The 57671-nt window shown below is 46.2% G+C and carries 54 protein-coding genes (2 of these 54 only partly in view); 25 read left to right on the top strand and 29 right to left on the bottom strand.

Annotation, left to right across the window (positions count from 1 at the left end; genetic code table 11):
* From prpF to NOG12_RS01350, 3 genes are all read left to right on the top strand, one after another.
* Positions 1-1177: the 3' portion of a 2-methylaconitate cis-trans isomerase PrpF gene (gene prpF / locus NOG12_RS01340; protein WP_313932204.1), read on the top strand. The gene continues 8 nt to the left of window position 1, outside the view; the window shows 1177 of its 1185 coding nt (coding positions 9-1185); the start codon falls outside the window, past its left edge; its stop codon occupies positions 1175-1177.
* Positions 1178-1326: 149 nt separating this feature from the next.
* Entirely contained in the window at positions 1327-2196 is an 870-nt protein-coding gene (gene rluF / locus NOG12_RS01345) for a 23S rRNA pseudouridine(2604) synthase RluF (protein ID WP_313932205.1), read from the top strand.
* Complete coding sequence (locus tag NOG12_RS01350) at positions 2189-2587, top strand: YchJ family protein (RefSeq protein ID WP_228759458.1); 399 nt, start codon at positions 2189-2191, stop codon at positions 2585-2587. The genes rluF and NOG12_RS01350 overlap by 8 nt, the downstream gene beginning before the upstream one ends.
* A 103-nt stretch (positions 2588-2690) precedes the next feature.
* On the opposite strand, the gene NOG12_RS01355 is transcribed toward NOG12_RS01350, so the two are convergent.
* From NOG12_RS01355 to NOG12_RS01375, 5 genes are all read right to left on the bottom strand, one after another.
* Complete coding sequence (locus NOG12_RS01355) at positions 2691-3098, bottom strand: DUF4870 family protein (protein ID WP_313932206.1); 408 nt, start codon at positions 3096-3098, stop codon at positions 2691-2693.
* A 78-nt stretch (positions 3099-3176) separates the two neighbouring features.
* Positions 3177-4670: a protein adenylyltransferase SelO gene (locus tag NOG12_RS01360; protein ID WP_313932207.1), complete on the bottom strand. Its 1494-nt coding sequence runs from the start codon at positions 4668-4670 to the stop codon at positions 3177-3179.
* A gap of 72 nt (positions 4671-4742) precedes the next feature.
* Positions 4743-6929 (bottom strand): catalase/peroxidase HPI, encoded by a 2187-nt coding sequence (katG, locus tag NOG12_RS01365; RefSeq protein WP_313932208.1) that lies wholly within the window; start codon positions 6927-6929, stop codon positions 4743-4745.
* A gap of 187 nt (positions 6930-7116) precedes the next feature.
* A complete protein-coding gene (locus NOG12_RS01370; protein WP_313932209.1) occupies positions 7117-8172 on the bottom strand; it encodes a cytochrome P450 in 1056 nt (351 codons plus the stop codon).
* Between the two features lie 101 nt (positions 8173-8273).
* A complete protein-coding gene (locus NOG12_RS01375) occupies positions 8274-9173 on the bottom strand; it encodes a LysR substrate-binding domain-containing protein (protein ID WP_110075276.1) in 900 nt (299 codons plus the stop codon).
* 108 nt (positions 9174-9281) lie between these two features.
* Here NOG12_RS01375 and NOG12_RS01380 point away from each other — a divergent pair, with 108 nt between their 5' ends.
* On the top strand, positions 9282-10127 hold the full coding sequence (locus tag NOG12_RS01380) for a DMT family transporter (RefSeq protein ID WP_110075275.1): 846 nt from the start codon (positions 9282-9284) through the stop codon (positions 10125-10127).
* A gap of 119 nt (positions 10128-10246) precedes the next feature.
* On the opposite strand, the gene NOG12_RS01385 is transcribed toward NOG12_RS01380, so the two are convergent.
* The 13 genes from NOG12_RS01385 to NOG12_RS01445 form a co-directional block, all read right to left on the bottom strand.
* On the bottom strand, positions 10247-12073 hold the full coding sequence (locus tag NOG12_RS01385; RefSeq protein ID WP_313932210.1) for a long-chain-acyl-CoA synthetase: 1827 nt from the start codon (positions 12071-12073) through the stop codon (positions 10247-10249).
* Between the two features lie 192 nt (positions 12074-12265).
* Entirely contained in the window at positions 12266-13969 is a 1704-nt protein-coding gene (locus NOG12_RS01390; protein WP_313932211.1) for a proline--tRNA ligase, read from the bottom strand.
* 87 nt (positions 13970-14056) lie between these two features.
* Positions 14057-14767, bottom strand: a complete 711-nt coding sequence (gene tsaA / locus NOG12_RS01395; protein ID WP_110075271.1) for a tRNA (N6-threonylcarbamoyladenosine(37)-N6)-methyltransferase TrmO — start codon at positions 14765-14767, stop codon at positions 14057-14059.
* A 100-nt stretch (positions 14768-14867) separates the two neighbouring features.
* Positions 14868-15278 carry an H-NS family histone-like protein gene (locus tag NOG12_RS01400; protein ID WP_313932212.1) on the bottom strand — a complete coding sequence of 137 codons (411 nt, stop codon included), beginning with the start codon at positions 15276-15278 and terminating at the stop codon, positions 14868-14870.
* 107 nt (positions 15279-15385) lie between these two features.
* Positions 15386-17029 (bottom strand): electron transfer flavoprotein-ubiquinone oxidoreductase, encoded by a 1644-nt coding sequence (locus NOG12_RS01405; RefSeq protein WP_313932213.1) that lies wholly within the window; start codon positions 17027-17029, stop codon positions 15386-15388.
* Between the two features lie 28 nt (positions 17030-17057).
* Entirely contained in the window at positions 17058-19262 is a 2205-nt protein-coding gene (locus NOG12_RS01410) for a putative bifunctional diguanylate cyclase/phosphodiesterase (protein WP_313932214.1), read from the bottom strand.
* Positions 19263-21206, bottom strand: coding sequence for an acetoacetate--CoA ligase (locus NOG12_RS01415; protein ID WP_313932215.1), 1944 nt, complete (start codon positions 21204-21206; stop codon positions 19263-19265).
* Positions 21206-22114 carry a hydroxymethylglutaryl-CoA lyase gene (locus tag NOG12_RS01420; protein ID WP_110075266.1) on the bottom strand — a complete coding sequence of 303 codons (909 nt, stop codon included), beginning with the start codon at positions 22112-22114 and terminating at the stop codon, positions 21206-21208. The genes NOG12_RS01415 and NOG12_RS01420 overlap by 1 nt, the downstream gene beginning before the upstream one ends.
* Before the next feature lie 33 nt (positions 22115-22147).
* On the bottom strand, positions 22148-24112 hold the full coding sequence (locus NOG12_RS01425; protein WP_313932216.1) for an acetyl/propionyl/methylcrotonyl-CoA carboxylase subunit alpha: 1965 nt from the start codon (positions 24110-24112) through the stop codon (positions 22148-22150).
* Positions 24113-24121: 9 nt separating this feature from the next.
* Positions 24122-24910, bottom strand: coding sequence for an enoyl-CoA hydratase-related protein (locus NOG12_RS01430; protein ID WP_313932217.1), 789 nt, complete (start codon positions 24908-24910; stop codon positions 24122-24124).
* Positions 24911-24919: 9 nt separating this feature from the next.
* Positions 24920-26527, bottom strand: a complete 1608-nt coding sequence (locus tag NOG12_RS01435; protein ID WP_110075263.1) for a carboxyl transferase domain-containing protein — start codon at positions 26525-26527, stop codon at positions 24920-24922.
* 20 nt (positions 26528-26547) lie between these two features.
* Positions 26548-27717: an isovaleryl-CoA dehydrogenase gene (locus tag NOG12_RS01440; RefSeq protein WP_110075262.1), complete on the bottom strand. Its 1170-nt coding sequence runs from the start codon at positions 27715-27717 to the stop codon at positions 26548-26550.
* The gene (locus tag NOG12_RS01445; RefSeq protein WP_153826102.1) at positions 27714-28145 is read right to left on the bottom strand and encodes a MerR family transcriptional regulator; all 432 of its coding nucleotides are present in this window, start codon (positions 28143-28145) and stop codon (positions 27714-27716) included. Before NOG12_RS01445 ends, NOG12_RS01440 begins: the two co-directional genes overlap by 4 nt.
* Before the next feature lie 131 nt (positions 28146-28276).
* On the opposite strand from NOG12_RS01445, the gene NOG12_RS01450 reads away from it, so the two are divergent.
* Positions 28277-29455, top strand: a complete 1179-nt coding sequence (locus tag NOG12_RS01450; RefSeq protein WP_313932218.1) for a thiolase family protein — start codon at positions 28277-28279, stop codon at positions 29453-29455.
* Positions 29456-29468: 13 nt separating this feature from the next.
* Here NOG12_RS01450 and NOG12_RS01455 read toward each other — a convergent pair whose 3' ends face one another.
* Together NOG12_RS01455 and NOG12_RS01460 are read right to left on the bottom strand one after the other, a co-directional pair.
* Entirely contained in the window at positions 29469-30329 is an 861-nt protein-coding gene (locus NOG12_RS01455; protein ID WP_153826104.1) for an EamA family transporter, read from the bottom strand.
* Positions 30330-30331: 2 nt separating this feature from the next.
* Positions 30332-31249, bottom strand: a complete 918-nt coding sequence (locus tag NOG12_RS01460; RefSeq protein WP_313932219.1) for an AraC family transcriptional regulator — start codon at positions 31247-31249, stop codon at positions 30332-30334.
* Positions 31250-31377: 128 nt separating this feature from the next.
* On the opposite strand from NOG12_RS01460, the gene NOG12_RS01465 reads away from it, so the two are divergent.
* Genes NOG12_RS01465 through rlmM form a run of 8 tightly spaced genes read left to right on the top strand, consistent with a single transcriptional unit; the run spans position 31378 to position 39523 of the window.
* Complete coding sequence (locus NOG12_RS01465) at positions 31378-32877, top strand: CoA-acylating methylmalonate-semialdehyde dehydrogenase (protein ID WP_153826106.1); 1500 nt, start codon at positions 31378-31380, stop codon at positions 32875-32877.
* A 12-nt stretch (positions 32878-32889) separates the two neighbouring features.
* Complete coding sequence (locus tag NOG12_RS01470) at positions 32890-34047, top strand: acyl-CoA dehydrogenase family protein (RefSeq protein WP_110075256.1); 1158 nt, start codon at positions 32890-32892, stop codon at positions 34045-34047.
* Between the two features lie 31 nt (positions 34048-34078).
* The gene (locus NOG12_RS01475) at positions 34079-35200 is read left to right on the top strand and encodes an enoyl-CoA hydratase/isomerase family protein (RefSeq protein ID WP_313932220.1); all 1122 of its coding nucleotides are present in this window, start codon (positions 34079-34081) and stop codon (positions 35198-35200) included.
* Between the two features lie 31 nt (positions 35201-35231).
* Entirely contained in the window at positions 35232-36125 is an 894-nt protein-coding gene (mmsB, locus tag NOG12_RS01480; RefSeq protein WP_153826109.1) for a 3-hydroxyisobutyrate dehydrogenase, read from the top strand.
* Between the two features lie 10 nt (positions 36126-36135).
* Positions 36136-36900, top strand: coding sequence for an SDR family oxidoreductase (locus tag NOG12_RS01485; RefSeq protein ID WP_110075253.1), 765 nt, complete (start codon positions 36136-36138; stop codon positions 36898-36900).
* A gap of 10 nt (positions 36901-36910) precedes the next feature.
* Entirely contained in the window at positions 36911-37810 is a 900-nt protein-coding gene (locus NOG12_RS01490) for a transcriptional regulator GcvA (RefSeq protein WP_110075252.1), read from the top strand.
* A complete protein-coding gene (locus NOG12_RS01495) occupies positions 37803-38423 on the top strand; it encodes an alpha/beta family hydrolase (RefSeq protein ID WP_313932221.1) in 621 nt (206 codons plus the stop codon). Before NOG12_RS01490 ends, NOG12_RS01495 begins: the two co-directional genes overlap by 8 nt.
* An 8-nt stretch (positions 38424-38431) precedes the next feature.
* Positions 38432-39523 carry a 23S rRNA (cytidine(2498)-2'-O)-methyltransferase RlmM gene (gene rlmM, locus NOG12_RS01500; protein ID WP_110075250.1) on the top strand — a complete coding sequence of 364 codons (1092 nt, stop codon included), beginning with the start codon at positions 38432-38434 and terminating at the stop codon, positions 39521-39523.
* A gap of 74 nt (positions 39524-39597) precedes the next feature.
* Here rlmM and NOG12_RS01505 read toward each other — a convergent pair whose 3' ends face one another.
* The 4 genes from NOG12_RS01505 to queF all read right to left on the bottom strand — a co-directional run bounded on the left by NOG12_RS01505 (position 39598) and on the right by queF (position 43344).
* The gene (locus NOG12_RS01505; protein WP_313932222.1) at positions 39598-40602 is read right to left on the bottom strand and encodes an isocitrate dehydrogenase; all 1005 of its coding nucleotides are present in this window, start codon (positions 40600-40602) and stop codon (positions 39598-39600) included.
* Positions 40603-40710: 108 nt separating this feature from the next.
* Complete coding sequence (locus NOG12_RS01510; protein ID WP_110075248.1) at positions 40711-41073, bottom strand: DUF3192 domain-containing protein; 363 nt, start codon at positions 41071-41073, stop codon at positions 40711-40713.
* 50 nt (positions 41074-41123) lie between these two features.
* Positions 41124-42479 carry a nucleotide 5'-monophosphate nucleosidase PpnN gene (ppnN, locus tag NOG12_RS01515; RefSeq protein WP_313932223.1) on the bottom strand — a complete coding sequence of 452 codons (1356 nt, stop codon included), beginning with the start codon at positions 42477-42479 and terminating at the stop codon, positions 41124-41126.
* 31 nt (positions 42480-42510) lie between these two features.
* Positions 42511-43344: an NADPH-dependent 7-cyano-7-deazaguanine reductase QueF gene (gene queF / locus NOG12_RS01520; RefSeq protein WP_110075246.1), complete on the bottom strand. Its 834-nt coding sequence runs from the start codon at positions 43342-43344 to the stop codon at positions 42511-42513.
* Between the two features lie 117 nt (positions 43345-43461).
* Between queF and syd the strand changes: the two genes are divergently transcribed.
* The 3 genes from syd to NOG12_RS01535 are packed head-to-tail and all read left to right on the top strand — an operon-like array spanning position 43462 to position 45068.
* Positions 43462-44019 carry a SecY-interacting protein gene (gene syd / locus NOG12_RS01525; RefSeq protein ID WP_110075245.1) on the top strand — a complete coding sequence of 186 codons (558 nt, stop codon included), beginning with the start codon at positions 43462-43464 and terminating at the stop codon, positions 44017-44019.
* Positions 44020-44071: 52 nt separating this feature from the next.
* The gene (locus NOG12_RS01530; RefSeq protein WP_313932224.1) at positions 44072-44764 is read left to right on the top strand and encodes a GNAT family N-acetyltransferase; all 693 of its coding nucleotides are present in this window, start codon (positions 44072-44074) and stop codon (positions 44762-44764) included.
* A complete protein-coding gene (locus tag NOG12_RS01535) occupies positions 44688-45068 on the top strand; it encodes an Mpo1-like protein (protein WP_153826114.1) in 381 nt (126 codons plus the stop codon). Before NOG12_RS01530 ends, NOG12_RS01535 begins: the two co-directional genes overlap by 77 nt.
* On the opposite strand, the gene NOG12_RS01540 is transcribed toward NOG12_RS01535, so the two are convergent.
* Both NOG12_RS01540 and NOG12_RS01545 read right to left on the bottom strand, forming a co-directional pair.
* Positions 45065-45373 (bottom strand): DUF3301 domain-containing protein, encoded by a 309-nt coding sequence (locus NOG12_RS01540; protein ID WP_110075242.1) that lies wholly within the window; start codon positions 45371-45373, stop codon positions 45065-45067. The genes NOG12_RS01535 and NOG12_RS01540 overlap by 4 nt on opposite strands.
* Before the next feature lie 25 nt (positions 45374-45398).
* On the bottom strand, positions 45399-46448 hold the full coding sequence (locus NOG12_RS01545; RefSeq protein ID WP_313932225.1) for a DUF3549 family protein: 1050 nt from the start codon (positions 46446-46448) through the stop codon (positions 45399-45401).
* 73 nt (positions 46449-46521) lie between these two features.
* On the opposite strand from NOG12_RS01545, the gene NOG12_RS01550 reads away from it, so the two are divergent.
* Both NOG12_RS01550 and truC read left to right on the top strand, forming a co-directional pair.
* A complete protein-coding gene (locus tag NOG12_RS01550) occupies positions 46522-46866 on the top strand; it encodes a YqcC family protein (protein WP_110075240.1) in 345 nt (114 codons plus the stop codon).
* Positions 46866-47603, top strand: a complete 738-nt coding sequence (gene truC, locus NOG12_RS01555) for a tRNA pseudouridine(65) synthase TruC (RefSeq protein WP_313932226.1) — start codon at positions 46866-46868, stop codon at positions 47601-47603. The genes NOG12_RS01550 and truC overlap by 1 nt, the downstream gene beginning before the upstream one ends.
* Here truC and dapD read toward each other — a convergent pair.
* The 3 genes from dapD to map are packed head-to-tail and all read right to left on the bottom strand — an operon-like array spanning position 47575 to position 51905.
* Positions 47575-48399, bottom strand: coding sequence for a 2,3,4,5-tetrahydropyridine-2,6-dicarboxylate N-succinyltransferase (gene dapD, locus NOG12_RS01560; RefSeq protein ID WP_313932227.1), 825 nt, complete (start codon positions 48397-48399; stop codon positions 47575-47577). The two genes, truC and dapD, sit on opposite strands and share 29 nt — an antisense overlap.
* Before the next feature lie 18 nt (positions 48400-48417).
* On the bottom strand, positions 48418-51081 hold the full coding sequence (glnD, locus tag NOG12_RS01565; protein WP_313932228.1) for a [protein-PII] uridylyltransferase: 2664 nt from the start codon (positions 51079-51081) through the stop codon (positions 48418-48420).
* A gap of 35 nt (positions 51082-51116) precedes the next feature.
* Positions 51117-51905, bottom strand: a complete 789-nt coding sequence (map, locus tag NOG12_RS01570) for a type I methionyl aminopeptidase (protein WP_153826119.1) — start codon at positions 51903-51905, stop codon at positions 51117-51119.
* Positions 51906-52171: 266 nt separating this feature from the next.
* Here map and rpsB point away from each other — a divergent pair, with 266 nt between their 5' ends.
* From rpsB to ispC, 7 genes are all read left to right on the top strand, one after another.
* On the top strand, positions 52172-52900 hold the full coding sequence (gene rpsB, locus NOG12_RS01575; protein ID WP_110075235.1) for a 30S ribosomal protein S2: 729 nt from the start codon (positions 52172-52174) through the stop codon (positions 52898-52900).
* Positions 52901-52930: 30 nt separating this feature from the next.
* Complete coding sequence (tsf, locus tag NOG12_RS01580) at positions 52931-53812, top strand: translation elongation factor Ts (RefSeq protein ID WP_110075234.1); 882 nt, start codon at positions 52931-52933, stop codon at positions 53810-53812.
* 263 nt (positions 53813-54075) lie between these two features.
* Positions 54076-54822, top strand: a complete 747-nt coding sequence (pyrH, locus tag NOG12_RS01585; RefSeq protein WP_153826120.1) for a UMP kinase — start codon at positions 54076-54078, stop codon at positions 54820-54822.
* A 71-nt stretch (positions 54823-54893) separates the two neighbouring features.
* A complete protein-coding gene (frr, locus tag NOG12_RS01590; RefSeq protein ID WP_153826139.1) occupies positions 54894-55415 on the top strand; it encodes a ribosome recycling factor in 522 nt (173 codons plus the stop codon).
* An 81-nt stretch (positions 55416-55496) separates the two neighbouring features.
* On the top strand, positions 55497-56279 hold the full coding sequence (gene uppS, locus NOG12_RS01595) for a polyprenyl diphosphate synthase (RefSeq protein WP_202912495.1): 783 nt from the start codon (positions 55497-55499) through the stop codon (positions 56277-56279).
* A complete protein-coding gene (locus NOG12_RS01600; RefSeq protein WP_153826121.1) occupies positions 56272-57135 on the top strand; it encodes a phosphatidate cytidylyltransferase in 864 nt (287 codons plus the stop codon). Before uppS ends, NOG12_RS01600 begins: the two co-directional genes overlap by 8 nt.
* A gap of 1 nt (position 57136) precedes the next feature.
* Positions 57137-57671, top strand: partial view of a 1-deoxy-D-xylulose-5-phosphate reductoisomerase gene (gene ispC / locus NOG12_RS01605; RefSeq protein WP_313932229.1) — the 5' end (the start) only. 665 nt of this gene lie beyond the right edge of the window; only the first 535 of its 1200 coding nucleotides appear in the window; it begins with the start codon at positions 57137-57139; the stop codon falls past the right edge of the window.

The raw sequence follows: 57671 nt of genomic DNA on the forward strand, positions 1-57671 counted from the left end.
TGCTCCGCAATTAAAAATTGCCGCTACGTATATGCGTGGCGGCACTTCGAAAGGGGTCTTTTTTAAACTGGATGATTTGCCCCTAGCTGCGCAAACGCCGGGGCCAGCACGTGATAAATTATTGCTGCGTGTTATTGGTAGTCCGGATCCTTACGGCAAACACACCGACGGCATGGGCGGAGCTACTTCCAGTACCAGTAAAACGGTTATTTTATCCCGCAGTACCCGCAGTGACCATGACGTCGATTATCTATTCGGACAGGTAGCTATCGACAAGCCATTTATTGATTGGAGTGGCAACTGTGGCAACCTAACGGCAGCCGTAGGTTCGTTTGCAATTAGCAATGGTCTGGTTGATGCTGAACGGATTCCGTCGAACGGCATCTGTGTCGTTCGTATTTGGCAGGCAAATATTCAAAAAACCATCATTGCGCATGTGCCTATTACTGACGGTGAAGTGCAAGAAACTGGTGATTTTGAACTAGATGGAGTTACGTTCCCAGCGGCAGAGGTACAAGTTGAATTTATTGATCCTGCAGCGGACGAAGACGGTGCTGGTGGAGCAATGTTCCCCACGGGCAATTTGGTTGATGAGTTTGAGGTGCCAGGGCTTGGCAAATTGCAAGCAACTTTTATTAATGCGGGCATCCCGACGATTTTTGTCAATGCCGCAGATATTGGTTACACCGGTACTGAGTTACAAGGAGCCATCAACGAGAACGCTGAAGCCTTATTGATGTTTGAAAAGCTGCGCGCTTACGGTGCGATTAAAATGGGGTTAATCGACTCTATTGAGGCTGCTGCGGCACGTCAGCACACTCCTAAGATTGCCTTTGTGGCGGCTCCGGCAGATTATGTTTCAGCCAGTGGTAAAGCAATTCATGCTGGTGATATTGATCTGTTGGTACGGGCTATGTCAATGGGTAAATTGCACCATGCCATGATGGGAACAGCAGCAGTTGCGATAGCAACAGCAGCAGCTGTGCCAGGTACCTTGGTTAATTTAGCTGCTGGCGGCGGCGACCGTAGCCAAGTTGTCTTTGGCCATCCATCAGGCACTTTACGAGTGGGAGCTGAAGCTACTCAAGTGGATGGTGAATGGACGGTGACCAAGGCCATTATGAGCCGTAGCGCTCGGGTGCTGATGGAAGGCTGGGTGCGCGTACCACAAGACTAAAACTACAACACCGGGGCTTAGCGGTGTTACTAGGCTAGCCAACAAGCGCGAATGGATTGTTGTTGGCTAGTCGCTTTTAGTTCATCTAAAGGCACGGATTCTGATACACTTTAGCGGATATCTTCGTCTATTAAGGTGCTTTTTAACCTATGCAAGTCAACCAATCATCTCCACGTGATGCCGTGCGTCTCAATAAATTCATCAGCGAAAGTGGTATGTGCTCACGCCGCGAGGCAGATCGCTTTATTGAGCAAGGCCAAGTGACACTTAATGGTCGTCCTGCGGTGGTGGGTGACAAGGTGGGGCCTAGCGACGAAGTGCGAGTGAATGGCCGCCTAGTAGCAGCTCAAAATAAAGATAAGTTCGTTTTCATTGCGTTAAATAAGCCCGTTGGTATTGTAAGCACAACCGATTCAGCTGAGCCTAAGAATATCCAAAAATTTGTCGGCCACAAAGAGCGGATCTTTCCCATTGGCCGGTTAGATAAAGACTCGCAGGGGCTGATATTTCTTACCAGCAATGGCGATCTCGTTAACAAAATATTGCGTGCGGGTAACCGCCACGAAAAAGAGTACCTGGTAACGGTTCATAAGCCTATTACCGCCGATTTTATCAAGGGAATGGCTAACGGTGTACCTATTTTAGGAACCATGACCAAGCGTTGTAAGGTACAGCAACTGTCGTCGTTTGTGTTTCGGTTAACGCTAGTTGAGGGTATGAATCGACAGATTCGTCGGATGTGTGAATACTTCGGCTACGAGGTGCGCAAATTAGAGCGAACTCGCATTATGAACGTGCGTCTAGGTGCTCTTCAAGTGGGTCAATGGCGCAATCTAAATGCTGCCGAGTTGGCTGATATTATGGCGGCCATTGAAGGCTCTACTGGATTAGCACCAGAGGGACATAAAAGTCGGCGCCCGAAGCCGCAGAAAGTCGCTTCAGCATCAGCGGGTTCGCGCTCAGAGCGTCAAGCTTCTGCGGCCTCACGCAAGAACCGACGAGGTGGTCGCTATGATTAATCTTCCAGCCAAGAATATGGGTAAGAAGTGCCCCTGCGGTGGCGGAAAATATGCCAATTGCTGTGGGCCTTTTCATACTGGCACCAAGTTGCCACGCACAGCAGAGCAACTGATGCGGTCTCGCTACAGTGCATTTGCTCGCAACCTAGTGGAATATATTGCTGCTACTTGGCATCCCTCCACTCGACCAGAGCAGTTAGAACTCAGTGATAATCCGGTTTGGCTTCAGTTACAAATCATTGCTAGTGGTAGCCAAGGAAATCGTGGCTACGTGCACTTTATTGCTTACTTTGCAGCTGAAGATGGTATTGCAGAAATGGAAGAAGAGTCTGAATTTATTAGAGAACAGGGCCGCTGGTGGTACTTAAACGCTATTTCCGTTGAACACTAAAATAGCTTTGCCGCGGCGGTGATAAAACCAGCAGTGCAAAACAACCACATGCATTGCAACTGCTGGGAGATTTGGTCAAAAGTTAGAAACGTAAGTAAGTAACTTATACCGGCATAGGTTTGTTATCGTTCAAGTTTAGTAAGCCACGTACGGCGCGATAGATAAACCAGACGGCTGCGACCAATAGCACGATAAAGCCGATGCCAAAGAAGGTAGTGACTAAACCAATGAGCGACCACACTAACATCCACCAAAAGGTGCGAATTTGCCAAGTAAAGTGTGACTCTAAGTAAGTGCCACGAACTTCAGCTCGTTTGATGTAGTTAATAATAATCCCCACAATACTGGTGAAGCCAACAAAGCAAGATACTAATTGCAGAATATAAACGACCAGTGTCAGGGTTTTATTCTGGTCTTGGTCTACAGTATTAGTGGCATGAACTGTTGTTGAATTCATTGTGGCTGCTGGTTCTGGGGCCGGTTGTCCTGTCGTGTTTGATTGCTCAGTCATAAGCTAAAACTCCTTGTTATAATGTTGTTACTGCGTTTGCAAGGATAACCAAACTGTTTAGAACAATCCAGCTTTTTTTCAAGTACCACAAAAGGTTGTGGTAACCTGCTGGCTGGCAGTAGCCGGTGGCATTAAATCTGCGTACTCTGCTCGTTCTTGGTATGGCTGTGCGAAGGCTTGCTGTAATCGAACAAATTGAGCGAGTGAACCTGTCTTTACGACCTCATTAATACAGTCTTCAATTAAATGGTTGCGCGGAATCAGAGCTGGATTAACCTCATTAAGTTGGCGCTGTAATTGATGTGTTGGAGTACTCGCAGTCGCGTGCAACCATTGCTGATGCCAGGTTAACCATGACGCACTATCACTAAACAGATGATTGCGTCGATTTGGCTCTGCATCCCCTAGGTAACGAAATGCGAGGGTGAAATCAATGTGCTGCTGTTGCATTATCGCAAGTAGCTGTTGAACTAATTTGCTGGCCTCTGGATGGTCTGCGCTAAGCCCGATTTTAGCGCTAAAGTAAGCTTGATAATACTGTTGGTACTTGTCACTAAAGCCCATGACCAGCTCGGTAGCTCTTTCTATGGTAGCAGCGATGGCTGCTTCTGGTTCAGGTGCATCGTTAGCGGTCATGATAGGTAACAAGGTTTCGGCAAACCGAGCTAGGTTCCATTGTGCCATTGCAGGTTGATTGGCGTAGGCGTAGCGCCCTTGTTTATCAATAAAGCTAAACACTTGGTGTTCGTTGTAGGCTTCCATAAAGGCACAGGGGCCGTAGTCAATAGTGTCACCAACTAAGCTCATGTTATCTGTGTTCATAACGCCATGGATAAAACCCAAACTCATCCATTGTGCAATTAATTGTGCTTGCCTTTCGATAACTGCGCTAAGGAGCGCATCATAGCGAGCAAAACCAGGCGCATGTTGGAGTATAATCTCTGGGTAATGCCGTTCAATAAGGTAATCGGCAAAGCTTTTAAGCTTAGCCGCACTATTTAAATTTAAGACATATTGGGCGGTACCTACACGTAAATGGCTGCGCGCTACGCGTGCCAAAATTGCGCCGGGTTGGGCTTGTTCACGCTGTACCCAATCGCCTGTCGCGACTGCAGCCAACGCCCGCGTCGTAGGTACGCCTAAATGATGCATGGCTTCGCTAACTAAGTACTCTCGTATCACTGGGCCGATGGCAGAGCGGCCATCGCCGCGGCGAGAGTAGGGGGTGCGGCCACTGCCTTTTAGCTGCAGATCAAAACGTTGTCCCTCAGGGGTCACGATTTCCGTCAGTAAAATGGCGCGACCATCACCTAAATGCGGGTTAAAATGACCAAATTGATGACCACTGTAGGCTAGCGCATGGGGCTGGGCCCAGTCCGGCAGTTGGTTACCAGCAAAGAGTTGCAAGCCGGCTTCAGTCCCCCAAAAAGCTTCGGGTAAGCCAAGCTCGGCCGCTAATGGCTGATTAAAAGCTAGCCATTGTGGCGCCGATACTGGGCTGGGTGAGCAACTCGTCGAAAATTCATTGGCTAGCTGACAATAACTGAGTTCGGTAGTAAATGACGCTGACATGATAGGCCTCTATCTATTAAAAAACCCGCGATGGTTTTGCCAACGCGGGTTCTAGCTTAGCGCATTGTCGATTTAGATTAAATCGAAGCGATCTGCATTCATTACTTTGGTCCAAGCTTTCACAAAGTCATGCACAAATTTTTCTTGTGCGTCATCTTGCGCATAAACCTCCGCATAACTCCGTAAGATTGAGTTAGAACCAAAGACTAAATCAACTCGTGTTGCGGAATACTTGGTAACTCCGGTAGCACGCTCCTTAATGTGGTAAAGATTCTTACCAGCGGGCTCCCATGTATAGGACATATCAGTTAAGGTAACAAAAAAGTCATTGCTTAAGACACCTTCACGGTCAGTAAATACGCCATGTTTGGTACCACCAAAATTGGTGCCTAGTACTCTCATGCCACCAACTAAAACCGTCATCTCCGGTGCTGTTAGGCCCATGAGTTGGGTGCGGTCTAACATGAGTTCTTCGGGTGCTACTGCGTAATCTTTTTTCACATAGTTACGATAGGCATCATGTACTGGCTCAAGCGGTTCGAAGCTTTCTGCATCAGTCATGTCATCGGTTGCATCGCCGCGACCTGGGGCAAAAGGTACCTTAATATCGACCCCCGCTGCATGTGCGGCTTGCTCAACCGCTGCAGTACCACCTAAGACAATAAGATCCGCTAAACTAATTGGTTTATGGAAGCCGGCTTGAATACTCTCGAGTACTTTTAGTACCTTCTGGAGACGTTCAGGCTCATTACCCTCCCAATCTTTTTGCGGTGCTAAACGAATTCGCGCACCATTAGCTCCGCCACGATAATCCGAGCCGCGGAAGGTACGAGCACTATCCCAAGCCGTCGCAACCAGTTCACTTGTACTTAAGCCGCTATTAAGAAGTTGCTGTTTAAGATCGGCAATTTCGGTATCGTCGAGGCTGTAATCAACCGCAGGAATAGGATCTTGCCAGATCAAGTCTTCAGCCGGTACATCAGGGCCTAGGTAGCGAGATTTTGGTCCTAGATCTCGGTGCGTTAATTTAAACCAAGCACGGGCAAACACTTCAGAGAAGTATTCAGGATCGTTATAGAACCGCTCTGAAATCTTACGATAGTCAGGGTCCATTTTCATGGCCATGTCGGCATCGGTCATAATTGGGTTATAACGCTTGCTAGGGTCATGGGCATCAACTGGTTTATCTTCTTCTTTAATATTGATGGGTTCCCATTGCCAAGCACCAGCTGGGCTTTTCTTTAATTCCCAGTCATAGTTCAGCAAGAGATAGAAGTAGCCGTTATCCCACTGCGTTGGATGAGTGGTCCAAGCCCCTTCAATGCCGCTGGTAATGGTATTTCCACTGTGACCTTTACCAGCTGGATTTTTCCAGCCCAAGCCTTGCTCAGTTACATCAGCCGCTTCAGGCTCTGCACCTAACTTAGTAGCATCGCCATTGCCGTGACATTTACCCACGGTATGCCCACCAGCGGTAAGAGCACAGGTTTCTTCATCGTTCATCGCCATCCGCGCAAATGTGCGGCGGACATCATGAGCCGTGCGTAATGGATCGGGCTTACCGTCAACCCCTTCAGGATTCACGTAAATTAATCCCATTTGTACTGCGGCTAGAGGGTTTTCTAAGCTATCACGGTCTTGATCGTCACTGTAACGTTGCGCCGTTTCAGCTAACCATTCTCTTTCAGAACCCCAATAAATATCTTTCTCAGGATGCCAAATATCAGCGCGACCACCGGCAAAGCCATAGGATTTGAGACCCATTGACTCGTAAGCCATGGTTCCTGCCAGAATCATAAGATCCGCCCACGACAATTTGTTGCCGTATTTTTTCTTGATGGGCCACAATAAGCGACGTGCTTTATCAAGATTGACGTTATCAGGCCAATTGTTTAAGGGGGCAAACCGCTGATTGCCGGTGCCACCGCCACCACGACCATCCGCGGTACGATAAGTACCAGCCGAGTGCCATGCCATGCGGATCATAAGACCACCATAATGACCCCAGTCAGCTGGCCACCAATCCTGGCTGTCGGTCATGAGTGCTTTCAGATCATTTTTAACAGCTGCTAAGTCTAATTTTTTAAATTCTTCGGCATAATTAAAGTCTGCTCCCATCGGGTTAGTCTTGCTATCATGCTGATGCAAGATGTCGAGATTAAGAGCATTAGGCCACCACTCCATCACTGTTTTACTAGAGCTGGTATTGCCACCATGCATCACGGGGCATTTGCCACTGGAGGCTGATTTATTATCCATAGCTGTTCCTCTTCATTTTGAGCTGCAAAGAACTCTGACGAAATTAGGTCGTGGTGCATCTAAGTATCCGATAATACAAAGGATCAGCACCATTCACTGCACTTTATGACTATAGACTATAGCGCCCCACACACAAGTTAGATAGCTAGAATTATCGATGACTGAGATAGACTTTTTTGATGACAACTTAAGCACTTAATTTCAGCGGTAACGAGCTAAAGCCGGTAGCAGGGTAGTTAGACCAGGTTGGCTGGCCGGCTAATTCTAGACAGGATACCTGCTCTAGCAAGATACGCGTAAATGTTTCTAGCTCCAGTTGGGCTAGTGGCTTACCGGGGCAGACATGAACTCCAGCACCATAAAGTAAGTTATGTGCGGCATTTTGCTGCGGATTGAACGTCAATGGCTGTGGAAATACGGCAGCATCCCGCTGTATTTCTGGCCACACTAGGGTTATCGGAGTACCTGAAGGAAGCTCTTGCTGAGCAAGTTGCACAGGACAACGAGTGCGTCGTCGATTACTTGGCAAGGGCGCATGAATACGTAGTATTTCATCAATACTTTCGCGCAGCGGTAAGTCGTTGTTGCGTAGCTGCTGTTGGAGCTGCGGATGTTGCGCCAAATAGCCGGTTATAATACCGACGCTGGCGGTAATGGTTGCTAATTCTCCTACCGTCCAGTTTCGAATTAAGCTGGTTAATTCGGCTAAACTAAGTGCTCGGCCGTGAATCCTTAATTCGGTGAGTTGACGCATCACCGGTGGTTGTGACTGCTGTTGAGCTAGCTTGGCCAATGTGGCTATATGTTGCTCAAATTCGGCCGCAAGCATCACCATAGCCGATTTATCTTGTTGGCGTTGCGCCTGCTGTTGGGCTTGTAACCAAGCCTGAATAAGCGGTTTGTAATCGTCTGGCCAACCCATAAAAAGCCATTGAATATCCAACGCAAAGGGACGAGCAAAAGCTGTGATAAAATCAATAGTCATACCATCTGCGTGGTCAATTAATGCTGTTACTTGGCGCTCTACCAAAGCAACACAAGCGGGCTGAAACTGAGCGATGGCAGTCGTTGAAAAAAAGGGCTCAATCAGTTGCCGATAGGTTTGATGCTGCTCATCATCCATGCCGTTCGGTACTGATATATGTTGCGATACCTGATTGCTAAAAAGCTGAGGCTTAGACAAGACTTGCATAGCATCAGCGTGACAGGTGACAGTTACTTGCGACGTTGCGGAGTAAGACATATTAAGCCTCCTTAATGATCGAGACTTCATTATCCGCATTACAGACTTGTTTACAAGTTAGCTTTTCGCATTTTGGTCAAACCAATTGACCTAGATCATGATCACAAACTTCTTTCTTTGCAAAGAGCAACCAACCACTTACCTAAAGCTTCAAGACCAATCCGCTTAGCTGCTCGATTTGGATAAACAAAGTAAAAGCTATCGTCGGTGCGGATACTATGTAAAGGCAATTCGTACAAGCTATCGGCACGCTCAGCAGTACTGGTCATAAATTCATTGAGTAGGGCAATTCCTTGGCCATATTTAGCCGCTTCAACCGCTAATAAAACATGACTAAAGTGATGAATTTTAGTATGAGGTGGTAAGGGTTGCTGAACCGCAGCAAACCACCGTCGCCAATCCTCGCCGGGCTGGTTGGAACTGAATACAGATGCGGCCGACAATAATGGGAATTGTGTTAATAAATGAGGCTCTCGCAATTGCTGTGCTTCGCTCCAAAGGGGTTTGGCACAATAGGGTTTGAGTCTCTCATCGTATAAATGATATTGAGTAAAGCCGGTGCGTGGTGGTTGAGTCGTAATGAAACAATCGGCAAACTGGGTATCAAAACGTCCGTCTTGAGTAAGCATTTGCAGCGATAGATCAATATTGGGATAGCGCAGGCGAAAGTCATCTAATGCTGGAATCAGCCACTTGACCGCTAACGAGCCATGCAACGCTAGTTTTAGCTGCCGAGATTTTTGTTGCTTCATATCGATACTGGCGTGACTGATAGTATCAATGGCTGGTGCCACTTGTTGTAGATATTGCTCACCTAAAGCCGTAAGCAAGATATCTCGCCCTCTGCGGACAAATAATGGATGTCCGAGGAAATCCTCAAGCCCTTTTATTTGGTGGCTTACAGCACTCTGAGAGACATGCAAGCGCTGGGACGCCACAGAAAAGCTTTGCGCACGAGCAGCTTCAACAAAATAGTGAATAGCGCGTAAAGGGATACTCATTATCCAAAAATCTCATAGTTGTTTTAATTAATATCATTATAAGTAATATCACCGCGATAGTACAATCTAACAACAAGCCAAAGTCTGTTAGTTAAAGAGGAGTTAGTCGTGGATCGTTCGCTTATTCTAGCCGTGTTGTTATTAATTTTTGGCAACAATATTGCGATTCTATCCGACTCTTTAATTAAGTTACTCGATGGCTTTGAAGCACCCTTTCAATTTGTGCTGCTGCGCCAATTAAGTGCAGCTTTGTTACTACTACCTGTGATGCTTTATTTACGCCGACCGTTACTACCTCAAAAATTACGCTGGCATGCCACTCGTGCTCATATCTTCTTATTTGGCGCGGTATTTATGGTTATTTCACTAACGACCTTACCCTTGGCTACTGCGAATGCTATTTTTTATGCAGCACCACTGATTACGGTGGTATTTGCACGTGTTTTTTTCAAAGAAAGGGTTACTCTCTGGTCATTAGGTACAGCGGCTTTAGGTATGCTTGGCGTACTAGTTATTGTTAACCCTAGTGAAGGAAATATCTTTGTTTTAGCTGCGTTGGTGGTGGCTGCAAGTTTAGCTATAAATAATCTACTGATTAAGAAACTGCCGGTCGAACATAGCATCATTGATACTCTTTATCTGACTAACATACTTGGTATTCCTACCACCTTGGTGTTGACCCTTATTGAGGGGGCTACTTTTGATTGGTACTTATTTTGGTTAGCTATAGGGTCGAGCTGCTTTGCGATGATTTATGCGGCAACATGCGTGTATGCATACCGAGCTGCCGATAGCAATAAGATAACCAGTGCTGAATACACAGGATTGATTGGTGCCGTTCTTTTAGGATTCGTGTTTTTTGCCGAGCAACCCGATTTACGTTTTTACCTGGGGAGTCTATTAATTGTTATTCCTCTAACACTACTCACTTGGCGTCAGGGAAAGTCGAGCTAGTAGGCAGTAAGTGATACTTGATAACTAATCTAAAAATAAAGCTTGAGCGCTTACGAGACCCCGCTGTAAGTAGAGCTTACTGTCCGACTCAATATAAGCGTTAATGAGTGCTTTTAGACCTATTTTAGTTGGATTAAACCTTGATGGATAGCCTCATAAAGCTGGGTACTAAGGGGCTGATAACCATGTTTTAAATCAACTAACACATACAATGGGTCGGTCACCTTGGCTAAACTAAAGCTATCTTTTTTCAATTGAGTTTTCATTACTTTGAAAGTAGTTGTCAGCTCGTGATGCTGACGAAGCCGAATAAAGCGAGGTAACGCATATTCGGGTAAGTGCTTGCGGATGGTTTGAAAGAACTCTTGAGGATTGAACTCTCGACCTTGTGCTAGAACAAGACTAACCATCCCTGCTTTACCTTCGGCATGAGGTACTTTTACACCGTAGGCTACAGCTTCAATGATATCGGTAACACGAGCTATTTGTGCCTCAACTTCTGTGGTGGCAACGTTTTCTGACTTCCATCTGAAGGTTTCACCCGTTCTGTCGACAAAGGCAATATGGCGAAACCCTTGATGTCGAACGAGATCACCCGTATTGAACCAACAATCGCCAGGTTTAAAAACATCTACCAGTAATTTTTCAGCATTAGCTTGGGGGTTATTCGTGTAACCATCAAAGGGAGCTTTCGATGAGACCTTTGTTAGTAAAAGGCCAACGTCACCTTTAGCTACGGGTTGTAAATAGCCGAGATCATCTTGTATCGGTATTTCGCGTTCAAAATCAAATGCGACAACCGCATATGTCATGGGTGAAAAGCCAACAGTACGTTTTAAGTTGAAGGCATTAACAAAGCCAACATTGCCTTCGCTAGCACCGTATAGTTCGCAAATATGACGAATACCAAAACGTTGCTGTAACTCATCCCAGATTTCAGCTCTTATCCCGTTACCAATAATGGCACGAATATCATGCTGGTTATCACTGGCGTGGGGCGGCTGATTTAGTAAGTACCGGCACATTTCTCCCACATAAACAAAAACGGAGGCTTGAAAATCTTTGATATCCTGCCAAAACCCTGAGGCACTGAATCGTTCAGATAATGCCATCGAACTACCACTCATGACCACGGCACTTAATGCTATGGATAAAGCCGTATTATGATAAAGCGGCAGGGTGTTGTAGAGGGTATCTTGTTGTTTCAATCTCAGCGCCATATGGCCGAAGCCAATACCGGCTTTATACCAGCGAAAATGGGTCATGGCTGCAGCTTTAGGTAAACCAGTAGTGCCAGAAGTAAGTACATAAAAACAATGCTGAGCTAAAGTAATGGTCTCGGTTTGGTGTGGATTGTGTTGATGTTCAGCCTTAATTAAGGGCGTTAAATCAGTGGAAAAACAAGCTTGCGCGGCAGTGCTTAATTGGTTCCATTCCATTCTAGAATCAAGTGCACATTGAAGATCTAGGTTAAGAGTTGCGATTTCCTCGGCGTACGCACTTTGGCTGATTAATAACTTGGGCTGCAATACTTTAATACTATGTGCGAGAGTTTCTTGCCGCTGTTTTGAGTTAAGCATGCCAGCTATGGCCCCAAGCTTATTGATTGCAAATGCCCAAGCTAGCTGTGCAGCCGAATTATTAAAAAGTAACGCGACACAATCACCTTCCTTGATACCATAGGCAGCAAGAGCGTGGGCTAATTGATTAACCCAGCTGTTGAATTCTTCGTAAGTAAAGTTGCCCTCATGAGTCTTCAAAAAAATACGTTTGGGATATCGGCGAGCTGCTTGCTGTAGAAACCATCCCGTAGAGCCACGGTGATGTTTTTTAGCCCATGCTAATTTAACAAGAGTGCAGAAAAAAATCGGTAAACGAGGGATGAATTTAATCAAAGCCCCTAACATCATTTTCCATGAAATCGTGTTGTTATTATTTTTATCCATGGTTAAAGGTTTAATTAGTAGGATTAACTTTATATTAGCGCTAATACTGATGTTATTTCCATAGCTGGCCCGCGTAATTTTTGCTTAATAGTTGCCTTAGTGATCTGACTTAAATTGAAAGCCCTGCAGCTGATTCAGCTGCAGGGCTTTGCTTTTATCTGGTTCTTGTGGCTTGCGGGCCGGTTTTAAAACTTATTGCGACATAAGAAAACTAACAACATCATCAATCGCGATAGTTTGTTTTGCACCAGTTGTTCGGTTTTTGTATTCAATTAAACCTTCATCAAGGTTGCGCTCGCCAATCACTAATTGGTGAGGAATTCCAATCAACTCCATATCCGCAAACATAACGCCGGGTCTTTCCTTTCGGTCATCAAAAAGTACATCTACATGATGGGCTTGAAGGTCTTTATACAATTTTTCTGCAGTATCTTGTACTCGTGACGATTTGTGCATATTCATGGGTACGATTACTACTTGGAAAGGAGCTAGTGCCGTTGGCCATTTGATACCGAATTGATCATGGTTCTGCTCAATCGCTGCGGCAACAATTCGAGAAACTCCAATACCGTAGCATCCCATCATTAACGTTTCATGTTTACCGTTATCAGTAAGGACACCAACTTTCATTGCATCTGAGTATTTCTTCCCTAATTGGAAGATATGACCCACCTCAATACCTCGTTTAATCAGAAGGTTACCTTTACCACAGGGGCTAGGATCGCCTGTAACCACGTTGCGGATATCTGCTACCTCTGGTAGCGGAACATCACGATTCCAATTGATATTGAAGTAATGATAGCCATCATCGTTAGCGCCTGCAGCAAAATCTGCCATAACGGCAACACTGCGATCAATAATCAAGGGAATTGGAAGCCCAACAGGTCCAAGAGAGCCCGGGCCTGCGCCAATTGCAGCCACAATTTCTTCTTCATTTGCGAACACGAGCGGTGATGCGATCTGTGGCAGTTTTGCTGCTTTTATTTCATTTAACTGATGATCGCCACGTATCATAAGTGCAACTAGCGACCCCTCATTACAGCCATGAACAATAAGAGTTTTTACGGTCTGTTCTATGGCGATACCAAACTCATCAACTAGGCTAGCAATAGTTTTAACGTTTGGGGTGGCGACTTTCTCCATAGCTGCGGTTGCTGCCGGTGGCTCGGCTAGAAGTGTTATAGCTTCGGCCATTTCAACGTTCGCGGCGTAATCAGAACTATCAGAGAATGCAATATCATCTTCACCAGAATCAGCCAATACGTGAAACTCGTGAGAGGAGTGACCGCCAATGGAGCCTGTATCAGCGATAACAGGGCGATAATCTAGGTTTAAACGCTCGAAGATACGACAGTAAGCAGCATGCATAGCATCGTAAGTTTCTTGAAGACTAGCTTGGTCCAAGTGGAAGGAATAAGCATCTTTCATGATAAATTCACGCGCCCGCATGACGCCAAAACGAGGTCTAATTTCATCTCGAAATTTAGTCTGGATCTGGAATAAGTTCATAGGCAATTGCTTATAACTATTGATTTCTTTTCGAACGAGTTCAGCAATGACTTCTTCGTGTGTGGGGCCCAGCACAAAATCACGATGACTACGATCTTTCAATCTAAGTAGTTCAGGACCATAATCTTCCCAGCGACCAGATTCTTGCCATAGATCAGCGGGTTGAACCATAGGCATTAACACTTCTAGCGCACCAACGCGTTCCATTTCTTCTCTGACTACACGCTCTACTTTACGTAAAACTCGTAAACCTGTTGGTGTCCAAGTATAAAGACCAGCAGCTACTTTACGAATCATACCGGCGCGAAGCATTAATTGATGGCTAATAACTTCGGCATCAGCAGGTGTTTCTTTTAGTGTTCCAAGTAAGTATTGGCTAGTACGCATGTGTCCCTCAAAGTTCCAACTAGGAGCTAATTAAAGCGCTTATAGTAGTTAAGTAATGGATAGAATTCTACCAGCAGCGGGGCTAAGTCAAAAGGCTTTAGTGACGCTTAAGACTATATTTTGCTGTTGTTTGACCCGCCACTTAATATTTAAATCATAAAGCGCCATACCATAGATTTTCTCTTGATGAGCTGCTTTGTTATAAGCAGGACGTGGATCCTGTTCTAACACTTGCCCGATCAGTTCTTTTAGGTTTGGATAATCGTCAGCAAGTAAGGCTAGGTCTTGTATGGCTTGTTCACTGAAATGAGTCACTAATTCGGTAGTAGGGCGATTATCGGCAAAGCCACCTTGAGCATCGATAACACTATCAGCGTAGGGTAAATAAGGCTTAATATCGACCACCGGAGTTTCATCTACCCAATCCGCACCTTCAACGGTAATCCACGTGCTACCGCTGTGGTAATCAATGCTCAACAGTTTTACCACCGACATCCCCAGGCCATTGGGGCGATAGGTCGCTCTGGTGGCGAAAACGCCCTTACGTTGATTACCGCCTAATCGCGGTGGCCTCACCAACGGTTTCCAACCGCTTGCAACGGTCTGATGAAAGACAAAGATGACCCAAATATGAGAAAAATCGAGCAACCCTCGGCAGCAATCAGGCTGGCTATAAGGCCCTGTCAGTTCAATGGTAGTGGTAGCAGCGCGAACCAGTCCCGGTTGTCGAGGAACAGCAAATTTTTGTTGGTAGGGCGAATGTACCTTACCTATGATTTCTATTTGATGGTGTTTCATGAAGCTATGCTAGCCCCTTAAGATAGGACTACTGAGGCTTGTGTTACTGGCACTCTAATTGCATCACTAGGTATGCTTATAAGTGCCAGTTCGGGCTTATCTATTTTAATAAAAACTGTTCTAAGCTGGCACCTTCGGCTAGCGCTTTTACGATAGCTTTTGGCATACGGCCTTGGCCCGTCCAGGTTTTACGTACACCATGCTCATCTGTGTAGGCATATTTCGCTGGCTTGGGTGAGCGCGAACGTTTTGTCTGGACAGAGGTACCAGCAGAGGAGGTATCCATCAGATCTTCCGGAGATAAACCAGCATCGGCGATAGCAGCTTTTAATGCCGCTATTTTCTCAAGTCGTTCGGCTTCTTGTTGACGAAGTTCTGCTTCTTCTTGAATCCGATCGTCGATTATTTTCCCAAGCTTTAACTGAACTTCTTTTAACTCTTCAACCGATAACTCTTTTATTGCAGCTTTTAACCGTCGTCCGTGGGTTAATATAGAAATAAATTCACTCATTAAACGAAACTCTCTTTATTAAGTTATGAGGCGATATTACATACGAGTTTTATTACGACGACAATCTTATTTTCATGTCCGATTTCTCGGACATGAAAATTAAGCTGTTACATATTAGGGTAATTAGGTCCACCTGTACCTTCAGGTGTCACCCAAGTAATATTTTGCGACGGATCTTTAATATCACATGTTTTGCAGTGAATACAATTCTGGGCATTTATCTTAAATACATCTTTACCATTTTCTTCTACCACTTCATAAACGCCAGCAGGGCAGTAGCGCTGAGCTGGCTCTGCGAATTTGGGCATATTCACATTCAATGGAATGCTCGAATCCTTAAGCTTTAAATGACAAGGCTGATCTTCTTCATGATTAGTATTCGATAAAAAAACGGATGATAATCTATCAAAGGTCAATTTGTTATCAGGCTTTTCGTACTCAATGACTTGGCATTCGCGCGCCAGTTTTAACTGCGCGTGATCTTCATGCTGGTCTTTAATGTTGAATGGGAGCTTACCGCCAAACCAGTTCTGATCGATGGTGTTATATGCGCCACCAAGGTAAGTACCAAACTTATGAACTGCTGGACCAAAATTGCGTGAGCGGTAAAGCTCATCATATAACCAAGATTCTTTAAAACGAGCGTCAAAATCTTTCAATTCGTGGTCTGCGGTATTGTTATGTAACGCATTAAAAATACTTTCGGCAGCTAACATCCCAGATTTCATTGCGGTGTGATTGCCTTTGATTTTTGCAAAATTAAGCGTGCCAGCATTGCATCCTATTAAAATGCCACCGGGAACCGTCATGCGCGGCAAGCTATGAAAGCCACCTTTAGTAATTGCTCTCGCACCGTACGAAACACGTTTACCTTGCTTCAGTGTGGCAGCAATCTTAGGATGCGTTTTAAATCGCTGAAACTCGTTAAAGGGGCTTAAGTAAGGGTTCTTGTAGTTTAGATCGACAATCAAGCCTACATAAACCTGGCCATCTTCTGCATGGTAAAGGTAGCCACCACCGGTTGCTTCGTCGGTGAGTGGCCAGCCGGTGCTATGCACAACTAACCCTGGTTGATGTTGCTCTGCTGGGATATCCCATATTTCTTTAAAACCAATCGCATAATGTTGTGGTGAACAATCTTCGGCTAATTTAAATTCTTGCTGTAACTGCTTACCTAGATGGCCACGGCTCCCCTCGGCAAAAACAGTATATTTAGCACGAAGCTCCATGCCGGGTTCAAATCCTGGTTTTTGTTCGCCGTTACTGTTAATGCCCATATCACCAGTAATTACACCAGCTACACGTTGCTCTTCAATGATGATGCTGGCCGCTGGAAATCCAGGGAATATTTCAACGCCCAATGCTTCGGCTTGTTCGGCTAACCAGCGACAAAGATTACCTATACTAGTAATGTAGTTACCATGGTTGTGGAATGTCTTAGGGACCATGAAAGACGGCAGTTCAGTTGCCTTTTCTGAGTTTTTGAAGAGCATGATTTGGTCGTGCGTGACTGGAGTATTCAGCGGCGCTCCCAATTCTTGCCAATTTGGCAATAACTCATTTAATGCGCGTGGTTCAAAAACGGCGCCTGATAAAATGTGAGCACCTACCTCAGAACCTTTTTCAACAACGCATATCATTAATTCTTGTTGTTTTTCTTTGGCTTGTTGAGCCAAGCGAATAGCACAACTCAATCCTGCTGGACCTGCTCCAACAATAACAACATCAAACTCCATACTTTCGCGTTGCATTTGCTACTCCTTTTATTTACTAGTGTGCTCAACCACGCTGTTGTATCTGAGCATCTAAAATACTTTGAACTTGTTCGGCTGGAACAGGACGAGAAAGGAAATATCCTTGCGCCGATACACAATCACGCTGTAATAAAAAATCTACCTGCTGCTGATTCTCTACACCTACGGCGCTAATTTCAATGGCTTTGTGCCGGCTAAATTTAATCATAGTGTCAGTAATCAAACTTTGTATTACATCATAGGGCAGCTTCTCAATGAGGGGTTGCCCGATTTTTAATTGATGGGGAACGCATTTTTCCATCGCAGCAATCGAAGCATAATTTAATCCAAGGCCATCAACGGTTAATCTAAATCCAAGTTTTTTAAGCGTTACTAATATCCCATCATCGAATTGTGCGTGAGAACAGTAAAGCTCTTCTCTAATCTCAATATAAACCAACTGAGCTGGTATATTAGTTCGTCTTAAGTTTTCCTTTAATAGCTCTGGTAATTCAGGTAGTGCTAACTGTTTACCTGAGAGATTTATTCCAATTCTTAAGTCATGATACTCGCCATCACGCCATGTTTTAAATTGATTAAATATTTTTCTGAGAATAGTTTCCGTTAATCGTACAATCAAACCTGTATCTTCGACGAGTGGCAGAAAATATTCAGGAAATGCCAGGTCACCATCATGTTGGCGCCAACGCAAGAGTCCCTCTAGCGACACAATTTGATTACTACGAAGGTCAAAGATGGGTTGATAATGAACTTCCAATTTTTGTGACTCAATAGCTTCATGTAATTGTTCAAGTACGTATAACCGCTGACTTAATTCTGACTGCTGATCTTGGGTATAAATACATACGCCGCGATAACCAATTTGCTTAGCCTTATTTAGGGCAATATCAGCATGGCGTAATAGAGTTTCAGCATCGTAATTCGCATCATTGGCAAAGGCCATACCTATTGAAAATGAACTATAAATCTCATGGTTATTGATAAAAAACTGAGGTTCTATTTGTTGATTGACTAAGGTCGCAATTTCATGTGCCTTGTCATTACTATTCACATCGGCTTTAACTAACAAAAACTCATCACCACCTAACCGCGCCAAGTAACTTCCTGGCAGTGATAACCGTTCTAATCGATGAGCTACGCGTCGAAGTAATTCATCACCAATTTTGTGACCTAGGGCATTATTGATGTCTTTAAAATGATCGAGATTTAATTGCAATACTAGCGTATTGCCTAATTCTGCTTGTTGCTCGGCTAAGTGCTGTATTAAATAACGAATGAGTGCATTGCGATTCGGTAATTCAGTTAAAGCATCGTGTTCAGACAAGAACTCTAGCCTCGCCTGAAGCTCATTTTTGGTTTGCAGATGAAGCTGCAATTCAGCAAGCTGGTTATTTAGCCGCTTGATATTTAATTCGCGCTTATTAATGGCATAAGCAGCTAAAAAACCAAGCCCCAGCAGGAATAAAGCAGCTAACGGCAAGTAAATAGGTCGAACAATATGAAGTTGCTCAAAACGCTCATGGCTTGGCCATAGGGTAAATAAGAAACGCGAGTCAGCGATTCTTATCGTAAATTCTTTTCCCCATAGATTGCGTAGCTCATCGTTAGCAGCGAAAGAAAAAATCGGTTGATTATCACGTACGACGCTAATTTGGTTACCTTCTTGAATATGGTGCCTGATGGTCGCACCAAATAGCTCTTGTAAATCAACCAATAGAACCATGAAATAGGACGTGGAACCATCTTTAAAAGGGACAATTAGCGCAAAATGGTGAGCATCGTTAGCGAGGTTTTTTCCATCCACGAATAGGGGCTGTAATTGACTTTGCTGAATATGAAGTCGATCTTCAGGGCTAACCAATAACTCGGTCTGCTGAGCTAAATGAGCATTCACCGAGCCGTATGTTTGGATAATTTTCAGCTCATCATCTACTAAGATAACGGCTTCAACCGATTTATAAAAGTCGGCTAAAATATCATTAATGGCTTGGCCAGGATCATCAACCACTGAAATAGACGGTTGCTGAAGCAATTCACCGGTGATTTCTGCGGTGTACATGAGCCTGATGAGACTAGCTCTGAGGTTGCTTTCAACACTTTGTGCATCGTCTTGGATACGTTGGTGAATGCGCGAATGATCATAACTCTCTAAGGTTAGCCATGCCAGCATGGTAACCCCGAGAGTGATAATTGCTACAATAAAGTAGGACCGCCAACCGCGCACTAACACTTACTCCTGTAGTTCAGGTCGGTTTACAAAGTACTGCAACGCGTCTGGGTTTGCGAGAGCGTCGGTATTTTTTACCGGTTCATTATGAATCACTTGACGTACCGCAAGTTCAACAATTTTACCACTGATAGTTCTTGGTATATCAGCTACTTGAGCAATAATCGCAGGAACATGACGTGGCGTAGCATGCGTCCGAATAGTCTGTCGTATTTGCTGTTGTAAGGCATCGTTGAGCTGTAACCCGTCACGTAGACGCACAAACAGCACCACGCGCTCATCATCTTGCCAGCGTTGTCCCACAGCAATACTCTCTAAGACGGCTTCGACTTTTTCAACTTGTCGATAAATTTCAGCAGTACCTATGCGAACGCCACCAGGATTAAGAACAGCATCGGAGCGACCATAAATAATTACACCTTGGTGTTGGGTTATTTCGGCATAATCGCCATGTGCCCAGACTTGATTAAATCGTGCAAAATACGCGTTAAAATAGCGTTCTCCTTGGTTATCGTTCCAAAAACCAATGGGCATGCAGGGAAAGCTGTTAAGACAAACTAATTCACCTTTTTCGCCTGTTACTGGGTTACCTTGCTCGTTAAATACCTGCACATCAAGAGCTAAGCCACGACATTGCAGTTCACCACGATATACGGGAAGAATAGGGTTGCCGAGTGCAAAACATGAAACGATATCAGTACCACCTGAAATGGACGACAAACAAAGATCAGCTTTGATATCTCGATAAACATAATCAAAGTTCTCCGGCGCCAACACCGAGCCGGTCGTTAAAATGGTTCGCAATTGAGTTAACGAATGCTGTTGTTTGGGCTGATAACCGGCTTTTTCTAGGGCTGATAGATATTTCGCACTAGTCCCAAATACGGTGATGCCTTCCTCGTCGGCCACTTGCCACAAATATGCAGGGCTAGGGGCAAAAGGAGAACCATCAAAAAGCACCAAGGTAGCGCCTTGAGCAAGACCAGAAACCAACCAGTTCCACATCATCCAGCCGCACGTGGTGAAGTAGAAGAAAACGTCATCGCGACGGATATCAGTGTGGAGAGCATGTTCTTTAAGATGCTGTAAAAGTGTTCCACCAATACCATGCACGATACATTTAGGGACCCCCGTTGTGCCTGAGCTGAACATAATATAAAGCGGTGCATTGAACGGCATAGGTTCAAAGTGAAGGGTGTTGGCATCTTCTATCAGGTAATCATCCCAAGCGTCACAACCAGGAGCTAACGTCTGGTTTAGTTCGGCAAAGGGGATAACAAGGGTGCGTTGTAAGCTGGGCAATTGTTCTCTTATCGCGGCAACTTTTTCATGAATATCGATGGTTTTGCCGTTATAAAAGTAGCCATCAATGGTAATCAGCAGTTTAGGCGTGATCTGACCAAATCTATCCACGACACCTTGTACACCAAAATCAGGAGAGCATGATGACCACACAGCTCCGATACTGGTGGTTGCTAGCATCGCTACAACTGTTTCAATACAGTTAGGCATCATACCAGCAACGCGGTCGCCGGCAACGATACCGTCTTTACGCATAGCTGCTGCTAGCGCAGCGACCCTGTGATACAACTGTGCGTAGCTAAGTTGCTGCCGACTACCATTTTCGCCGCGAAAAGTGAGTGCAGTGCGGTCGTCTCGATAGCGTAAGAGGTTTTCTGCAAAATTAAGCGTGGCTTGAGGAAACCAAGAAGCGCCGGGGAGTTTATCGGCGTCTTTAACTATTATTTCGCCTGGCTCACCAATAACGTCACAATAATCCCATAGGCTGCGCCAAAAGGTGGGGCTATGAGCTACTGACCAAGCATGTAAATCATGATAGCTAGCCAGTTGGAGTTGTTGTTGGCGATTGATGGTGCGCATAAAATCAGTCATACGCGCCTGCTCAATTTGCTCGGCAGTAGGCTGCCACATAACTGAGTTTGACATTACTTGGTTTCCTGTTTTGCTAATTCAGCGAGTGCGACTTGTGAGCGTGGACCATGATTTAAATGCTGACAAATAGCGGCGCCGGCTTCGACTAATTGATTAAGATTGATACCGGTGGTAATACCCATACCTTCAAGCATATAAACTAAGTCTTCAGTAGCTAAGTTACCGCTAGCGCCTTTGGCATAAGGACAGCCACCTAAACCAGCCACGGCACTGTCAAAGGTGCTTATTCCCATAGGTAGACAACTAGCGATGTTGGCCAGTGCTTGCCCGTAAGTATTATGAAAATGCAACGCTAAGTGCTGCATCGGCACTCGTTCAGCAACGGCTGCTAGCATCTGTTGGGCGTGCAATGGTGTCCCTACGCCAATAGTATCGCCAAGGGATATTTCGTAACAGCCAAGCTGCCAGAGTTGTTCGGCTACGGCGGCTACTTGCGAGATCTCAACGTGGCCTTGATAAGGACATCCGAGAACACAACTGACATAGCCACGAACACGGATGTTAGCTTGCCGAGCAGCTGCAATAACAGGTGCAAAACGCGCAAGGCTCTCTGCAATACTGCAATTAATATTTTTTTGACTAAAAGCTTCAGATGCCGCAGCGAAAACTGCTACTTCATCTACGCCTGCTGCAATTGCTGCTTCAAAACCCTGTAAATTAGGTGTTAATGCTGCATAAGTGGTTGTTGGTAAACGCTCAATGTTGGCAAAAACAGCCGCGCTGTCTGCCATCTGAGGAACCCATTTGGGGCTAACAAAGGCGCCTGTTTCAATGTAAGTTAAACCACTTTTTGCTAATGCATTCACCAGTGCGACCTTTGCCTCAAGAGGCACAGCAACTTCGTTCTGCAAACCATCTCTGGGGCCTACTTCAACTATTTTAACTTGCGTAGGTATTGTCATTTCTGTCTCCGCACCGTGAATCATAAATAGCTATTACTCTGAATCTGCTAAGCTCAACAGTTCAGCTCCATCGCTTACCAAATCACCTGCTTGATAGAAAACTTGTTCAACTACCCCAGCCTGAGGTGCGCGAATGGTATACTCCATTTTCATCGCTTCCATGATAATGAGCGCTTGGTCTGCTTCAACAGAGTCACCCGGCGCTACCATCACTTGCACCACAGTGCCGTTCATGGGAGCGGTTAAGTTACCAGTAGCAACCTCTTGTTGCAGGGTGTCGGCAATCAAATGCCGCGTAAATGGTAAGCAGGCACGTTCTGTCATCACCAGGATATCTTGGTTTGAGCGCATGATATGAGCGCTGAAACGGCGTCCATTCTGAGTGAAGTAATACTTATCCGCAATTTTTTCCACCAACCAATGATCGCTATCGTCAGTCGCTTGCCAGCCGGTGGCTGTTGCGGTCAGCTCAATATGGAGCAGGTCGTCAGCATAGCGCAATGCTAATGCGAACTGGCTAGGTTGATTCAGCCTAAATGACTGTTGCGATGTCCATGGGTTGGCTGGCGCTGAGGCTGTTTTTAAATCTACCATTTCCGCTAAAGTAGCCATGATTGCATATGGCTTAATAAGAGCATCATTATTTGGAAATAATTCAGTATGGTACTTCTCAATGAAGCGAGTTGTTAAATCAGCTTGAGCAAATTTCTGATGGCCAGCAATTTTACGTAAAAAATCGATATTAGTGCGAACCCCAGCAATTTGATAATCGTTTAGGGCTTGAATTAAGCGTCCTAATGCGATGGCTCGATCTTCACCCCAAACCACAAGTTTAGCAATCATGGGGTCATAATAAGAACTTACCTCATCACCTTCGACCACACCGCTATCGATACGTACGTATGCATTAGTGCTTGGTGGCTTTAAAACATGTAAGGTACCGGTGCTTGGCAAAAATTCATGGTCGGGGTCTTCGGCATAAATCCGGGCCTCAAAAGAGTGGCCAGTGATCTGGATTTGGTCTTGCGAGAGTGGGAGCGGAGCTCCGCCTGCTACCAGTAGCTGCCAAGCGACAAGGTCTTGGCCGGTCACCATTTCTGTTACCGGGTGCTCTACTTGTAACCGAGTATTCATCTCCATGAAATAGAACTTATTATCGGTATCTAGTAAAAACTCTACCGTACCAGCACCAACATAATCGATGGCCTGTGCAGCGCGAACTGCAGCTTCGCCCATTGCAATTCTGGTACTACTGCTGATAGATGGAGCAGGGGCTTCTTCGATGACTTTTTGATGGCGACGTTGTACTGAGCAATCACGCTCAGCTAGGTACACGGCATTACCATGCTCATCGCAGAACACCTGAATTTCCACATGTCGAGGATTACCGATAAATTTTTCAATCAACATCTTGTCGTTGCCAAACGCAGCTTGTGCTTCGCGTTTCGCAGAGCTTAATGCTTCGGCAAACTGATTGGCGCTTTCAACCACGCGCATCCCTTTACCACCGCCACCATACGCGGCTTTTAATAGTACCGGGAAGCCGATTTTTTGTGCTTCTTCTTGTAATAACTCAAGGCCTTGTTCACTACCATGATAGCCTGGCACCAAAGGAACACCAGCTTCACTCATGATAGCTTTAGCGGCACTTTTTGAGCCCATAGCTGCAATAGCACTAGTAGGGGGGCCGACAAAAATGAGTTGGTTGCTGGCGCACGCATCAGCAAAATCTTCATTTTCTGAGAGAAAACCATAGCCTGGGTGAATAGCATCAGCGCCGCTTAGCTTAGCCGCCGCAATGATTTTATCGATGACTAAGTAGCTTTCGGCACTGGGCGCAGGACCGAGATAAATGCTTTCATCAGCCATGTGTACGTGTTGGGCATGACGATCTGCATCAGAATAAACGGCAACGGTTCGGATACCCATACTGCGCGCTGTGCGGATAATACGGCAAGCGATTTCACCGCGGTTAGCAATTAGCAATTTGCGTAACATTGCAGATCCTTATTTATTTGTGGTTTTCCAATCAGGAGAACGCTTTTCTAAGAAAGCAGAAAGCCCTTCTTGACCTTCAGCAGAAACACGAATAGCAGCGATGGCCTCAATAGTTGTGGTGCGCGTATTCTCGTTCAGTGGCTGTTGATCTAATGTCAGTATTAGTTTTTTAGCTGCAGCTACGGCATGCGGACCATTACCGAGTAGTTGTTCAATGACAGGAGTAACTGCTTCCTCAAGATCATCAACCAGGCTATGTACAAGGCCCATTTGTTGCGCAACGTCAGCACTAAAACGTTCTGCGGTGAGCATAAAACGGCGTGCCTGACGAGTCCCGATAGCACGCATTACGTAGGGGCTTATTACCGCTGGAATAAGCCCGATTTTTACTTCGCTTAAACAAAAACTTGCGGTGGGAGTAGCCAGGCAGATGTCGCAGCAAGCGGCTAAACCTACAGCGCCACCAAAAGCAGCACCTTGAACTAGCGCAACCGTTGGCTGCGGAAGTTCATCTAACTCTTGCATAAGACGGCCTAACTCACTCGCATCTTTGATGTTTTCTGCGTAGTTCTTACTTGCCATGGAGCGCATCCAGGTAAGATCTGCTCCAGCAGAAAAGTTTTTTCCTTGCGCTTGCAATATCAACATTCTTACGTTGTTATTGCTACGTACCTGAGCTAATGCATGTAGTAGCTCGGCTATCATGTTGTCATCAAAGGCATTGTGAACTGCGCCTCGGTTCAACGTGAGCCATGCTACTTGGTTTTTTTCTTCTAAAATGATGGATTGATAATTCATAGCAAGCTCCTACATGCGGAACACGCCGAACTTAGTGTCGGCAATAGGGGCGTTGTTCGCTGCGGCCAAACTTAGCGCCAAAACGGTACGAGTTTGGGCAGGATCAATGATCCCATCATCCCACAATCGAGCGGAAGCGTAATAAGGATGCCCTTGCTTTTCATAGGTTTCGATAATTGGCTGTTTTAATTCTTGTTCTTGTGCAGCCGTCATCGTTTGCCCAGAGCGAGCTAGGTTATCTTTGGTGACCTGAGCCATCACACCAGCGGCTTGTTCACCACCCATGACCGAAATTCGTGCATTTGGCCACATAAACATCAAGGTGGGGTCGTATGCTCGTCCACACATACCATAATTACCAGCACCGTAGCTCCCGCCAATTAAAATGGTGAATTTAGGAACTTGAGCGCAACTAACCGCTGTCACCATTTTCGCACCATGCTTAGCTATGCCTTCGGCTTCATATTTTTTACCGACCATAAACCCAGTGATGTTTTGTAAGAAAACTAAGGGAATTTTACGCTGGGCACAGAGCTCGATAAAATGCGCACCTTTTTGCGCAGATTCGGAAAACAAGATCCCGTTGTTAGCAACGATCCCAACGGGGTAGCCGTGAATAGTCGCAAATCCAGTAACCAAGGTAGCGCCGTAGTTTTGTTTGAACTCATCAAAATCAGAGCCATCGACAATACGCGCAATAACTTCTCGAACATCGTAAGGCTTACGTAAATCGGTGCCGACAATACCGTAAATTTCATCAGCTGAGTAACGAGGCTCAACAAAATCATGCTGCGGCAGAGGCGCCGCCGGCTGGTAATTGAGCCGTGCAATGGAACGTCGAGCGAGTGCTAACGCATGTTCATCGTTTTGTGCAAAATGGTCGGCAACCCCAGAAATACGGGTGTGTACATCAGCTCCGCCAAGCTCTTCGGCGCTTACTTCTTCGCCTGTCGCCGCTTTAACCAACGGCGGACCAGCTAAGAAAATGGTACCTTGTTCTTTCACGATAATACTTTCGTCAGCCATTGCTGGCACATAAGCACCACCGGCGGTGCATAGCCCCATCACAACCGCTACTTGAGGAATTCCTTTGGCTGACATATTGGCTTGATTAAAGAAAATACGGCCAAAGTGGTCACGATCAGGAAATACTTCATCTTGCCGTGGTAAATTAGCACCACCTGAATCGACGAGATAAATACAGGGGAGGCGACAACGCTCTGCAATTTCTTGCGCGCGTAAGTGTTTTTTCACGGTCAAAGGATAATAAGTACCACCTTTAACCGTGGCGTCATTGGCTACAATCATACATTGCACGCCAGCTACGCGTCCTATTCCAGCGACCACGCCAGCAGCAGGAACATAATCCTCATAACAATCCCAAGCAGCAAATTGGCCAATTTCTAGGAAAGGTGAGCCGCTATCCAAGAGTTTATCAATACGCTGGCGCGGAAGGAGCTTTCCGCGTGCAAGATGGCGCTCTTGATATTTTGCACCGCCACCTTGTTTGATCTGTTCAGCTTTCTCGTACAAGTCGTTAACCACGTCTTGCATCGCCCGCTGATTAGCGATAAACGTGGCATCTTTGGTATTTACACTGCTGCTTAATACAGTCACAACGGCAACTCCTGAGTAGGTTAAGCTGATTCGCTGAACAGTTCACGACCGATCAGCATGCGGCGAATTTCTGAGGTACCAGCGCCAATTTCGTAAAGCTTAGCATCTCTCAACAAACGTCCAGTTGGATACTCATTAATGTAGCCATTGCCACCTAATAGCTGAATCGCATCCAGTGCTAATTGGGTGGCTAACTCAGCTGAATATAAAATGGCGCCCGCAGCATCTTTACGAGTGGTTTCACCGCGATCACAAGCTTGGGCGACGGCATATACGTAAGCTCGCGCAGCGTTGGTACGTGTGTACATATCGGCTACTTTGCCTTGTACTAGCTGAAATTCACCAATGGCTTTGCCAAATTGTTTACGATCGTGGGTATAAGGTACCACAACATCTAAGCAGGCCTGCATAATACCCAAGGGACCAGCGGCAAGAACAGCGCGCTCGTAATCGAGACCACTCATTAAAACTTCGACACCACCATCTAGTTCGCCCAAAATATTACTAGCTGGTACTTTGCAATCAGTAAATACAAGTTCACAGGTGTTTGAGCCACGCATTCCTAATTTATCTAGCTTTTGCGCTGTGCTAAATCCGGGGAAATCTTTTTCAATGATAAATGCGGTGATGCCTCGTGAGTTTTTCTCAGGCGAGGTTTTTGCATAAACGACTAGAACATCAGCATCGGGACCGTTGGTGATCCACATTTTGTTGCCGTTAAGGATATAGTCATCGCCCTGACGCTCTGCTTTTAATTTCATACTAACAACATCTGAACCAGCATTAGGTTCACTCATAGCAAGAGCACCGACGTGTTCGCCACTACAAAGCTTGGGCAAATATTTTTGTTTTTGCTCGGTGGTGCCATTACGGTAAATCTGATTGACGCATAAGTTAGAGTGAGCACCGTAACTCAAGCCAACCGAGGCGGACGCCCGGCTGATTTCTTCCATGGCAATCACGTGCTCTAGATAACCCAAACCCGAACCACCGTATTCTTCTGCAACAGTCATACCAAGCAGGCCTAAATCACCGAACTTACGCCACAAGTCAGCAGGGAACTCATTACTTTCGTCGATGGCAGCAGCGCGTGGAGCGATTTCATCGCGGGCAAAGGCATTAACGCTCTCACGAATCATATCGGCGGTTTCGCCAAGGCCAAAATTAAATACAGTATACTGACTAATCATAAGGTCTCCTGATTACTACTTGGGTTCTGGTTAGCGGCTGCCTGTGCGTTAATTTCAGCTAATTCATCACGACAGCGTTCTTCTAAATTACTTAATTCAACAAGCAATACTTTGATGTCCTCGAGTTGCTGTTTGAGCGACATTTTCTTATCGTCAATCAGCTCTAACACCGTATGCAACTGACGAGAACTACTATTTTCCATGTCATAGAGATCAAACAAGCGCTTAGTTTCCGCTAAGGAAAAACCGAGTCGCTTACCGCGCAAAATCAGTTTTAGGCGTACGCGATCTTTATTGCCGTAGAGGCGTGTTTGGCCTTGTCGCTCCGGTGCTATAAGACCTTGATCTTCATAAAAGCGAATGCTGCGCGTGGTAATATCAAATTCGCGCGCTAATTCACCAATGGTATAGGTTTGTGATGGCTTCATTTGTGCTTGCTTGTGTCCAGTGAGAGCGGTAAGCTTAAAACAAGTTAACGTTAACGTAAAGGTAAGAAGCTACGAAAACTTCCGGTAGCAATAAAGTTACTGACGAGTTGGAGGGTTGATAAGGAGAAAATATGTCTGATGCAGTTGTGATTGTTGCCGCCAAACGTACTCCAATGGGTGGTTTTCAAGGTAGTTTAGCTGACGTAAGTGCCCCACAACTTGGCGCTACAGCCATTCGAGCAGCCGTAGCTGCAAGTGGGTTAACCGCGGCCTCCATCGATGAAGTTATTATGGGGAATGTACTCCCGGCCGGTTTGGGACAGGCTCCAGCGCGACAAGCGACGCTCTTTGCAGAACTCCCTCGCAGTGCTGGCGCAACCACCATCAATAAGGTGTGTGGTTCAGGTTTGAAAGCAGTCATGTTAGGGCATGATATTATCCGCGCAGGCTCAGCGAAAACTGTTGTAGCCGGTGGCATGGAAAGTATGAGTAATGCGCCATACCTATTGAAAAAGGCTCGCACAGGCATGCGTATGGGACACGATGCTGTCTATGATCATATGATGTTAGATGGCTTAGAAGATGCATACGAAGGTAAAGCGATGGGGTGCTATGCGCAGGCCACTGCAGATGACTATGGTCTGGGCCGTGAGGCGATGGATGCGTTCGCTATTTCGTCATTAACCCGAGCCCAAGAAGCCATCAAAAGCGGTCGTTTTGATGATGAAATTACTCCCGTAACTTATTCAACCCGTAAAGGCGATGTAACCGTTAGTATTGACGAGCAGCCTGGTAAAGCGATGCCAGAAAAAATTCCGGGGTTGCGTCCAGCTTTTGCAGCTCAAGGAACTATTACTGCAGCTAACTCGAGCTCTATCTCTGACGGTGCTGCAGCATTGGTATTAATGTCAGAGAGTGATGCTAAGCAGCAGGGCTTAACCCCACTAGCCAGAATTGTTGGGCATGCCACTCATTCGCAAGCGCCTGCAGAATTTACTGTTGCGCCAATTGGAGCCATGAATAGCCTGTTAGCTAAGCTTAACTGGCAGGTTGAAGACGTTGACTTGTGGGAGATTAACGAAGCTTTTGCCATGGTGACCATGTTAGCCATCCAGCAAATGCAGTTAGATCCCGCCAAGGTTAACGTGCATGGCGGCGCCTGTGCGCTTGGGCATCCGATTGGTGCCAGTGGCGCGCGCTTACTGGTTACCTTGATCCATGCCTTGAAGCAGCGCCAGTTGTCAAAAGGGATAACGTCACTCTGTATTGGTGGCGGAGAAGCTGTCGCAGTGGCGGTTGAAGTATTCTAACCGCCACCATGGATTAGTTGGATGGGGTTGGCCTTGGCGACGAGGCCAACCAGACAGCGAGTGCTAATACCGCAGCTCCGATGATGAGTCGTGGCCAAACCACAGCTTGCTGCCAGAATAGATAATTAATCAGCAGCCCAGCGGGTATCAGCATATTGTTCATGGTCGCAAGTTGCGCCACATTCACTCGTTTGGCAGCGATGTTCCAGGCCCAATAACCGAGGCCTGAAGCAACTAAACCAAGCCAGGCTAGGATAAACCATTGTAGCGGTTGTTGTGGTATTAGCTGAAAGTTAGCAAAACTAAGCATCGCAAGGCCGGTAACTAAGGTTGCACCGAAGAAAAATAGAGCAAACAGGTGCAACTGATTACGCTCATCGCCAAGTTCTAAACGCTTGTAGAAAACTTGGCCAGCGGCAAAGCAAAGGTTAGCGGCTTGGATGAGTAAAAAGCCATACCAAAAAGAATCACTTAAGTCGTCGAAGCGAATAATGGCAGCGCCAACTACTGCTATTGCGGTAGCAAGCCACCAACGCAGCGGTAACCGACGTCGTTGGTAGAGAAGCTCATCCAGTAAGGTAATATAGAGCGGCGTAAATATAGTAAACAGCAGTACTTCAGGCACGCTTAAGTACAGAAAGGCATGATACAGAAAGAGGTACATCACGCCTATTTGCAAGGCCCCGATAGCAGCTAGTTGACATTGCTTAACTAGATTAATACGGCGGGGGCGCCATAGTGGAATAAATAATAAAAAGGCTAAGACCATGCGGATAAATACCGCAATATAACCATCAACTTGGCCAGCAAGGAATTCACCAATGAGTGAGAAACTTGCAGCCCATAATAGGGTGACAGCCCAAAGAATCCACATAGTTAACGACCTTGTTGTGGGTTGAGTAAGTTGGTTTGAGAATGAGTCATGTGACTACTCTCGCGATAGTATTGGGGTGAAATCCCCATGGTTTTTTTGAATAATCGTGAAAAATAATAGGGATCATCAAATCCTAACTGTTGACCAATTTGGCGAATAGAATAGGTGGTAGTATCCAGTAATTGGCAGGCTAATTTTACTTTTATTTGGTTGAAAAATCGCATCGGGCTGCTGCCAGTAATTTGTTTGAACTTTTTACTAAAATGATAGCGAGATAAGCCCGCAAACTCGGCAAATTCATCCAAACTGATATCCCGATGCGAGTTGTCGTACATGAATCGCTCAAGGGCGCGTAGATCAAAGCCCGCGGGTATCTGCATGGCAGACGTGAGTCGCGGTAACTCGGCGATAATACGTTGTAATAAGCTTGCGGCAACGATCGCCGCAGAGAATTGATAGCGTTGTGTTTGTAAATTGAGCAAATCAGTAACGACAGGAATAAGCTGGCGCCAGCGACTCAAAGTTAGTACCGGTGATTGGGCTGAAAGCGATAGAAAATCAGAGCATTGGACGGCCGCAGAACCGCGAAAATGAGCCCAGTAAATGCTCCATGGTTGCTCATGGTCTGCAGCATAAGCATGCGCTTGCCCCGCCGGTAATAGCAGTAATTGACCGGCCTCTAAGCTACCACTAGCGTTATGAGTACGGAACCAACCGCGACCGCGATGACAAAATATCAGCAGGTGATCGGTATGCTGCTGGCGTTCAACTTGATGCCCCAAGGCGTCAACGTAATGGCCATAAGCAACAGGATACAAATGTTTCGTCAGTGGATGTTGATCAAGTTGACGAGTCAGTTGCAAGGGTAACACTACCCGCGAACTTCCCGCTGGGAGTGGCCAGGTTGAAGGTTGGCTCATGATAAACTCCATAAATGACAATTTTGTCCATTATTGTGGCAAGATAGTCGATGTTAAAGCAACAAAAAAACCGCCAGAATGGAGTCATTAACCCCATTCCGCAGATTGCGAACAACGAGGTATGAACCATGTCGAAGAAAGTTCCTTTATATATTGATGGTGAATTTGTGCAATCACAAAGTAGCCAGTGGATTGATGTCACTAACCCAGCCACGCAGGAAGTGATTGCTCAAGCACCTTGCGCAACCCAAACCGAGATGGCTCAAGCTGTGGCTAGTGCCCAACAAGCTTTTCTAACGTGGAAAGAAGTTGCCGTGTCTGAGCGGGCCCGGGTGATGATGCGCTATCAGGCGTTACTGAAAGAACATCATGATGAAATTGCAGAGATTTTAGCAAGTGAAACAGGTAAAACCTTTGAAGATGCTAAAGGCGATGTGTGGCGAGGCATCGAAGTGGTTGAGCATGCAGCTAATATTCCATCGTTGCTGATGGGAGAGACCGTAGAGAATGTCGCACGCGGTATTGATACTTATAGCTTTACCCAACCTTTAGGGGTGTGTGCAGGTATCACGCCGTTTAACTTCCCAGCAATGATTCCGTTATGGATGTTTCCGTTAGCTATCGCTTGTGGAAACACGTTTATTTTGAAGCCATCTGAGCAAGATCCGCTAACCCCAACCCGACTCGTTGAATTGTTTGAGCAAGCTGGCGCTCCAAAAGGCGTATTGCAAGTTATCCATGGTGGTAAGGAGCAAGTAGATTTCTTACTTGATGAGCCGGCGGTGAAAGCTATTTCATTTGTAGGGTCGGTTGCTGTAGGGCAGTATATCTATCGCCGTGGTACTGAAAACATGAAGCGCGTGCAGGCCTTTGCCGGTGCCAAGAATCACTGCGTTATCATGCCTGATGCTAATAAATCACAAGTGATTAGTAACCTTGTAGGAGCCTCAGTGGGCGCAGCCGGACAACGCTGCATGGCTATCTCGGTGGCTGTATTTGTAGGTTCTGCACGTGAGTGGATACCTGAAATTGCGGCTGAGTTAGCTAAAGTGAAACCCGGCGGTTGGGATGATCCAGATGCCGCTTATGGTCCGTTAATTAGCCCACAAGCGAAGCAGCGAGTAGAAAACTTCATTACCCAAGGGGTGAATGAAGGCGCCGAATTATTGGTTGATGGACGTAACTGTGACGTTGCTGGCTATCCACATGGTAACTGGGTAGGGCCAACGATGTTTGGCAAAGTCACCACGGATATGGAAATCTATAAGAACGAAATTTTTGGTCCGGTCTTATGTGCAACGGAAGTAGACAGCTTGGATGAAGCTTTAGCTATGGTCAATGCCAACCCATACGGTAATGGAACGTCAATCTTTACCGCCAGTGGTGCCGCAGCGCGTAAATATCAACACAATGTTGAAGTAGGGCAAGTAGGTATTAATATTCCAATTCCAGTGCCATTACCCTTCTTCTCGTTTACGGGTTGGAAAGGTTCGTTCTTCGGTGATTTGCACGCTTATGGTAAACAGGGTGTGCGCTTCTATAGCGAAACTAAAACCATTACGGCGCGCTGGTTTGAGAGCGATATCGCCGACGTGAATGGCCCCAATATGACGATCAACTTGAAGTAACAGGACAACGCCATGAATTTTAATTTAACCGACGATCAACAAGCTTTCGTTGATACGGCTAAAGCTTTTGCAGAAAAAGAGTTAGCACCTTATGCAGCTCAGTGGGATGAAGAATCCCACTTTCCTGTTGAGGTTTTTCGTAAGGCCGGCGAGATGGGTTTCATGGGCATGTATACCCCAGAAGCAGCCGGTGGTTTTGGCATGAGTCGGTTAGACTCTGCGTTAATTTTTGAACAGCTAAGCATGGGCTGTACTGCAACTACGGCCATGATGACCATTCACAATATGGTGACATGGATGATCGGCTCTTTTGCACAACCTGAAGTGATTGAGCAATGGGTACCGGAGCTAGTAATGGGCCATAAGCTGGGTTCTTATTGTTTGACAGAACCAGGTGCTGGCTCTGATGCCGCAAGTTTACGCACAACTGCCAAGAAGGACGGTGATGAATACGTTCTCAACGGTTCAAAAATGTTCATTTCTGGTGCTGGTAGTACGGATGTGTTGGTGGTGATGGCGCGTACTGGCGAAGCTGGGCCCAAAGGTATCTCGGCTTTTGTAGTACCAGCCGATGCAGCAGGTATAAGCTACGGTAAAAAAGAAGCCAAAATGGGATGGAATGCCCAGCCTACGCGTCTTGTTAGTTTTGAAGATGTACGGATCCCGGCGGCGAATTTGCTCGGCGCTGAGGGTGAAGGCTTCAAGTTTGCCATGATGGGGCTAGATGGTGGTCGTATTAATATCGCGGTATGTTCAGTGGGTACTGCCCAAGCGGCGTTAAATACGGCGACAGCCTATATGCATGAACGCACTCAGTTTGGTAAAGAGCTTGGACATTTTCAGGCGCTCCAGTTTAAGTTAGCGGATATGGCTACTGAATTAGTAGCAGCTCGACAAATGGTGCGTTTGGCAGCCTTTAAAGTTGATGCTAATGATGCTGATAAAACGACCTATTGTGCGATGGCTAAGCGCTTTGCCACGGATGTTGGCTTCCAGGTTTGTAACGAAGCCCTGCAAATTCATGGTGGCTATGGCTACATTAAAGAATACCCTTTAGAGCGGCATGTCAGGGATGTACGGGTGCATCAGATTCTTGAAGGTACCAATGAAATTATGCGAGTGATCATTGCTCGACGATTATTAGCCGATCTAGACCGAGCCATCCTTTAAGGGTGGCTTTGTTGTCTTAGAGGAGAGTGACATGAATTCAGTTGTCTTATTCGAGACGTTACCAGGACAAAACGGCAAGTCTATTGGCGTTGCGACATTAAATTCAGAAAAATCATTAAATGCGCTTAGCTTAGCGATGATTCAGTTGTTAATGCCACAACTCCAGCAGTGGGCTGACGATGATAGCATCGCTTGTGTGGTCTTACAGGGGGCCGGTGATAAAGCCTTTTGTGCCGGTGGCGACATCGTTGCAATGTATCATGCGATGCAGGCGAGTCCTGGAGTTTTGGTTGATGAAATTGCTGATTTCTTTAGTCAAGAATACCGTTTAGATTATGCTTTGCATACCTTCCCTAAGCCGCTTGTAGTATGGGGACACGGTATTGTCATGGGCGGTGGTATGGGGCTGATGAATGGTGCTAGCCATCGTATTGTAACCGAGCGGTCGTTGTTGGCGATGCCAGAGGTCACCATCGGTCTTTATCCAGATGTGGGTGCCACACACTTTTTAAATCAGATGCCGGCTGGCTGTGGTTTGTTTTTGGGGCTGACAGGCGCACACATGAATGCGACCGATGCTCTTTATTTAAATTTAGCGGATCATTTTATTGCTAGTGAGCATTATCCGCAGGTATTGACGCAATTACAGAGCATAAAGTGGGGTGACACCGCTGCTTTAAATCAGCAAAAAGTCACCGATGTGCTCTCTCAATTAGCCAAAGCTGCTGTGGCGTTGCGCCCAGCCGGACAGGTTGAAAAGCATCAGTTACATCTGCAAAAGCTAACCCAAGGCAATGATATAACCGCCATTGTGGCTGCTATTTTGTCCGATAACAACGATGATAAGTGGTTAACTCGGGCGCGTCAAAATTTAGCAGCGGGTTGTCCGATGACCGCCCATTTAGTATGGAATCAGTTACAACATGGGGTTGATTTAAGCTTAGCTGATTGCTTCCGTCTCGAATTAACCTTGTCGGTGCGGTGTGCCTTACAAGGTGATTTTGCCGAAGGCATTCGAGCCCTATTAATCGATAAAGATAAGCAGCCAAAATGGCGCCATGCAAGTGTTGCAGACGTGCCTGCTGAAGCAGTTGATGAGATGTTTACTGCGCCATGGCAAGGCCATCCGCATCCGTTGGCAGATCTTGGTTAAATAAGATAAAAATGATAAGAACGAGGTTGTTATGGCAACAGTAGGATTTATTGGTTTAGGCAATATGGGTGGCCCGATGGCTGCCAATCTAGTGAAGGGTGGCCATCAGGTTACTGTCTTTGATTTATCAGCAGCAGCTTTAACTGCAGCGGCCGCAGCCGGTTGTGCAACGGCTAGCAGTGCAAGCCAAGCAGCAGAGCAGGCTGAGTTTGTGATTACTATGCTGCCTGCAGACGCTCATGTAAAAGGCGTTTATTTAGGCGAGCAAGGCTTAATTAACCAGTTACCGGAAAATACGTTAGTCATTGATTGTAGTACTATAAGTGCTGCTACTGCGGTAGAAGTTGGAACTGCGCTTCAGCAGCGCGGTATCGAATTTATTGATGCTCCCGTATCTGGTGGCGTAGGCGGTGCTAAAGCTGGCACCCTGACCTTTATTTGTGGTGGTAGTGAAGCAGCAGTGACACGTGCGCAGGCAGTTTTACAGCCGATGGGTAAAAATATTTTTCGAGCTGGTGAACTAGGCGCCGGACAGATTGCCAAGATCTGTAACAATATGCTGCTGTCAGTTTTAATGGTCGGTACCTCAGAAGCGCTACAATTGGGCATTGCACACGGTTTGGATGCCGCGGTTCTCTCCGAAATCATGTCGAAGAGCTCCGGCAGTAACTGGACTTTAGATGTATATAATCCATGCCCCGGAGTGATGGATAATGTGCCTTCTAGTCATGATTATCAGGGTGGCTTCTTAGTAGACTTGATGAGTAAAGACCTAGGTTTGGCGCAACAAGCTGCACTAGCCAGTGGTGCTGCTACGCCGATGGGTGCCTTAACCCATAATTTATATCGTAGCTGGTCTCAATTAGGCCACGGTCGTGAAGACTTCTCGAGTATCTTTAATTTTGTAAAAGCTAATAAAAAGTAATGGGAAAAGCATGAATATTTCTGCAAGTACAATTGTGATTACTGGAGGTGCCCAGGGGCTTGGGCGAGCTATGGCTGAGCATTTTGCGGCAGCTGGTGCCAAACTAGCGTTAATTGATATGAACGCTGAAACCTTGGCTGAAGCTTGTGAACTTTGCACCGCAAAAGGTGCGATGCAAGCGCAAGGCTATGTGGTTAACGTTACCGACGAAGCAGCTGTTGAACAAGTCTTCGAACAGATTGTCGCAGACTTTGGCGAGCTGAATGTACTGATCAACAATGCAGGTATTTTACGCGATGGTATGTTGGTTAAGTGCAAAGATGGCGAAATCACCCACAAAATGCCACTGCAACAGTTTCAATCAGTGTTAGATGTCAATCTTACTGGTAGCTTCCTCTGTGGACGTGAAGCCGCTGCCCATATGGCAAAGGCCGGCAACGGTGGGGTTATCATTAATATTTCAAGTGTGGCACGCTCTGGCAATATTGGACAGACCAACTACGCTGCAACTAAAGCTGGCGTCGTGGCGATGACAGTTACTTGGGCTCGTGAATTAGGTCGCTTTGGCATTCGCTGTGGTGCTATTGCTCCTGGCTTTATTGAAACGCCAATGACGGCACAAATGAAACCAGAAGCTATTGAACGCGCTCTGAGTATGGTACCTTTGCGCCGCTGGGGTCAGCCAGACGAGATTGCTCACAGTGCGCGGTATATTATAGAGAATGACTTTTTTAGCGGTCGTGTGATAGAAATAGACGGCGGAGTCAGATTATAAACGAGAAAAAATGCGAAAATTACCCCCATTAAATGCTCTAAAAGCTTTTGAAGCTGCAGCTCGGCACTTGAGTTTTACCCGCGCTGCGGATGAATTGTTTGTTACTCAAGCTGCGGTGAGTCATCAGGTGAAAGCGCTTGAAGAGTTTCTGGGGGTGCAGCTTTTTCTTAGGCGTAATCGGGCGTTATTACTAACGCCCGAGGGTCAAACTTATTACTTAGAACTAAAAGAACTCTTTGATCATTTAGTTCAAGCTACAGAGCGGGTCAAGTTCGCCAGTCAACGAGGCTCGCTAACGATTTCGTTGCCGCCAAGTTTTGCCATCCTCTGGTTCGTGCCTAGGTTAAGTCGTTTTCGTGAGGCTTATCCTGATATTGATGTTCGTATTCGGGCCGTGGATGAAGTTGATGGCAGCCTGACTGATGACGTGGACGTGGCGATTTACTATGGTGCTGGGAAATGGCCAGGCCTACGTGCTTATAAACTTCATAATGAATATTTAATTCCGGTTTGTTCGCCGCTATTACTCACCGGCACCAAGCCATTGCGTGAGCCGCGCGATCTGCTTAACCATACTCTCTTGCACGACGAAACTCGTAACGCGTGGAAAGACTGGTTTAAATTAGTAGGTATTGACAAGAACAAAGGCGACAACGGTCCGATCTTTAGTCATTCTAATTTAGCGTTAAAGGCTGCGGTTCATGGGCAAGGCATTGCTTTGGCAAACAATGTTCTGGTGAAGCCAGAGATAGATGCAGGCCATCTTATTCAAATTTTCCCGGAAGCCTTACCCCGACAGAAATCATTTTACTTAGTTTGTCGTGACTCTCAGGCAGAAGTAGGTAAAATCGCCACCTTCCGTAACTGGTTATTGCAAGTTGTCGAAGAAGAAGAGGATAGTTATGAATAAAGCGCAGCGAGTGGCCGTGCAGCGAGATAACCCGCATGGACACACCCGCATCGTTTTTGCTCATGGCGCAGGCGCCGGATTACAAAGTGATTTTATGCAATTTATGGCTCTAGGGCTGGCGTTGCAGGGCTTTGATGTGGTGCGCTTTAATTTTCCTTACTGGCAGCAGTTTATGGAGTCAGGGCGGCGTCGCCCCCCGAATCCTATGGCCGTGTTAGAGCATACAATGACGACAGTCATTGAACAGTTTGATGATGCTAAGCCATTGTTAGTGATGGGGAAATCGATGGGAGCACGAGTGGCCTTTCGAATCGCCGATCAGGTTGCAGCGAAACATGCTGTTGCCCTTGGCTTTCCGTTTCATCCGGTGGGTAAGCCGGACCAGTTACGAGTGACAGATTTAGCTAATCATTGTGCCAGCAATCTCATTGTGCAGGGGACGCGTGATAGCTTTGGCAAGCCAGACGAGGTTGCCGGCTATTCTTTACCCGACAATGTCCAGATGCGCTGGATTGATGGTGGTGACCATAGCTTTGAAGCAACTAAACGCAGTGGTCTGGTGCGTGAGCACATGTGGCAACAAGCCATTGATGCAATTATAGAGAGTATTTGAGGTTTTTCATGACAGGAATTGTGGCTTATTGTCGGCCCGGATTTGAGAACGATTGTGCTGCAGAGCTGCAAGATAAAACAGCGATGCTCGGTATCTATGGCTATTGCCAAACACAACCTCAGCAAGGTTATGTGCTGTATGTTTGCCAACCCGAAGAAGCAGATCATCTAGCTAAAAAATTAAACCTAAAAGAATTGATGTTCACTCGTCAGTTTTTTGTGGTGTTGGTGCAGTTAAACGAACTACCTCTGCAAGATCGAGTCGGCGCTATTCAGGTGGCCTTGCTGGATGATGAACTGAGTGAAAAATTCCCAGGGGTAAAACCTGCGGGCGACATCCGAGTAGAAACGCCAGATACCAATGACGGCAAAGAACTATCTAAGTTTTGTCGTAAATTTACCGTGCCGTTGCGACAAGGATTACGCAAAATCGACTGGTTAACGGTTAAAGAAAGTGACCGCCGACCTACCTTGCACGCTTTCTTTTTAAGCAATCAGCAAGTACTTATAGGATATTCATACTCTTTTAATCAGTCGCCTTGGTTGATGGGAATTCCTCGATTACGCTCACCGAGCGATGCACCGAGTCGTTCAACCCTCAAACTAGACGAAGCTTTTCAAGTTTTTGTGCCAGAGCATGAGCGTGAAGAGCGTATCAGCTCCGGAATGAATGCAGTGGATCTAGGCGCTTCACCTGGCGGCTGGACCTACCAATTGGTGCGGCGCGGAATGATGGTGCAGGCGGTTGATAATGGGCCGATGGCACCGAGCTTATTGGAAACGGGACAAGTAAAACATATTCAAGAAGATGGCTTTAAGTACCGTCCGAAAAAGAAGAATGTAACTTGGCTTGTTTGTGATATGGTCGAGAAACCTGCGCGAGTAGGTGAGTTGATGACCAGTTGGTTGATTGATGGTGACTGTAAAGAGACCATCTTCAATTTGAAGCTCCCGATGAAAAAGCGATATGCCGCTGTTGCTGAATATCTGACACAGATAAAGCAAGCTTTGGTTGAGCAGGGCAGTGGTAAATTTGAACTACAAGCCAAACAACTGTATCACGATCGCGAAGAAGTGACGGTTCATATCCGTTGGCTATAACAGCTTAGTAAACAGGCTTTAGCAAGAAAAAAGGCGAGGATAAGACCTCGCCTTTTTTGATCCTAAGCGAATGCTTACAGACGCTCAATAACTGCTTGAGTAAAGTCCGTAGTACCACCGTTACCGCCTAAATCACGGGTAGTGCGATCACCACTTGCAATCACGTCGGTAACAGCCGCTAGAATGCGCTTCGCTTTATCTTGCATACCTAGGTATTCAAGCATTTGAATAGCCGCAAGAATAACAGAAGTAGGGTTAGCTAGGTTTTGGCCGGCAATATCTGGTGCTGAACCATGCACGGCTTCAAAAATAGCCGAGTTTTCGCCGATGTTGGCACCTGGTGCCATCCCTAAGCCACCCACTAAACCAGCACACAAATCAGACAAGATGTCGCCAAATAAATTGGTTGTTACAATCACGTCAAACTGCTCTGGGTTCATGACCAACTTCATACATACTGCATCAACAATCATCTCATCAGTTTGAATGTTTGGATATTGCGCCGCTACTTCGCGGGCAACTTTTAAAAACAAACCAGAGGTTGATTTCAAAATATTCGCTTTATGCACGATAGTGACTTTTTTGCGACCTTCGCGTTGTGCTAACTCATAGGCAAAGCGAACAATACGTTCGGCACCAGTACGAGTGATTTTACTCATAGCTTGGGCTTCGCTACCATCATCGCTTACGACCTGGCCAAGGCCCGAATACATGCCTTCGGTATTTTCACGAACCGTAATGATGTCGATATTCTCGTAGCGAGCTTTCGTGCCTTTAAATGAGATTACCGGACGAACATTAGCATACAGATTAAATTGCTTACGCAAGCTTACGTTAATGGATGTAAAGCCTTCACCGACGGGGGTCGTCAGTGGGCCTTTCAAGGTAGCCTTATTGCGAGCAATGGCATCAAGCGTTGCCTGTGGTAATAACTCGCCGGTCTTCTCTAAGGCCGCTAAGCCGGCATCAGCAAATTCATAGGTAAAGTCACAACCAGCTTGGTCGAGGATTTTCAGGGTTGCATCAATAATGTCGGGACCGATTCCATCGCCAGGAATCACAGTAATGGTGGTGCTCATTGGGGGTACCTTCTAAAAACTTTCGGTGAAACTTCTAAGACTAATACGCTTGACTAAATTGGCGGGCATTATAGCAGAAGTACTATTACACTGCGGTGGGGTAGATCATTAAAACGATTGATACTCACTATAAGCGTCAGCTCCCCATGCGATTAAAGCATCGTCCTTGAATAATAACGGAGTACATTCGTCACGGGTGGTAATGCCATCTGATTTAACGTGATGAGTTCGGTAAAAGAGTACCAAGACTTCGCCATCAGCAGTGGCCTTTGCTTCGCTAATATCTGGTGAACCTAATAGCCTGATCACATCACCTTTATCTGCACCTAAATCTAAGCGACCAATTTGTTTTAAATTAAAAGTCTCACGTTCTTGCCAACTCATATTTTCAGGGTCAGCTTGATATAGATTTAACAGCAAGGCAGCTGCCGCAACATAAATGGCAAAGCCAATTAAAACCACTTTGAGCATTTTTGACACGAGCAGACTCCCTTGGTGTTAAGATATGAAACAGTTATTACTTAATCAGTAACAACTCGATAGCAAGGATGATACACCGAACCCGGTAGCTTCATCCGGCTTTGCTCGACAAATGCTTGTAATAATACGTCGAGTTTCTTCATCATTTCTTTTTCGCCGTGAATTTCGAAAACCCCATGTTGACGAATAGCCCGAATGCCTTCGTCTTTGACGTTACCAGCTACAATGGCTGAGAATGCACGACGTAAGTCCGCAGCTAAGGCTTGCGGTTCTTGATCCGTATGAAGATTCAAGTTACGCACATTATCGTGATTAGGCACGAACGGACGTTGAAATGCTTCATCAATGTGGAGCGTCCAGTTGAAGCAGTACGAATCGCCAGTTTCGCGACGATACTGTTTCACCGCCTGCGCACCTTGCGTCATCGCTTTAGCTACAGCGGCTGGGTCAGCAACGATAATCTGATAAAGCTTGCGTGCTTCATCGCCCAAAGTTGCCGCAACAAAGTCGTCAATAGCTTCGAAGTAGCCACGGCTACTCTCTGGACCGGTAAGCACCAGCGGGAATACCTGACGCTCGTTTTGCGGATGCATCAGAATACCTAGAATATAGAGAAGTTCTTCAGCAGTGCCGGCTCCACCTGGGAAAATAACGATACCATGAGCACAACGGACAAAGGCTTCTAAACGTTTTTCAATATCAGGTAGAATCACCAATTCGTTGACAATCGGGTTAGGTGGCTCAGCTGCAATAATGCCTGGCTCGGTGAAACCTAAATAACGACCATCAGCAATACGTTGCTTAGCATGGCCGATTGTGGCGCCTTTCATCGGGCCCTTCATGGCACCTGGGCCACAGCCGGTACAAATATTCAAACTACGCAGGCCAAGCTCGTAACCTACTTCTTTGGTATATTTATATTCTACTTCGTTAATGGAGTGGCCACCCCAGCAAACAATCACATTTGGATCTAAGTTGGGCTGCACCACTTGCGCATTACGCAAAATATCAAAGACCACGTGCGTTAGCGTATGGGTGTCGGCAGAGTCTAGAGTTTGGGCGTTGTAGCGTTCACCAGTGAAGAGAATATCTCGTAAGACAGCTTCTACCAACTCCTGCATACCGATAATCAATTTGCCATCAACAAAAGCTTCAGCGGGTGGGTTTACTAACTCAAGTTGTACACCACGCTCACACTTGATCACATTGACATCAAAGTCTTTATATCTTTCAAAAATCTCTTCGCTACTATCAGTCGTACTTCCCGCATTTAATACAGCTAAACAACAATTACGAAAAAGTTTATATAATTGTTCGTCACTGGTTTGTTGTAAGCGGTTGATTTCTAGCTGTGACAGTAAGCTCATACTGCCACGGGGTGATATGGTAAATTTCATTCCTTTTCCTTTTCCTTTTTCGTTCTTATCATTACTGCCGGCTCAGGCGGACTGATGTTGGTGTGGTTTCGAAGTCGGATCGAAACGGATTAATGTCGAGTCCACCACGCCGGGTATAACGTGCATACACGGTTAATTGTTCGGGTTGTAGCTGCCGTTTAATGTCCATGAATATACGCTCAACACACTGTTCATGAAATTCATTGTGGTGCCGAAATGACACCAGATAACGGAGCAGCGCAGCTTGGTCGATTTGACGACCGCGATAGCTGATTAACACCGAACCCCAATCGGGTTGATTGGTAATCAAACAGTTCGATTTTAACAGGTGACTGTGTAAGATTTCTGACACCTGCTGCGTTTGTGCGTTCGGCTGCAATAATTCCGGGGCATAGTTGTAGGTATCGATAGTTATATCTTGGTTATCAATACATTGGCCGGGTAAATCGGCAAATGCCTGTTGCTGTGCTTGTTGCACCGTCATTAGTTTTACCTTGACTGGCGCTTGTGCGCAAGCCGATAAATCATGACTAAGCTGAGTTTCCACCTGTTGCCAACTGGCAAAACGACTATCGTTAAAGCTATTTAGATAGAGCTTGAACGATTTTGACTCAATTAAATTTGGACTATTACAAGCTACCCTGAATTCGGCTAAAGCTACCTGTGGCAGCCCCTGTTGATTTAGCCATGACAGTTCATAGCCATGCCAAATGTCGTCACCATGAAAGGGTAACGGCTGGGCTTCTGGTAAGCCGATTGGAGTACGGTTTAGCTGCCTTGGTACCGCTTGCAATAAGCTGGCATCGTAGGCGGTTGGGTACTGAGTGGGTTGCCCGAGATTTAAATGAGCTAGTGGTTGATTCATCGAATTAAATTACCTGTTACACTACTGTTTTTAACGCAGTCGGCCATTGTAGCCTTGGCGGTTGCTAGATGCTAGCAAAATCATTTACCGATAAAACTGATAGAGGGATCATTTGCCATGTTAATGACTACCGCGCTGGATAACTTGTTAGCGCAATATCAAAGTGCCTATGCACAGGCTGGACAACCGCTAGTGGTTGAAGCTAACCCAGATTGGCAGGCACCTATTTATCAGCAACCGCTACAGCAGGATTGGGTGCATTGGGTACCGGTAAAACAAACGCAGCCACTACTCTTTACTGATCTAGCCAATGCGCTCGAACAGCCGCTGCATGACTCGGTGGAAGCCTTTTACAGCCATTGGTATGCGGCCGATTTAGCCGTCACCTTTGCGGAACACCCGTTACAACTGCTGCAGAATCATGGCCCAGAAGATGCCGAGCGGTTGCAAGCGAATTTAGCCGGACATGTATTGATGAAACGTCGGTTGAAGCAACCCATTACACTTTTCATTGGTTTAGCAGAAGAGTCCGATGATTTATTAATTACGGTAGATAATGATAGCGGTGTGGTCGGGTTGGAGTTTGTTGGGCAACCACAACATCAACAGCTTGCGCCATCTTTGCAAGAATTTATTCAACAATTATCGCCGCGAGTTGTAGACCAATTGATCTGAATCAAGTAATTTGGTGGTTGAAATTTATCCATAAAACGCATGGGGTTTTTCAATGAATCAAACTTATGACTCAGACAATGTTAATCCAGCGCAATTACGTGATGGACAATTAACTTATTTGGTCGCCGAAGATTTAAAACTCGCAGCGTCATTGTTGTATCAAGCCTATTTTAATGACAGCTTGTTAATGTCGTTATTTCAAGCCGATAAGCCGGATTATGAGAAACGCTTGCGCGCAGCCATTCGCGAAGAGCTCAATGCCTTTTGGGAAGCTAAGCAGCCGATGGTAGGCGTCTTTGATGGCGAATCTTTAATTGGCGTGGCCTGTTTAACCCAGCCAGGAAAAAGTTTTGGTCCCGGTCGTTATTGGCATTGGCGGTTAAAGATGTTGTTGACAGCAGGCTATGTCAGTACCAAACAGCTGATAGAAAAAGAAACCATCATTCAACAACATATTGAAGGTGATGATTATCATATGCTGGCATTTATTGCTGTTAGTCCGCGTTATCAACAGCAAGGATGGGGGGATTTACTCGTGCGAGCGGCGCAATCGATGTTAGCGGACGAGCCGCAGTCACGCGGGATTGCCGTATACGTGACCCAGCCTCAGCATCTCGCTCTGTTTTATCAGCATGGCTATCAAGACATTACCGAGCTAACGATAGGCAATGTGGTTGGTACTTTGCTGTTTCAGCCGCGAGCTGTCATTACAGAAACTGAACAAGAGGTTAGTCGTGCAGTTTAAAACGTTTGCTGAATTTTATCCCTATTATTTAGCTGAGCATGCCAATCCCAAATGTCGAGCTATGCATTATATTGGCAGTAGCCTGGTGTTGGCGGTGTTGGCTTATGTTTTAATTACCCAGCAGTGGTGGGGATTAGTACTGGTGCCAGTAATAGGCTACGGCTTTGCTTGGCTTGGGCATTTTGTGTTTGAACACAATAAGCCGGCTACTTTCAAATATCCGGCTTACTCATTATTGGGTGACTGGGTTATGTACGGTCAGTTTTTGCAACGATTAGTAGGACTAAAACGCCAGTCAAGCTAATCGGGTAGACGGTAAGCTGGGGTGTTGACCTCAAGTAGGCGCAAGTTCAACATCACCAGTTCGCCTTCATAGCGGCTTTCGCCATCGCTGCTAAACGCAAACTGATAACTACTGCGCCACCCCCAATGGCGTTCAAACCGTGCTGGTCGTCCGGCCTGCCACGCAATATCTAGCAGTTGAAGTTGATGATTTTTACAATAGGCAGCGGCGTAACGTCGGGCCTGTTCAGCTTGGCGTCTCCCTTGCCAAAAGAGAAAAATAATAAACCCAATAAAAATCAGTAGCATGGCATCACTTAACTGCATAACAAGCTTTCCTTGGCGCGAATATTCATGAACGAGATTGCTTGATAATAAACTGCTGCCAGGCCGCAGCTACAGGAGCTGGCAACTCAGGTTGCTGCAGTAGCATCAATAGCTGCGTTCTGGTGCTAGGTACTCGCAACAAATCGCTGACGATACCAGCGAACAGCTCGCTAGACTGGCTCACCGCCAGACGTTGCATAAACTCAAGTAACAGCTCACCTTGGAGTAGGGGCCATAGACGTGTCGCAAGAATAACCAACTCATCTGCGCTAGCGTGCGGTAGTAATTCAGTCAGGGCTGCCACTAAAGGTAGCTCCTTATCGAGAGCAGCGTCTGCTTTATGCGCAACACCAGCCAATGCCCGTAACGTCTGCAATCGCTGCGAGTTTGAAACATCGGCTAGCTTTGGTATCAACTGTTGATACAAGTAATCTGGTGCTTGGCAATGCTCGAGTGCTTCGGCGAGGGCCTTTTGTAAGGGTTCCGGATAATCTAGCCATTGCGCAGCAATGCTGGTGGTTAGATATTGGTCGCTTTCTAGACGCTGGCAGACATCGTGGATGCCTTGCAAGCCAAGTTGCTGCCAACCCTCGCTGCTAGGGCTTAATAACTCGCTTTGGGCATGTTCATAATAAATTGAAGGAGGGCGCTGCCAGCGCTTACTTAATTGCGCATGTAAGGCTGCCCGTTTTACTTCAGCTGGAGTAAACAAATAGGCCGATTGCTGCAGTTGTTGTTGCTGCTGCTCAGTTAATGCTCCGCTAATTTGCTGCCCCAACAAAGTAATGACTTGAGTCATAAAGTCTTGTTGTGCAGTTAAGCTGAGCAAACCTCGTTCATCGAGTGGCATTCGTAAAAACCACAAGTACGGCTCAACCTTGCTGGTCGCTAATTTAGGCCAAAACACCACAGCAAACCAAGCCTGATGTTGGGTTGGAAATGGGTAGGGCTGATGCTGTGCACAAATCGCTGTGAATTGTTCGGCGCCCATGGGCACCACCCGCCGTCCCATATCGTATACCACGAAATCACTTTGGCTCTGCTCAAGTAGGTCAGATAGGTAATTGATGGTCATTAAACTTGCAACCTAATCGTTTTTGCTGAAAGATGTCGCCATTATAACGATAAATCAGGTCGTGGAGGTAGTCATGGACCAACGTCAACGCGCTGCGCGCTTATTAGAACGAGTTGAAGCTGAGTTAAACTGTTTAGGATTATGGCAAAATCATCATCCACCTGCGCAAGATTTGGCGAGTACCGAGCCTTTTGCTATGGATACGCTAGATTTTCATCAGTGGCTGCAGTTTATTATGTTACCGCGAATGTGGGCTATTTTAGACTCTGAACATCCATTGCCGCAGAACATTGCCGTGAGCCCTATGGCGACGCATGTTTATCGTGATGAGTTAGACCACCATGATAGTTTAATCACGCTGTTGCGCGAGTTTGATGTGCTTTTAAGTGGTACTGACCCGCTTGCGGATGATGTTTGATGAGCCAAGCTGTTTTACCGTTACCGGTGTTATTCGAGGATGACGAGCTCATCGCTATTGATAAACCTAGTGGGTTGTTAGTGCATCGCAGTTGGATTGCGAAAGAGGCAACAGAGTTTGCGTTGCAGCGGGTTCGTGATCAAATTGGCCAGCGAGTTTATCCGGTTCATCGTTTGGACCGGCCAACCTCAGGTATTTTATTATTCGCTAAATCAGCCGCTAGTGCTCGCGTGATGACTGAGATCTTCAGTCAGCGTCAGGTTCAAAAAGGGTATCATGCAGTAGTACGTGGCTATTTAGGAGATGGTATTCTTGATTATCCACTCAAAGAAGAGCTGGATAAAATAGCGGATGCCCAAGCTGATCCGAACAAAGCTGCACAGGCGGCGGTGACGGCGTACCGTTGCTTACGTCAGGTAGAATTACCATTTGCGGTAAGCAAACGTCATTCGACCACTCGCTATTCGTTGATGCATTTGTTACCACAAACGGGCAGAAAGCATCAGTTGCGCCGGCATATGTCCCATTTACGACATCCAATTATTGGAGATTCAAATCACGGTGATGGGCGGCATAACAGATTTTTTCGTGACCACTTTGGTCTGTCACGATTAATGCTTGCAGCCACCTCACTGCAGTTTCGGCACCCAATTACGGAACAGCCAGTTGCTATTGAATTGGCTGTTCCGAAAGAGTTTGAGCTGATTTTTAATCAGCCGCCCGCAATAGCTCGTTAATACTTACCTTAGCGCGGGTTTGTGCATCGACTTTTTTCACGATGATGGCGGCATACAACCCATGAGTGCCGTCTTTACTTGGTAGTGTACCAGGCACGACCACCGCACCAGCAGGAACGCGACCATAATGAATCTCACCGGTTTCACGATCGTAAATACGGGTGCTTTGGCTGATGTAGACACCCATGGAGATAACGGCTCCAGTCTCTACAATAACGCCCTCGACAATCTCTGAGCGAGCCCCAATAAAACAATTATCTTCAATAATTGTTGGATTAGCTTGCAATGGTTCAAGCACACCACCAATTCCTACGCCACCTGACAAATGCACATTTTTACCAATTTGTGCACATGAACCTACGGTTGCCCATGTGTCTACCATGGTTCCGCTATCAACGTAAGCACCGATATTTACGTAAGAAGGCATTAACACTACGTTGCGGCCGATATAAGCGCCTTTACGAACTTGTGCCGGAGGCACTACACGCATGCCTTCAGCACGAAAACGAGCTTCATCGTAACTGGCAAATTTGCTTGGTACTTTATCAAAGAACCGTGTTTCTCCGCCTTCCATGAGACCATTGTCGTTGGTGCGAAATGATAATAATACGGCTTTTTTCAACCATTGATGAACAACCCATTGGTTATCGATTTTTTCTGCAACTCGTAATTCACCCTTATCAATACTGTCAATCACGTGTGCTAGGTCATCGGCTAGGCCGGCGGGCATGTCGGTCGGGCTGATGTTAGCACGTTGCTCAAATGCAGCTTCAATGCGTTGTTGTAAGTCTTGCATGGTTTATTCCTTTCTTAGTTAATCATCTAAAGCAGTAATAATCTGTTCTCGTAACTGTTGCTTTTGTTCGTGAGTCAGCGCTTGGTTGCGGCGTGAGGTAACGATAAAAAGGTCTTCAGCTTGTTCGCCAACGGTGGTGATTTTAGCGGCCAAGATATTTAAATCTAGTGTTTGCATAACTTTTGCTACGCGCGCAACTAGGCCGGGTCGGTCGAGCGCAACTAGCTCAAACGCTGTACGGCGTGGATTGCGTTCACTGACAAAATCAACTTTGGTAACCACATTAAAATTGCGCAAGCGCCGGGGCAATCGACGTTGGCCGCTAGGTACTGGCTGGCGTTTGCGCAGCACATCGTGTAATTGTTGTTTCAACGACTCAATATGGCGGCTATCGGTTAATGGTTGGCCATCATGTTGTAACACCACAAAGGTATCCATCACATAACCATCCCGAGTAGCTAAGATTTGGGCGTCGTGGATGCTTAAATTTTGGCTATCAAGCACGGCAGCAACTGCGGCAAAAAGGTGTTCATGTTCCAAATGATAAATGAACAATTCGGTGGTGCCTTGATTGTTCTCGTCACCTAACAAAATGAGAGGTAACTGTTCATCGGACTGCACCAACAAGATGTGCTGTGAATGCCAGGCAATTTGTTCTGGTTGATGACGTAAAAAATAGTCCGCGGTAAAACGTCCCCACAACTCTTGGATTGCTTGCGCTTGAAATCCTGCACTAAGTAGCAGCCCCATAGCATGGGCTTGATGCTGGTGAATGCGGTGACGCATTTCGGTGGCTGCATTAGGTTTATTTTGCGCTAAAAATTGTTTGGTTGCGTGATATAGATTCTCTAGTAGGGTTGCTTTCCAGTTGTTCCACAAGGTGCTATTGGTGGCACGAATATCGGCTACTGTAAGACAATACAAATAATCTAAACGGGTACTGGTTTGCACCACTTCAGCAAATTGTTTCACCACCTCAGGATCATGGATATCACGCTTCTGCGCAGTTACAGACATCAACAAATGATGGCGAACCAACCATGCTACTAGGGCTCCATCATCAGGCGGGAGCTCGTGTTGTTGGGCGAAATTTAGAGCGTCGCGCTCACCTAATTCTGAGTGATCACCGCCACGCCCTTTGGCAATATCATGAAAAATAGCCGCTAAAAATAATAGCTCTGGCTTATCCATAGCCGCCATTCGTTCTGCACATAAAGGAAATTTATGTTGATACTCTGCATCACGATAGCGATGGATATTTCTCACCAAGCGATAGGTGTGTTCATCAACAGTATAGGCGTGAAATAAATCAAACTGCATTTGCCCGACAATTTGTTGCCAAGGTGGCAAATAATGCGCCATCAACTGATGTTGATGCATCAGTCGAAAGGCAGTTCCAGCGCCATGTGGATGGCGTAATAGTGCTAGGAACAACTGGCGACATTGAGGGTCGCTGCTTAGCGGTTGGCGCAATTGCGTTCGCGCATGCCGAAGCAAGCGTACCGTATGAGCTTGAATATGAGTAATACTTGGATGGTTGGCGATCACTAATAAAAATTCAAGTAAATGCCAAGGGGTATTAAATACGTGATCCTCGATAGCAGCGATACTTTGTCCAATTTGCTCAAACATGGGTTCAGGCTTAGTAACGCCTTGCTGCTGAGCCTTCTCTTGAGCCCATCGAGAGCAGGGTAAAGGTTGTCGCTGTAATTGCGCATGACTAGCTAAGATATCCTGCTCAAAAAACTGCAAGAGCATATTGTTGAGCTCATTAACCCCGACGACAGCGTTAAAGTAGTCTTTCATCATGGCTTCAACACTGCGTTTGCCTGGCTCACCATATCCTAGCCGTGCTGCCACCCCAGGTTGATAGTCGAACAGTAATCGATCTTCAGCTTTGCCTGCCTCTAAATGCAAGGCAAAACGGATGCGGGCTAGTAAGTCGTGGTACTCGCGTAGCTCTAGAAGTTCTGCCGCCGTAATGTAGCCATGCTGTACTAAGCTCTCATCGGATTGGGTTTGAAAATGGCGTTTAGCGATCCAACCAATGGTTTGAATATCACGCAACCCACCTGGGCTACTTTTAACATTAGGCTCGAGATTATAAGAAGTGCCATGATAGTGCTGATGACGACTTTGTTGTTCAGCGAGTTTGGCTTGATAAAAAGCGCGACTAGTCCACGGAAATTGCTGTTGAATAAGCAGATTAAATTGCTGTGCGATAGGCTCATCGCCAGCGATCAAGCGCTGCTCTAACAGGCTGGTTGCAACGGTAACATCAGCTTCTGCTTGAGCAAGACACTCGGCGGTGTTACGCACACTGTGGCCAACTTCTAAGCGCAGATCCCATAGTAATTGAATGAGTTCACGTACGGCTTGCTGTTGGGCATCCGTCAAAGGTGATTGGTACAGAATAAGTAGGTCGATATCAGAATAGGGGTGCAACACTCCGCGACCATACCCGCCTACCGCGAATAGACACAATTGATCACTGGCGAGCCCAAATTGCTGCCAAAGCTGCTGTAGCATTGCATCCATAAATTGGCTGCGATGCTGTAGCAAAAAATCAATGTCGGCAGTAATGAAAGCTTCAGCTGACCAATGTTGGTAGCGTTCTAAGCAATCACGCCCGCTGGCAAGAGTAATAGTGGCGGGCCACTGAGGTGCTGGTGCAGGCGTCATCGCTGTTTCTCGTGTTAGGTTATTGCCAATCTTATTTAGTTGGCATGTTTGATCACTCGGGGGAGGTCTTCATCACTGCGCAAGGTCAATACTTCAACTCCATCCTCGGTAACCAGCAAGGTGTGTTCCCACTGTGCACTTAAACTGCGATCTTTAGTGAGTACTGTCCAGCCGTCACGCATCAATTTGGTGTGGCGTTTACCCGCATTCACCATAGGTTCAATGGTAAAGCACATGCCTGGTTGTAAAACATCACCCGTACCGGCGGTACCATAGTGCAAGATTTGTGGTTCTTCATGAAACACGGCGCCAATACCATGGCCGCAGTACTCACGCACAATAGAATAACCATGCTGCTCGGCATGTTTTTGAATGACTGCAGCGAAATCACCTGTCCGCAGACCAGGTTTCACCATGTGAATGGCTTGATAGAGACATTCTTGCGTCACGCGCATCAAGCGCTCTGCCAAAATACTTGGTTTACCTATCACAAACATCTTTGAGGTATCACCATGATAGCCATCTAACTTGACGGTGACATCTAAGTTCATGATGTCGCCGTCTTTGAGAGGCTTCTCGTTTGGAATACCATGGCACACCACATGATTCAGTGAGGTGCATACCGATTTCGGAAAGCCATGATAGTTTAGCGGAGCTGGAATTGCCCCATGCGCAATGATGTAGTCGTGGCAAATTTGATCGATTTCTGCGGTGGTTACCCCGGCTTTGATGTGGGGTTCAATCATTTCTAATACGGCTGCTGCCAAACGACCTGCAGCGCGCATTTTTTCGATTTCTTCAGGGGTTTTAATTGAAATGCTCATGCTCATGTTTCAGTTAGCAAATGTGGACGATATTCTAGCAGTTTGTAGCGCTTCGGTGAAGCCTAAAACAGCCCTTAAATTGTTGCTAAATGGGGCTGCTTATGGTATAAAGCGCCCGCAATTTCAAATTGCATAACCATTAACTTAAACACACACATACATCGACACATAGCTCGGGGTGCTCGATGCAGCGATAAGACGATAGCTGCGGATGAGTCGAACTATGGGATGTATGGAGGCATAACCCCTTACAAAGGAAAATAATCATGGCAAACGTGTCTATGCGTGACATGCTGAAAGCTGGTGTACACTTCGGTCACCAAACTCGCTTCTGGAACCCAAAAATGAAGCCGTTCATTTTTGGCGCTCGTAACAAGATTCATATCATCAACTTAGAAAAAACTGTGCCTATGTTCAACGACGCGTTGAACTTTTTACAGCACGTTGCTAGCAACAAAGGCAAAGTGTTGTTTGTTGGTACCAAGCGCGCTGCTTCTGAATCAGTACAAGAAGCCGCGATTAGCTGCAAACAGTTTTACGTAAATCACCGTTGGTTAGGTGGTATGTTGACGAACTGGAAAACCGTACGTCAATCAATCAAGCGTTTAAAAGAGCTTGAAACCATGAGCCAAGACGGTACTTTCGACAAGTTGACCAAAAAAGAAGCGTTGGTTAACACCCGTGAAATGGAAAAACTAGAGAAGAGCTTAGGCGGTATTAAAGATATGGCTGGCTTGCCAGACGTATTGTTTGTTATCGATGCAGATCACGAACACATCGCGATCAAAGAAGCTAACAACCTAGGTATTCCAGTTATTTCTGTGGTTGATACCAACTCAAACCCTGATGGCGTTGATTATGTCATTCCAGGTAACGACGACGCGATTCGTGCAGTACAACTGTACTTGAACGCTGCTGCAGCTGCTATCAACGATGCTCGTGGCGTTGTTGTTGAAGGTTCTGCAGACGATTTCGTTGAAGCTGAAACTGAATAATTTTAAGTCATCTGATTAGAGGACAAGTACATGGCTATTACAGCAGCTCTGGTTAAAGAACTGCGCGAGCGCACTGGCGCTGGCATGATGGATTGCAAAAAAGCATTGGAAGAGACCGGCGGCGATATCGAAGCGGCGATCGAAAACATGCGTAAAAGTGGTCAAGCGAAAGCTGCTAAAAAAGCAGGTCGCGTAGCCGCTGAAGGTGTAATCCTGACCAAAACTGAAGGCAACACCGGTACTTTGGTTGAGCTTAACTGCGAAACTGACTTCGTTGCACGTGACGAAAGCTTCTTAGCTTTCGGTGACAAAGTTATCAACGCGGCTTTTGCTAATAAAGAAACTGATGTTGATGCGCTTAAGGCTACAGCAATCGAAGGCGGCACCGTAGAAGAAGTACGTGAAGCTTTAGTTGCTAAGATTGGCGAAAACATGAACGTTCGCCGCGTGATGACCATCTCTGGTGCTGACGTGGTAGAAAGCTATGTTCACGGCGGCCGTATTGGTGTACTAGTTGCACTTACTGGTGGCGACAATGAGTTAGCTAAAGACATCGCTATGCATGTTGCAGCCAGCGCTCCACAGTTTGTGAAGCCTGAAGATGTATCAGCAGAAGTGGTTGAGAAAGAGCGCGCAATTCAACTAGATATCGCAATGCAAAGTGGTAAGCCACAAGACATCGCTGAGAAAATGGTTGAAGGTCGTATGCGTAAGTTCACTGGCGAGATCAGCTTAACTGGTCAGGCGTTCGTGAAAGATCCAGCGATTACTGTTGCTGATTTGCTGAAATCTAAAGGTGCCGACGTAGTTACTTTCGTACGTTACGAAGTAGGTGAAGGCATTGAGAAGAAATCAGAAGATTTCGCAGCTGAAGTACAAGCACAAATGGCAGCAGCAGCGAACAAGGCGTAATGCTAAGTTCTGTGGCTAAACTGCTAAGTTGTTAATGAAAACCGCATCATGGTTGGCATGATGCGGTTTTTTTATGAGTAACCTAGTTTGGTTGATAAACTAGATTCAGAATATCCAGTTAAAGTAGCAAAAAGCGCTGGACCTAAGGCTGGAATAGCACAACAATAAACACCAATAAGATGGCTGATGAGTAGTACCTAGGCCTATCTCGCAGCTAACTTTAAGTATCTGTTAGTATAACGACCTGAACATGGAGCGAACCTATGACACCAAGTAGCAAACCGAGCTATCGCCGCGTTTTATTAAAATTGAGCGGTGAAGCCTTAATGGGAGATGAGTCTTTTGGTATTGATGCCAAAGTACTTGATCGCATGGCTCAGGAAATTAAAGAATTAGTAGAGCTTGGGGTGCAAGTTGGCTTGGTCATTGGTGGTGGCAACCTATTTCGTGGTGAAGGTTTAGCAAAGGCCGGAATGAATCGAGTTGTGGGCGACCACATGGGTATGTTAGCAACCGTAATGAATGGTTTAGCAATGCGTGATGCGTTGCATCGTGCTTTTGTTAATGCTCGCCTAATGTCGGCAATAGAGCTTAACGGTGTGTGCGATAGCTACAACTGGGCCGATGCTATTAGTTTGCTCAAGTCTGGCCGTGTGGTGATTTTCTCTGCGGGTACCGGTAATCCATTCTTTACTACAGACTCGGCCGCTTGTTTACGAGGTATTGAGATCGAAGCAGATTTAGTGCTTAAAGGAACTAAAGTGGATGGTGTCTACTCGGCAGACCCGGTTAAAGACCCCAATGCGCAACTGTACCGCCAGATCAGTTACGATGAAGTGCTACAAAAACAACTTAAAGTAATGGATTTAGCGGCATTTACGCTAGCCCGTGACCACAATCTTCCTATTCGTGTCTTTAATATGAATAAGCCAGGTGCATTAAGAGCCGTGATTATGGGCGAAGAAGAAGGTACACTTATTGCTAGTGAAAGCATGCTTAACCCCGCATAATCAAGCGTACGAGCAAGACATAAGGAAACTACAACGTGATTAATGACATTAAGCAAGACGCTAAACAGCGTATGGAAAAAAGCGTAGATGCGCTACGTTCACAAATTTCAAAAGTGCGCACTGGGCGTGCTCATCCAAGTATTTTAGATGGTGTGATGGTACCTTACTACGGGGTAGATACTCCGTTAAAGCAATTGGCAAACATCACGGTAGAAGATTCACGTACGTTAGCTTTGACAGTGTTTGATAAGTCATCAGCAGGTGCGGTTGAAAAAGCCATCATGACCTCAGATTTAGGCCTAAACCCAGCTTCTGCTGGTACTGTCATTCGGGTGCCATTACCACCGTTAACCGAAGAGCGTCGTCGCGATTTAGTTAAAGTGGTTCGTAATGAAGCAGAGCAAGGGCGAGTTGCCATTCGTAACATTCGTCGTGATGCTAACAGCGATTTGAAAGACCTACTTAAAGAAAAAGAAATTAGCGAAGACGAAGAACGTCGCGCTACTGAAGAAATTCAAAAGTTGACAGATACTTATATCGCTAAAATTGATGAAGCCTTAGCGGAAAAAGAAAAAGATCTGATGGAAGTTTAAACTGTTGTTTCTATTCCACATTGGTGGAAAGCGCCGTGTCAGGTATACTCACACGGCGTTTTTTCTTGTATGGCGTTATTTATGACAATCACGGACGTTTCGAGTATTCAAATGCCTAAGCACGTGGCAATCATCATGGATGGTAACGGGCGTTGGGCGAAGTTGCGCGGCAAACACCGCACCTTTGGCCATAAAGCTGGGGCTGAAGCGGTGCGGCAAGCGGTGCAGTTTGCACGTAAAAAAGGTATTCAATCGTTAACTTTGTTTGCCTTCAGTAGTGAAAACTGGAATCGCCCGCAACAAGAGGTTTCAGTGTTAATGGAACTCTTTATGACGGTACTAAAACGTGAAGTAAAGAAGTTACATAAACATAATGTACGCCTACGTATTATTGGCGACAAAAGTGCGTTTAGTGAGCGGTTACAGAAACAAATGGCGACAGCAGAAGCCATGACCGCAAATAATACCGCTTTGAATTTAAATATTGCAGCCAACTATGGCGGCCGTTGGGATATTACTGCGGCGGCAAGACAATTGGCGAGTAAGGTGCGTGATGGTGAATTGGATGCTGAGCAAATCACAACTGATTTATTAGCTGAGCAGTTACAATTAGCAGACCAACCTGAGCCAGATTTATTAATAAGAACAGGTGGCGAACACCGAATTAGCAATTTTCTGCTATGGCAATTAGCTTATGCGGAATTTTATTTTAGCCAAGTATTGTGGCCCGACTTTGATGATAAAGAATTTGCAGCAGCAATCGCTGACTTTAGTTGTCGCGAGCGTCGCTTTGGTATGACCAGCGAGCAACTGCAACGGGCTATTTTAGATACTGATGTGACAACCGGGGACAACCTTGCTTAAACAACGTTTACTGACTGCGCTGGTGCTTATACCTGTCGCCCTTTATGCGGTGTTTGCACTGCCATTAACAGGCTTTGCTGTGGCGGTGCTGATATTGATGACAGCTGGGGCGTGGGAATGGGCGCCATTGATGGGGGTCACCAAACGCCTAGGTCGTATCGCTTATACGCTCAGCGTGAGTGTTATTCTGGCGGCCTTGATGTGGTGGGTGCCGGTTGATCAAGTATGGCAGCAAGGCGAGTTAGCGCAGCCACTATACATCCTGATCGTGCTGGGCTGTGCTTGGTGGGTGTTGGCTTTAGTGTTGATATTAAATTATCCACGTAGTCGGCGAGTGTGGTCGCGTACGCGCTCTATCGTGGGCGTATTTGGTTGGTTAACACTGGTGCCTGCTTGGGCTGGCATGCTGGCTATTCGCTCTTTGAATTATGCTGAGCAGCCGTTGTTTGGCGGCTTTGCTGTACTGTTTGTATTGTTACTGGTATGGGCCGCCGATGTTGGAGCCTATTTTGCTGGGGTTCGTTATGGGCGCAATAAACTGATGCCAGCGGTCAGCCCAGGTAAAACCATGGAAGGGCTTCTAGGTGGTATCACCTTGGCTTTTGTGGTGATGATGGTAGTAGCCCATTGGTTAAAGGTACCTGCCGAGCAATTCGCTGGTTACTATCTAGCTGGATTAGTCACTGTCGTTGCATCGGTGTTTGGTGATTTAAACGAAAGCATGTTTAAGCGCTGTGCAGGAGTAAAAGACAGCGGTAGTTTGTTGCCAGGGCACGGTGGTATTTTAGATCGCATTGATAGTTTAACAGCTGCGTTACCCGTCTTTGCTTTAGCTTACTTATTGTTATTGGCCTAGTATGCAATCTATTACGATTTTAGGTGCCACAGGCTCGATTGGTAAAAGTACCTTAGCTGTTATCAGCGAGCATCCACAACGGTTTAATCTCTTTGCGGTGACCGCACATGCTAATGTCGCGGAGATGCTGAGTATTTGTGCACGTTTTAACCCAACCTACGCGGTTATGGTCGATGAGCAGGCTGGTATAGCGCTACGGCAGCAGCTGTTAGAACAACGTAGCAGCACGGCAGTACTTATCGGCCCTGCAGCCTTGCTTGATGTTGCTTCAGCTAGTGAAGTAGATACGGTGATGGCAGCTATTGTAGGTGCCGCCGGGCTATTGCCAACCTTGGCAGCGGTTAACGCGGGCAAACGTATTTTGTTGGCTAACAAAGAAGCCTTAGTGATGTCAGGGCAGCTGTTTATGGACGCTGTAGCTCGTTCTGGCGCAGAGTTGCTGCCCATCGATAGCGAACATAATGCAATCTTTCAGTGTTTGCCGACAGCAGCACAACAAGCTTTAGGTCAAGCTGATTTAGCCGCTCATGGGGTCA

This window comes from Pseudidiomarina fusca (assembly GCF_032227045.1).
In the GTDB taxonomy this organism is placed as follows: domain Bacteria; phylum Pseudomonadota; class Gammaproteobacteria; order Enterobacterales; family Alteromonadaceae; genus Pseudidiomarina; species Pseudidiomarina fusca.

Excerpts from the sequence above, each read along its gene's own strand:
- rluF (WP_313932205.1), top strand. The coding sequence starts at position 1,327 with ATGCAAGTCAACCAATCATCTCCACGTGATGCCGTGCGTCTCAATAAA.
- NOG12_RS01350 (WP_228759458.1), top strand. The coding sequence starts at position 2,189 with ATGATTAATCTTCCAGCCAAGAATATGGGTAAGAAGTGCCCCTGCGGT.
- NOG12_RS01355 (WP_313932206.1), bottom strand. The coding sequence starts at position 3,098 with ATGACTGAGCAATCAAACACGACAGGACAACCGGCCCCAGAACCAGCA.
- NOG12_RS01360 (WP_313932207.1), bottom strand. The coding sequence starts at position 4,670 with ATGTCAGCGTCATTTACTACCGAACTCAGTTATTGTCAGCTAGCCAAT.
- katG (WP_313932208.1), bottom strand. The coding sequence starts at position 6,929 with ATGGATAATAAATCAGCCTCCAGTGGCAAATGCCCCGTGATGCATGGT.
- NOG12_RS01370 (WP_313932209.1), bottom strand. The coding sequence starts at position 8,172 with ATGTCTTACTCCGCAACGTCGCAAGTAACTGTCACCTGTCACGCTGAT.
- NOG12_RS01375 (WP_110075276.1), bottom strand. The coding sequence starts at position 9,173 with ATGAGTATCCCTTTACGCGCTATTCACTATTTTGTTGAAGCTGCTCGT.
- NOG12_RS01385 (WP_313932210.1), bottom strand. The coding sequence starts at position 12,073 with ATGGATAAAAATAATAACAACACGATTTCATGGAAAATGATGTTAGGG.
- NOG12_RS01390 (WP_313932211.1), bottom strand. The coding sequence starts at position 13,969 with ATGCGTACTAGCCAATACTTACTTGGAACACTAAAAGAAACACCTGCT.
- tsaA (WP_110075271.1), bottom strand. The coding sequence starts at position 14,767 with ATGAAACACCATCAAATAGAAATCATAGGTAAGGTACATTCGCCCTAC.
- NOG12_RS01400 (WP_313932212.1), bottom strand. The coding sequence starts at position 15,278 with ATGAGTGAATTTATTTCTATATTAACCCACGGACGACGGTTAAAAGCT.
- NOG12_RS01405 (WP_313932213.1), bottom strand. The coding sequence starts at position 17,029 with ATGCAACGCGAAAGTATGGAGTTTGATGTTGTTATTGTTGGAGCAGGT.
- NOG12_RS01415 (WP_313932215.1), bottom strand. The coding sequence starts at position 21,206 with ATGTCAAACTCAGTTATGTGGCAGCCTACTGCCGAGCAAATTGAGCAG.
- NOG12_RS01420 (WP_110075266.1), bottom strand. The coding sequence starts at position 22,114 with ATGACAATACCTACGCAAGTTAAAATAGTTGAAGTAGGCCCCAGAGAT.
- NOG12_RS01425 (WP_313932216.1), bottom strand. The coding sequence starts at position 24,112 with ATGTTACGCAAATTGCTAATTGCTAACCGCGGTGAAATCGCTTGCCGT.
- NOG12_RS01430 (WP_313932217.1), bottom strand. The coding sequence starts at position 24,910 with ATGAATTATCAATCCATCATTTTAGAAGAAAAAAACCAAGTAGCATGG.
- NOG12_RS01440 (WP_110075262.1), bottom strand. The coding sequence starts at position 27,717 with ATGATTAGTCAGTATACTGTATTTAATTTTGGCCTTGGCGAAACCGCC.
- NOG12_RS01445 (WP_153826102.1), bottom strand. The coding sequence starts at position 28,145 with ATGAAGCCATCACAAACCTATACCATTGGTGAATTAGCGCGCGAATTT.
- NOG12_RS01450 (WP_313932218.1), top strand. The coding sequence starts at position 28,277 with ATGTCTGATGCAGTTGTGATTGTTGCCGCCAAACGTACTCCAATGGGT.
- NOG12_RS01455 (WP_153826104.1), bottom strand. The coding sequence starts at position 30,329 with ATGTGGATTCTTTGGGCTGTCACCCTATTATGGGCTGCAAGTTTCTCA.
- NOG12_RS01460 (WP_313932219.1), bottom strand. The coding sequence starts at position 31,249 with ATGAGCCAACCTTCAACCTGGCCACTCCCAGCGGGAAGTTCGCGGGTA.
- NOG12_RS01465 (WP_153826106.1), top strand. The coding sequence starts at position 31,378 with ATGTCGAAGAAAGTTCCTTTATATATTGATGGTGAATTTGTGCAATCA.
- NOG12_RS01470 (WP_110075256.1), top strand. The coding sequence starts at position 32,890 with ATGAATTTTAATTTAACCGACGATCAACAAGCTTTCGTTGATACGGCT.
- NOG12_RS01475 (WP_313932220.1), top strand. The coding sequence starts at position 34,079 with ATGAATTCAGTTGTCTTATTCGAGACGTTACCAGGACAAAACGGCAAG.
- mmsB (WP_153826109.1), top strand. The coding sequence starts at position 35,232 with ATGGCAACAGTAGGATTTATTGGTTTAGGCAATATGGGTGGCCCGATG.
- NOG12_RS01485 (WP_110075253.1), top strand. The coding sequence starts at position 36,136 with ATGAATATTTCTGCAAGTACAATTGTGATTACTGGAGGTGCCCAGGGG.
- NOG12_RS01490 (WP_110075252.1), top strand. The coding sequence starts at position 36,911 with ATGCGAAAATTACCCCCATTAAATGCTCTAAAAGCTTTTGAAGCTGCA.
- NOG12_RS01495 (WP_313932221.1), top strand. The coding sequence starts at position 37,803 with ATGAATAAAGCGCAGCGAGTGGCCGTGCAGCGAGATAACCCGCATGGA.
- rlmM (WP_110075250.1), top strand. The coding sequence starts at position 38,432 with ATGACAGGAATTGTGGCTTATTGTCGGCCCGGATTTGAGAACGATTGT.
- NOG12_RS01505 (WP_313932222.1), bottom strand. The coding sequence starts at position 40,602 with ATGAGCACCACCATTACTGTGATTCCTGGCGATGGAATCGGTCCCGAC.
- NOG12_RS01510 (WP_110075248.1), bottom strand. The coding sequence starts at position 41,073 with ATGCTCAAAGTGGTTTTAATTGGCTTTGCCATTTATGTTGCGGCAGCT.
- ppnN (WP_313932223.1), bottom strand. The coding sequence starts at position 42,479 with ATGAAATTTACCATATCACCCCGTGGCAGTATGAGCTTACTGTCACAG.
- queF (WP_110075246.1), bottom strand. The coding sequence starts at position 43,344 with ATGAATCAACCACTAGCTCATTTAAATCTCGGGCAACCCACTCAGTAC.
- syd (WP_110075245.1), top strand. The coding sequence starts at position 43,462 with ATGTTAATGACTACCGCGCTGGATAACTTGTTAGCGCAATATCAAAGT.
- NOG12_RS01530 (WP_313932224.1), top strand. The coding sequence starts at position 44,072 with ATGAATCAAACTTATGACTCAGACAATGTTAATCCAGCGCAATTACGT.
- NOG12_RS01535 (WP_153826114.1), top strand. The coding sequence starts at position 44,688 with ATGTGGTTGGTACTTTGCTGTTTCAGCCGCGAGCTGTCATTACAGAAA.
- NOG12_RS01540 (WP_110075242.1), bottom strand. The coding sequence starts at position 45,373 with ATGCAGTTAAGTGATGCCATGCTACTGATTTTTATTGGGTTTATTATT.
- NOG12_RS01545 (WP_313932225.1), bottom strand. The coding sequence starts at position 46,448 with ATGACCATCAATTACCTATCTGACCTACTTGAGCAGAGCCAAAGTGAT.
- NOG12_RS01550 (WP_110075240.1), top strand. The coding sequence starts at position 46,522 with ATGGACCAACGTCAACGCGCTGCGCGCTTATTAGAACGAGTTGAAGCT.
- truC (WP_313932226.1), top strand. The coding sequence starts at position 46,866 with ATGAGCCAAGCTGTTTTACCGTTACCGGTGTTATTCGAGGATGACGAG.
- dapD (WP_313932227.1), bottom strand. The coding sequence starts at position 48,399 with ATGCAAGACTTACAACAACGCATTGAAGCTGCATTTGAGCAACGTGCT.
- glnD (WP_313932228.1), bottom strand. The coding sequence starts at position 51,081 with ATGACGCCTGCACCAGCACCTCAGTGGCCCGCCACTATTACTCTTGCC.
- map (WP_153826119.1), bottom strand. The coding sequence starts at position 51,905 with ATGAGCATTTCAATTAAAACCCCTGAAGAAATCGAAAAAATGCGCGCT.
- rpsB (WP_110075235.1), top strand. The coding sequence starts at position 52,172 with ATGGCAAACGTGTCTATGCGTGACATGCTGAAAGCTGGTGTACACTTC.
- tsf (WP_110075234.1), top strand. The coding sequence starts at position 52,931 with ATGGCTATTACAGCAGCTCTGGTTAAAGAACTGCGCGAGCGCACTGGC.
- pyrH (WP_153826120.1), top strand. The coding sequence starts at position 54,076 with ATGACACCAAGTAGCAAACCGAGCTATCGCCGCGTTTTATTAAAATTG.
- frr (WP_153826139.1), top strand. The coding sequence starts at position 54,894 with ATGGAAAAAAGCGTAGATGCGCTACGTTCACAAATTTCAAAAGTGCGC.
- uppS (WP_202912495.1), top strand. The coding sequence starts at position 55,497 with ATGACAATCACGGACGTTTCGAGTATTCAAATGCCTAAGCACGTGGCA.